The 56,364-nt window shown below is 68.4% G+C and carries 47 protein-coding genes and 8 pseudogenes (1 of these 55 only partly in view); 17 read left to right on the top strand and 38 right to left on the bottom strand.

The annotated features are described in order from the left end of the window. Both N0A20_RS17200 and N0A20_RS17195 read left to right on the top strand, forming a co-directional pair. A protein-coding gene (locus N0A20_RS17200; protein ID WP_260581563.1) for a M48 family metallopeptidase crosses the window boundary here: on the top strand, nucleotides 1-313 show its end. Its footprint begins 383 nt before the window's first position; the window shows 313 of its 696 coding nt (coding positions 384-696); the start codon falls outside the window, past its left edge; its stop codon occupies nucleotides 311-313. Between the two features lie 415 nt (nucleotides 314-728). Next, nucleotides 729-1,489 (top strand): IS5 family transposase gene (locus tag N0A20_RS17195; RefSeq protein WP_260581562.1). Its coding sequence is split into 2 segments (ribosomal slippage): nucleotides 729-1,053 and nucleotides 1,053-1,489, totalling 762 coding nucleotides; the frame shifts between segments, so codons are not numbered across the junction. A 100-nt stretch (nucleotides 1,490-1,589) separates the two neighbouring features. Here the strand turns inward: N0A20_RS17195 and N0A20_RS17185 are convergent. The 5 genes and pseudogenes from N0A20_RS17185 to N0A20_RS17165 form a co-directional block, all read right to left on the bottom strand. Then, a pseudogene (locus N0A20_RS17185) lies at nucleotides 1,590-3,673 on the bottom strand (transglycosylase domain-containing protein). Between the two features lie 165 nt (nucleotides 3,674-3,838). Beyond that, entirely contained in the window at nucleotides 3,839-4,246 is a 408-nt protein-coding gene (gene msrB, locus N0A20_RS17180) for a peptide-methionine (R)-S-oxide reductase MsrB (protein ID WP_260581561.1), read from the bottom strand. A gap of 304 nt (nucleotides 4,247-4,550) precedes the next feature. Next, nucleotides 4,551-5,582, bottom strand: a pseudogene (locus tag N0A20_RS17175) (NAD(P)/FAD-dependent oxidoreductase); the annotation flags it as partial. Nucleotides 5,583-5,629: 47 nt separating this feature from the next. Continuing rightward, nucleotides 5,630-6,344 (bottom strand): annotated as a pseudogene (locus tag N0A20_RS17170) (methyltransferase domain-containing protein). Then, a pseudogene (locus tag N0A20_RS17165) lies at nucleotides 6,341-7,424 on the bottom strand (type III polyketide synthase). The pseudogenes N0A20_RS17170 and N0A20_RS17165 overlap by 4 nt, the downstream one beginning before the upstream one ends. Before the next feature lie 219 nt (nucleotides 7,425-7,643). Between N0A20_RS17165 and N0A20_RS17160 the strand changes: the two are divergent. Next, nucleotides 7,644-8,159, top strand: coding sequence for a DUF4402 domain-containing protein (locus N0A20_RS17160; protein ID WP_260581559.1), 516 nt, complete (start codon nucleotides 7,644-7,646; stop codon nucleotides 8,157-8,159). Nucleotides 8,160-8,488: 329 nt separating this feature from the next. Here the strand turns inward: N0A20_RS17160 and N0A20_RS17155 are convergent. Continuing rightward, a pseudogene (locus tag N0A20_RS17155) lies at nucleotides 8,489-9,152 on the bottom strand (YggS family pyridoxal phosphate-dependent enzyme). Between the two features lie 62 nt (nucleotides 9,153-9,214). Here N0A20_RS17155 and N0A20_RS17150 point away from each other — a divergent pair. Continuing rightward, nucleotides 9,215-9,811 (top strand): thiamine phosphate synthase, encoded by a 597-nt coding sequence (locus tag N0A20_RS17150; RefSeq protein WP_260581558.1) that lies wholly within the window; start codon nucleotides 9,215-9,217, stop codon nucleotides 9,809-9,811. Here the strand turns inward: N0A20_RS17150 and N0A20_RS17145 are convergent. Next, nucleotides 9,808-10,212 carry a hypothetical protein gene (locus N0A20_RS17145; RefSeq protein WP_260581557.1) on the bottom strand — a complete coding sequence of 135 codons (405 nt, stop codon included), beginning with the start codon at nucleotides 10,210-10,212 and terminating at the stop codon, nucleotides 9,808-9,810. The genes N0A20_RS17150 and N0A20_RS17145 overlap by 4 nt on opposite strands. Further along, on the bottom strand, nucleotides 10,151-10,522 hold the full coding sequence (locus N0A20_RS17140) for a hypothetical protein (RefSeq protein WP_260581556.1): 372 nt from the start codon (nucleotides 10,520-10,522) through the stop codon (nucleotides 10,151-10,153). Before N0A20_RS17140 ends, N0A20_RS17145 begins: the two co-directional genes overlap by 62 nt. 265 nt (nucleotides 10,523-10,787) lie before the next feature. Here N0A20_RS17140 and N0A20_RS17135 point away from each other — a divergent pair, with 265 nt between their 5' ends. From N0A20_RS17135 to holA, 4 genes are all read left to right on the top strand, one after another. Continuing rightward, entirely contained in the window at nucleotides 10,788-11,249 is a 462-nt protein-coding gene (locus N0A20_RS17135) for a DUF3576 domain-containing protein (RefSeq protein ID WP_260581555.1), read from the top strand. 142 nt (nucleotides 11,250-11,391) lie between these two features. Then, on the top strand, nucleotides 11,392-13,956 hold the full coding sequence (gene leuS / locus N0A20_RS17130; protein WP_260581554.1) for a leucine--tRNA ligase: 2,565 nt from the start codon (nucleotides 11,392-11,394) through the stop codon (nucleotides 13,954-13,956). Nucleotides 13,957-14,091: 135 nt separating this feature from the next. Further along, the gene (gene lptE, locus N0A20_RS17125) at nucleotides 14,092-14,637 is read left to right on the top strand and encodes an LPS assembly lipoprotein LptE (protein WP_260583945.1); all 546 of its coding nucleotides are present in this window, start codon (nucleotides 14,092-14,094) and stop codon (nucleotides 14,635-14,637) included. Then, complete coding sequence (gene holA, locus N0A20_RS17120; protein WP_260581553.1) at nucleotides 14,634-15,659, top strand: DNA polymerase III subunit delta; 1,026 nt, start codon at nucleotides 14,634-14,636, stop codon at nucleotides 15,657-15,659. The genes lptE and holA overlap by 4 nt, the downstream gene beginning before the upstream one ends. 37 nt (nucleotides 15,660-15,696) lie before the next feature. On the opposite strand, the gene N0A20_RS17115 is transcribed toward holA, so the two are convergent. From N0A20_RS17115 to N0A20_RS17070, 10 genes are all read right to left on the bottom strand, one after another. After that, entirely contained in the window at nucleotides 15,697-17,496 is a 1,800-nt protein-coding gene (locus N0A20_RS17115) for a cation:proton antiporter (protein WP_260581552.1), read from the bottom strand. 124 nt (nucleotides 17,497-17,620) lie between these two features. Next, nucleotides 17,621-20,422 (bottom strand): TonB-dependent receptor, encoded by a 2,802-nt coding sequence (locus N0A20_RS17110; protein WP_260581551.1) that lies wholly within the window; start codon nucleotides 20,420-20,422, stop codon nucleotides 17,621-17,623. A 210-nt stretch (nucleotides 20,423-20,632) separates the two neighbouring features. After that, nucleotides 20,633-23,440: a TonB-dependent receptor gene (locus N0A20_RS17105; protein ID WP_260581550.1), complete on the bottom strand. Its 2,808-nt coding sequence runs from the start codon at nucleotides 23,438-23,440 to the stop codon at nucleotides 20,633-20,635. Nucleotides 23,441-23,571: 131 nt separating this feature from the next. After that, on the bottom strand, nucleotides 23,572-24,306 hold the full coding sequence (pdeM, locus tag N0A20_RS17100) for a ligase-associated DNA damage response endonuclease PdeM (RefSeq protein WP_260581549.1): 735 nt from the start codon (nucleotides 24,304-24,306) through the stop codon (nucleotides 23,572-23,574). A 68-nt stretch (nucleotides 24,307-24,374) separates the two neighbouring features. Further along, on the bottom strand, nucleotides 24,375-25,217 hold the full coding sequence (locus N0A20_RS17095; protein WP_260581548.1) for a retroviral-like aspartic protease family protein: 843 nt from the start codon (nucleotides 25,215-25,217) through the stop codon (nucleotides 24,375-24,377). A gap of 53 nt (nucleotides 25,218-25,270) precedes the next feature. Then, entirely contained in the window at nucleotides 25,271-25,423 is a 153-nt protein-coding gene (locus N0A20_RS17090) for a hypothetical protein (RefSeq protein WP_260581547.1), read from the bottom strand. Nucleotides 25,424-25,705: 282 nt separating this feature from the next. Then, on the bottom strand, nucleotides 25,706-28,114 hold the full coding sequence (locus tag N0A20_RS17085) for a ligase-associated DNA damage response DEXH box helicase (RefSeq protein WP_260581546.1): 2,409 nt from the start codon (nucleotides 28,112-28,114) through the stop codon (nucleotides 25,706-25,708). A 375-nt stretch (nucleotides 28,115-28,489) separates the two neighbouring features. Continuing rightward, on the bottom strand, nucleotides 28,490-28,957 hold the full coding sequence (locus tag N0A20_RS17080; protein WP_260581545.1) for an SRPBCC domain-containing protein: 468 nt from the start codon (nucleotides 28,955-28,957) through the stop codon (nucleotides 28,490-28,492). Between the two features lie 67 nt (nucleotides 28,958-29,024). Next, on the bottom strand, nucleotides 29,025-29,309 hold the full coding sequence (locus N0A20_RS17075; protein WP_260581544.1) for an ArsR/SmtB family transcription factor: 285 nt from the start codon (nucleotides 29,307-29,309) through the stop codon (nucleotides 29,025-29,027). Further along, on the bottom strand, nucleotides 29,306-29,779 hold the full coding sequence (locus tag N0A20_RS17070) for a VOC family protein (RefSeq protein WP_260581543.1): 474 nt from the start codon (nucleotides 29,777-29,779) through the stop codon (nucleotides 29,306-29,308). Before N0A20_RS17070 ends, N0A20_RS17075 begins: the two co-directional genes overlap by 4 nt. A gap of 99 nt (nucleotides 29,780-29,878) precedes the next feature. Between N0A20_RS17070 and N0A20_RS17065 the strand changes: the two are divergent. The 3 genes and pseudogenes from N0A20_RS17065 to N0A20_RS17055 all read left to right on the top strand — a co-directional run bounded on the left by N0A20_RS17065 (nucleotide 29,879) and on the right by N0A20_RS17055 (nucleotide 33,324). Then, a pseudogene (locus N0A20_RS17065) lies at nucleotides 29,879-30,809 on the top strand (glutaminase). 87 nt (nucleotides 30,810-30,896) lie between these two features. Then, a complete protein-coding gene (locus tag N0A20_RS17060; RefSeq protein ID WP_260581542.1) occupies nucleotides 30,897-32,063 on the top strand; it encodes a hypothetical protein in 1,167 nt (388 codons plus the stop codon). Further along, nucleotides 32,020-33,324: a hypothetical protein gene (locus N0A20_RS17055; RefSeq protein ID WP_260581541.1), complete on the top strand. Its 1,305-nt coding sequence runs from the start codon at nucleotides 32,020-32,022 to the stop codon at nucleotides 33,322-33,324. Before N0A20_RS17060 ends, N0A20_RS17055 begins: the two co-directional genes overlap by 44 nt. Before the next feature lie 14 nt (nucleotides 33,325-33,338). Here the strand turns inward: N0A20_RS17055 and N0A20_RS17050 are convergent, their stop codons facing one another. Together N0A20_RS17050 and gyrB are read right to left on the bottom strand one after the other, a co-directional pair. Continuing rightward, on the bottom strand, nucleotides 33,339-33,680 hold the full coding sequence (locus N0A20_RS17050; protein WP_260581540.1) for a septal ring lytic transglycosylase RlpA family protein: 342 nt from the start codon (nucleotides 33,678-33,680) through the stop codon (nucleotides 33,339-33,341). Nucleotides 33,681-33,829: 149 nt separating this feature from the next. Next, nucleotides 33,830-36,413, bottom strand: a pseudogene (gyrB, locus tag N0A20_RS17045) (DNA topoisomerase (ATP-hydrolyzing) subunit B). Between the two features lie 335 nt (nucleotides 36,414-36,748). Here gyrB and N0A20_RS17040 point away from each other — a divergent pair. Then, nucleotides 36,749-36,955, top strand: coding sequence for a hypothetical protein (locus N0A20_RS17040; protein WP_260581539.1), 207 nt, complete (start codon nucleotides 36,749-36,751; stop codon nucleotides 36,953-36,955). A gap of 181 nt (nucleotides 36,956-37,136) precedes the next feature. Here N0A20_RS17040 and N0A20_RS17035 read toward each other — a convergent pair whose 3' ends face one another. The 10 genes and pseudogenes from N0A20_RS17035 to N0A20_RS16990 all read right to left on the bottom strand — a co-directional run bounded on the left by N0A20_RS17035 (nucleotide 37,137) and on the right by N0A20_RS16990 (nucleotide 44,509). Continuing rightward, a complete protein-coding gene (locus tag N0A20_RS17035; RefSeq protein ID WP_260581538.1) occupies nucleotides 37,137-37,679 on the bottom strand; it encodes a hypothetical protein in 543 nt (180 codons plus the stop codon). A 16-nt stretch (nucleotides 37,680-37,695) separates the two neighbouring features. After that, on the bottom strand, nucleotides 37,696-38,022 hold the full coding sequence (locus N0A20_RS17030) for a nitroreductase family protein (protein WP_260581537.1): 327 nt from the start codon (nucleotides 38,020-38,022) through the stop codon (nucleotides 37,696-37,698). Nucleotides 38,023-38,245: 223 nt separating this feature from the next. Continuing rightward, nucleotides 38,246-38,398 (bottom strand): annotated as a pseudogene (locus N0A20_RS17025) (nitroreductase family protein); the annotation flags it as partial. Beyond that, the gene (locus N0A20_RS17020) at nucleotides 38,385-39,254 is read right to left on the bottom strand and encodes an RDD family protein (RefSeq protein ID WP_260581536.1); all 870 of its coding nucleotides are present in this window, start codon (nucleotides 39,252-39,254) and stop codon (nucleotides 38,385-38,387) included. The pseudogene N0A20_RS17025 and the gene N0A20_RS17020, both read right to left, overlap by 14 nt. Then, complete coding sequence (locus N0A20_RS17015; RefSeq protein ID WP_260581535.1) at nucleotides 39,251-40,285, bottom strand: stage II sporulation protein M; 1,035 nt, start codon at nucleotides 40,283-40,285, stop codon at nucleotides 39,251-39,253. Before N0A20_RS17015 ends, N0A20_RS17020 begins: the two co-directional genes overlap by 4 nt. Beyond that, complete coding sequence (locus N0A20_RS17010) at nucleotides 40,282-41,613, bottom strand: DUF58 domain-containing protein (protein WP_260581534.1); 1,332 nt, start codon at nucleotides 41,611-41,613, stop codon at nucleotides 40,282-40,284. Before N0A20_RS17010 ends, N0A20_RS17015 begins: the two co-directional genes overlap by 4 nt. Continuing rightward, a complete protein-coding gene (locus N0A20_RS17005; protein WP_409574695.1) occupies nucleotides 41,610-42,575 on the bottom strand; it encodes an AAA family ATPase in 966 nt (321 codons plus the stop codon). The genes N0A20_RS17010 and N0A20_RS17005 overlap by 4 nt, the downstream gene beginning before the upstream one ends. Next, entirely contained in the window at nucleotides 42,565-43,458 is an 894-nt protein-coding gene (locus N0A20_RS17000) for a DUF4350 domain-containing protein (RefSeq protein WP_260581533.1), read from the bottom strand. The genes N0A20_RS17005 and N0A20_RS17000 overlap by 11 nt, the downstream gene beginning before the upstream one ends. Nucleotides 43,459-43,797: 339 nt before the next feature. Beyond that, the gene (locus tag N0A20_RS16995) at nucleotides 43,798-44,265 is read right to left on the bottom strand and encodes a DUF4129 domain-containing protein (RefSeq protein WP_260581532.1); all 468 of its coding nucleotides are present in this window, start codon (nucleotides 44,263-44,265) and stop codon (nucleotides 43,798-43,800) included. Beyond that, a complete protein-coding gene (locus tag N0A20_RS16990) occupies nucleotides 44,186-44,509 on the bottom strand; it encodes a hypothetical protein (protein ID WP_260581531.1) in 324 nt (107 codons plus the stop codon). Before N0A20_RS16990 ends, N0A20_RS16995 begins: the two co-directional genes overlap by 80 nt. Nucleotides 44,510-44,674: 165 nt before the next feature. On the opposite strand from N0A20_RS16990, the gene N0A20_RS16985 reads away from it, so the two are divergent. The 3 genes from N0A20_RS16985 to N0A20_RS16975 all read left to right on the top strand — a co-directional run bounded on the left by N0A20_RS16985 (nucleotide 44,675) and on the right by N0A20_RS16975 (nucleotide 48,044). Next, nucleotides 44,675-45,343, top strand: a complete 669-nt coding sequence (locus N0A20_RS16985) for a hypothetical protein (RefSeq protein WP_260581530.1) — start codon at nucleotides 44,675-44,677, stop codon at nucleotides 45,341-45,343. Then, nucleotides 45,225-46,883 (top strand): thiamine pyrophosphate-dependent enzyme, encoded by a 1,659-nt coding sequence (locus N0A20_RS16980; RefSeq protein WP_260583943.1) that lies wholly within the window; start codon nucleotides 45,225-45,227, stop codon nucleotides 46,881-46,883. Before N0A20_RS16985 ends, N0A20_RS16980 begins: the two co-directional genes overlap by 119 nt. A gap of 111 nt (nucleotides 46,884-46,994) precedes the next feature. After that, on the top strand, nucleotides 46,995-48,044 hold the full coding sequence (locus tag N0A20_RS16975) for an ACP S-malonyltransferase (RefSeq protein ID WP_260581529.1): 1,050 nt from the start codon (nucleotides 46,995-46,997) through the stop codon (nucleotides 48,042-48,044). Between the two features lie 178 nt (nucleotides 48,045-48,222). Here the strand turns inward: N0A20_RS16975 and N0A20_RS16970 are convergent, their stop codons facing one another. Together N0A20_RS16970 and N0A20_RS16965 are read right to left on the bottom strand one after the other, a co-directional pair. After that, nucleotides 48,223-48,867 (bottom strand): response regulator transcription factor, encoded by a 645-nt coding sequence (locus tag N0A20_RS16970; RefSeq protein ID WP_260581528.1) that lies wholly within the window; start codon nucleotides 48,865-48,867, stop codon nucleotides 48,223-48,225. 109 nt (nucleotides 48,868-48,976) lie between these two features. After that, on the bottom strand, nucleotides 48,977-49,570 hold the full coding sequence (locus N0A20_RS16965) for a 2'-5' RNA ligase family protein (protein WP_260581527.1): 594 nt from the start codon (nucleotides 49,568-49,570) through the stop codon (nucleotides 48,977-48,979). Between the two features lie 136 nt (nucleotides 49,571-49,706). Between N0A20_RS16965 and N0A20_RS16960 the strand changes: the two genes are divergently transcribed. Continuing rightward, on the top strand, nucleotides 49,707-50,477 hold the full coding sequence (locus N0A20_RS16960) for a hypothetical protein (protein ID WP_260581526.1): 771 nt from the start codon (nucleotides 49,707-49,709) through the stop codon (nucleotides 50,475-50,477). A gap of 13 nt (nucleotides 50,478-50,490) precedes the next feature. Here the strand turns inward: N0A20_RS16960 and N0A20_RS16955 are convergent, their stop codons facing one another. The 4 genes from N0A20_RS16955 to arr all read right to left on the bottom strand — a co-directional run bounded on the left by N0A20_RS16955 (nucleotide 50,491) and on the right by arr (nucleotide 54,201). Beyond that, the gene (locus tag N0A20_RS16955) at nucleotides 50,491-51,411 is read right to left on the bottom strand and encodes a hypothetical protein (protein WP_260581525.1); all 921 of its coding nucleotides are present in this window, start codon (nucleotides 51,409-51,411) and stop codon (nucleotides 50,491-50,493) included. Further along, nucleotides 51,408-52,751 carry a DUF262 domain-containing protein gene (locus N0A20_RS16950; protein WP_260581524.1) on the bottom strand — a complete coding sequence of 448 codons (1,344 nt, stop codon included), beginning with the start codon at nucleotides 52,749-52,751 and terminating at the stop codon, nucleotides 51,408-51,410. The genes N0A20_RS16955 and N0A20_RS16950 overlap by 4 nt, the downstream gene beginning before the upstream one ends. 21 nt (nucleotides 52,752-52,772) lie before the next feature. After that, on the bottom strand, nucleotides 52,773-53,678 hold the full coding sequence (locus N0A20_RS16945) for a ThuA domain-containing protein (RefSeq protein WP_260581523.1): 906 nt from the start codon (nucleotides 53,676-53,678) through the stop codon (nucleotides 52,773-52,775). Nucleotides 53,679-53,781: 103 nt separating this feature from the next. Then, the gene (arr, locus tag N0A20_RS16940; protein ID WP_260581522.1) at nucleotides 53,782-54,201 is read right to left on the bottom strand and encodes an NAD(+)--rifampin ADP-ribosyltransferase; all 420 of its coding nucleotides are present in this window, start codon (nucleotides 54,199-54,201) and stop codon (nucleotides 53,782-53,784) included. A gap of 153 nt (nucleotides 54,202-54,354) precedes the next feature. Between arr and N0A20_RS16935 the strand changes: the two genes are divergently transcribed. Further along, the gene (locus N0A20_RS16935) at nucleotides 54,355-55,260 is read left to right on the top strand and encodes a hypothetical protein (RefSeq protein ID WP_260581521.1); all 906 of its coding nucleotides are present in this window, start codon (nucleotides 54,355-54,357) and stop codon (nucleotides 55,258-55,260) included. Between the two features lie 104 nt (nucleotides 55,261-55,364). Here N0A20_RS16935 and N0A20_RS16930 read toward each other — a convergent pair whose 3' ends face one another. Further along, nucleotides 55,365-55,754 (bottom strand): glycine zipper 2TM domain-containing protein, encoded by a 390-nt coding sequence (locus N0A20_RS16930; protein ID WP_260581520.1) that lies wholly within the window; start codon nucleotides 55,752-55,754, stop codon nucleotides 55,365-55,367. 224 nt (nucleotides 55,755-55,978) lie between these two features. Further along, a complete protein-coding gene (locus N0A20_RS16925) occupies nucleotides 55,979-56,287 on the bottom strand; it encodes a hypothetical protein (protein ID WP_260581519.1) in 309 nt (102 codons plus the stop codon). Between the last annotated feature and the right edge of the window lie 77 nt (nucleotides 56,288-56,364).

Below are 56,364 nucleotides of genomic sequence, written 5' to 3'. Positions count from 1 at the left end.
GGTGACCGCGGAAAGCCGCGACATCGCGGCGCGCGCGGGCCTGAAGGCCGGGCGCGTCGGGGTCGGCGACCCGCGCAGCCGCTGGGGCAGTTGCACCGCCACCGGCGACCTGCGCTACAGCTGGCGGCTGGTGATGGCGCCCGACCATGTCCGCCGCGCGACGGTCGCGCACGAGGTCGCGCACCTCAGGCACATGGACCATGGCCGCGCCTTTCATGCGCTCGTCGATGAGCTGCACGACGGCGATGTCGCCGCCGCGAGGGCGTGGCTGCGCCGCGAGGGGCGCGGGCTGCACCGGTACCGCTTCGGTTAGCGAGCCTCATCTCGTCATTCCCGCGAAGGCGGGAATCCAGCTTTTTCCTTCTTCGCGTTCTTTGCGTCTTTGCGTGAGATAAATTTGAATCGCGCAAAGGCGCAAAGAACACGAAGGGTCTTGGATTCAGCCGTTTGTGCTCGCCGTAGGACGAGGCAAGAAGCTGGATTCCGGCTTCGCGGGAATGACGGCATTTAGAGCAGCGTGCGTTAAATATGAACCGTTTGCCCTGAGCTTGTCGAAGGGTCGTTCTTTCTATCAGCGTCGAAGAGAAGGGCAGTGCTTCGACAAGCTCAGCACGAACGGGTTTGGGTAATGATGCAGATTTAACGCACGCCGCTCTAGGCTGTGGTGACATTTTAGGGATTCACAGCGATCCGCATTTCTGATTCACCACTGGCTTTTGGACGCTGGTGTGGAAGGCGAGGTTCTGCGGGACGATCAATGGGAGCGGCTGCGGGAGTTTGTGCCGGGTGGGCGCAAGGGCAAGCGCGGCCCGCGCAGTGACGGGCGCCTGTTCCTGAATGCGCTTTTGTGGCTGGCGCGTTCGGGCGGGCGGTGGCGTGACTTGCCCGAGAAGTTCGGACCGTATCAGACTGCCAAGCGCCGCTATTATCGCTGGGTCGAGCAAGGTGTGATCGATCGCATTTTCGAGGCAGTGTCGGATGCCCCCGATATCGAGTGGCTGGCGATCGATGCGACCGTGATCCGCGCCCAGGCCCAGGCGGCCGGGGCACGGGTAAAAAGGGGGGCGCTCAAGCCCAGGCTCTCGGCCGCTCCAGAGGCGGGTTCGGCACCAAAGTCCACGCCGTAGTCGATGCCCTGGGCTTGCCGATCCGCTTCATCCTCGGTCCCGGCCAGCAGAACGACATGGCGCCCGCCTGCGACCTGATCCGCGGCATCCCCGCCGGCAAGGTCTTGGCCGACCGCGCTTACGACGCCGACAGCTTGCACGACCTCATCTACCAGCAAGGCGGCGAGCCGGTCATCCCGCCGCGCCGCCACCGCAAATACCAACACCGCTATGATCGCATCGCCTACAAGCAGCGCTGGGGAATCGAGGGCTTCTTCGCCAAGCTCAAGCAATGGCGCCGCATCGCCACCCGATACGACAAGCTCGCCGCCAACTTCCTCGGCTTCGTCAAACTCGCCAGCATCATGCTGTGGCTCAAATGATTAAATCGTCACCACAACCTAGAACTGCGAGCGGTAAATTTGCATCACGAACGGGAAGATAGATCAGATTTTACGCACGGCGTTCTAATAGATGTCGGGTCTAGTTATTCTGCCCCGGCCCACCCTGCGGCGGGACCCGCACCGTCGAACTCTTCACCGCGGGCGGCATCGCCTTGTTCGCGGGGGGCGGGGCCCTGGGCGGCGGCTCGGAGCGGCCGGTCTGTTCGTCGATCCAGCGCTGGTCGAGTACCGGGCCGTTGTCGGGCGCATCCTGCGGCGGCACGCCCTCGGGATCGGCCGCACGGGCGGCTGTCATAGGGCAGTTCGATCGGCATGCCGTTTTCGTCGGTCAGCCCCTCTTCGCCGGGCTCGCCGAAATAGGCGTCATCCTCTTCCTCGAGCTGCCAATCGGGCAGCTTCACCTCGGTGTCGAACGCCTCGACCGGGCGCCCCGCCACCGCGACGCGCATGAAATCGGCAAAGGCCTTGGCGGGTGCGCGGCCGCCCTGCAGCCCGCCGACCGGCTTCGCGTCGTCGCGGCCCATCCACACGCCCGTCGTCAGCCCGCTCGAAAAGCCCAGGAACCAGCCGTCCTTGTTGCTCGACGTCGTGCCCGTCTTGCCCGCGACCGGGCGGCCGATCTGCGCCGCGCGCCCGGTGCCGGTGGCGACCGCGGTCTGCATCAGGTCGGTGATCCCCGCCGCGACCCAACTGTCGACCAGCACCGTGCCGCGTTCGGGCGGGCGCTGGTACAGCAGGCGCCCGTCCGCGGTCGTCACCTTGGTGATGCCATAGGGCGCCGCCGACACCCCCTTGCGCGCGATCGCGGCGAAGGCGGCGGTCATGTCGATCACCCGCACCTCCGAACTGCCCAGCACCATCGCGGGCTGGGTGTTGATCGGGGTCGAAATGCCGAAGCGCCGCGCCACGTTGGCGACCGACGCGGTGCCGACCTCGTCGCCCAGCTTGGCGGCGACGGTGTTCACCGAATAGGCAAAGGCGCTGCGCAGGTCCATCGCGCTCGGCGAAGCGCCCCGACGAGTTGCGGGGCGACCAGCCGCGGATCGTGATCGGCTCGTCGACCACCTCGCTGTCGACGCGGTAGCCCGCCTCGAGCGCGGCCATATAGACGAACACCTTCCACGCCGATCCCGGCTGGCGCGTCGCCTGCGTCGCGCGGTTGTAGTTCGATGCGACATAGTCGGTGCCGCCGACCATCGCGCGCACCGCGCCGTCACGGTCGATCGCCACCAGCGCCCCCTGCGCCCCGGCGGGCACATTGGCCTGGATCGCCGCGGTCGCCGCGCGCTGCATGTTGAGGTCGATCGTCGTATAGACGTCGATCGCCTCGCTGCCCTCGTCGATCAGCATGTCGAGCTGCGGCAGCGCCCAGTCGCTGAAATAGCGCGCGCTGTTCTGCCCCGTTTCCTGCGCGAGCTGGACGTCGGCGGGCTTGGCGGCGTCGGCCTGCGCCTGGGTGATCACCCCGGCATCGACCATGACGTTCAGCACCACGCCGGCGCGGCCCAGCGCCGCCTGCGCGTCGGCGGTCGGCGAGTAGCGCGACGGCGCCTTGACCAGCCCCGCGACCACCGCCGCCTCCGACAGCGACATGTCGGTCGCGCTATGCCCGAAGAAGCGCCGCGACGCGGCGTCGATGCCATAGCTGCCGCCGCCGAAATAGACCTTGTTCAAATAAAGCTCGAGGATCTCGTCCTTCGAGAATTTCCATTCGAGCGCCATCGACAGGATCATCTCGCGCAGCTTGCGCGACCAGGTGTAGCTGTTCGAGAGAAAGATGTTGCGCGCCAGCTGCTGGGTGATCGTCGAGGCACCCTGGAGGCGGCGGCCGGTGCCGCGGTTCTGCACCGCGACGATCGCGGCGCGCGTCATGCCGACGGGGTCGACGCCGGGGTGATAGCGGAAACGCCGGTCCTCGACCGCGACCATCGCGTCCTGCATCACCTGCGGCGTTTCCCTGAGCGTCAGCCAGCGCCCGTAATTGGGGCCGAGCGACAGGAACACCGTGCCGTCGGCGGCGTGGACGCGGATCGTCTGCCCCGCGGGCGATTTCTTCAGCTCCTCGAAACTCGGGATACGCTGCACCGCGATGCCGACCGCGACCGCGAGCGCGACCGCGCCGACGAGCGCGAGGCCGAGGCCCCAGCGAAACAGCCGCCGCAGCCAGACGCGCCAGCGCGGCGGCTCGCCCCCGCCGGGCGATTTCCGGCGGGACGAACGGCTTTTTCCGGCGCTGTTCGAGGATGTTCCTGCCTGCTGTCTCTCGCGGCGCAAAGCCGTTTCCTCCCTCGCTGCGCCCCTGTACGCGTCAGCCCCGAAGGCTGACGGTCAGCCCTCGCCGGTCCTGGCGTCATCCGGCGAGCGGTCCGCGAAGTCAAGCGCCGCGCTGTTGATGCAATAGCGCAGGCCCGTCGGTCCGGGGCCGTCGGGGAAGACATGTCCCAGATGGCCTTCGCATCGGGCGCAGCGCACCTCGGTGCGGATCATGCCGTGGCTGGTATCGGTCAGCTCGGTCACCGCGCCGCCCGTGGCGGGCGCGGTATAGCTCGGCCAGCCCGACCCGCTGTCGAACTTGGTGCGGCTGTCGAACAGGGGTTCGCCGCAGCCCGCGCAGCGATAGACGCCGTCGCCCTTATGGTCGGTATATTTGCCGGTGAAGGCGCGCTCGGTGCCGCCCTCGCGCAGCACATAATGCGCCATGGGGTCGAGGGACTTGCTGGTATCGGGATCGGTCATCGGATGATCTCCTTCGTTGCCGCCAATATCGGGTCGGAGCGGGGAGGGTGCAAGGGTTTCGGACCGAACGCCGGCTATGGGAAGATCTCGCGCAGAGGGCGCAGAGAAAGAAGATTTGGTTCACGCGGAGACGCGGAGGCGCGGAGAAGGACTCTCGAGCCGATAGGCCCCATTCCTTCTCGAAGGCGTCGAAGGACGCAAGGTTGCAAGGAGAGAGCCGCTTCGCGGCGAGAACGATCTCTCCGCGTCTCCGCGTGAACAAAAAATCTCTGCGCCCTCTGCGTCCTCTGCGCGAATCTTCCACTCAGCCGAGACGGGTGGCTCGCGACGTCAGGCGAACGAGCCAGGGAAAGGCCGCGGCGCATGACGTGACCATGCTCGCCGTCCACGGACGTTCGCCGAGCCGCCATACCATGTTCGCCAGCGCAAAGGGCCGCGCCATCCGCGCCGCCAGCCGGGCCTGATAATCGGGCGCCGATCTCGCCCCGCCGTGCCGCCATGCCGCCACCGCCGCCGCGGCGCTGGCGAGCGCGATGCCCATGCCCTCGCCCGCCAGGCTGGGGATCACCCCCGCCTGGTCGCCGAGCCGGAACAGCCCCGGCGTCGTGACGCCGCTCCGCCAGCCATAGGGGACATGCCCGATCGCATCGATGGCGGCGCTCCAGTCGGCGAAGGCCAGCCGTTCGCCGAGCTGCGGGTTCTCCCCGCCCAATGCGCGCAGCAAGGCTTCGGGCGGGCCGTCGAGCCGCGACTTGTGGACCGCGAGGCACAGGTTGGCGCTGCCGTCCTCCTGCCGCACCAGCCCGGCATAGCCGCGCTCGAACAGATGGAGCTCGACCGCATCGCCGACCAGCCGGTCGAGCGCGGCGTGCGGCGGCATCCGCAGCCGGAGACCCATCACCGGGTCGGCGCGCTGCCATGCGGCCGGTTCGCGCGGAAAGCCGCGAAAGCCATGCTTGCCCGCCGCGAGGAAGAGCGACGGCGCCGCCAGCGCCGCGCCGTCGCGGGTCTGAACCGCATAGCCGTCGATCCCGGTGGCCTGGACCCCGCGCTCCAGCCTCGCGCCGGCCGCCACGGCGACGGCCTGCAACGCCGAATCGAGCCGATGCCGCGATACCCCCATCGCCGCCGCGGGCAGCATCGTCTCGCTGCGCGCCGAACCCGCAAACAACCGCACCCGGCGCACCGTCTGCCCGGCCAGCCCGTCGGCTTCGATCCCCAGCGCCTTCAGCCGCGCCAGCGACTGCCAGCTCAAAAATCCGCCGCACAGCGCGTCGCCCGTCTCGCGGCTCCGCTCGATCAGCAGGACCTTGGCGCCCGCGCGCGCCAGCCCGATCGCCGCCGCGGCTCCCGCCGGTCCAGCGCCGACGACGATCGCGTCGTTCACCGCACCCGCTCGACGCACAGCCGATAGGGAAAGCTGCGGAAGATGCGGCAGCCCTCTGCGGCATCGGGCAGCGCTTCGCCCAGCATCGCCGCCCATTCGGCGCGGCGGAAGGCGCGCCCGACCGAAAGCTGCCCGTCGCGCCGCACGATCGGATCGACGAAGGCCAGCGCCGCGAGCAACGGATAGCCCGCAAAGGGCAGGCGCCGGACGGTGGAGGTCGTTGACCAGCCACCCGCGCGCCGCCTCCGCCTCCATGAAGCGCAGAAATCCGGTGCGCTGACCGGGCGTCATATGATGGGCGACGAGGCTCGACAGGATGATGTCCCACCCCTCGCCCGCCAGATCGCGATAATCGCCGGTGACCAGATGCGCCCGCCCGCCGAGCCGCGCCGCGGCGACGGGCGCGCTCTTGGGGTTGAGGTCGACCCCGGCGAGGTCGAGCGCGACCCCGCGCGCCGCGCCCCAGCGCGCGACCCGCGCCAGCATGTCGCCCGCGCCGAAGCCGACGTCGAGGATCCGCCACGGCCGGCCGCCGACCTCGCGCGCCCGCACCCGCTCCAGAAAGCCGAGCGTCGGCCGCGCCGCGAGCGTCAGCGCGTTGATCCGCGACAGGTCGGCGAGCACCCTCGCATAGCGTTCGGGCGCCAGCCCGGCCGCGTCCATCTCCTCCTCGGCCTCGATCGGCGCGGCGAGGCTGGTGAAGGGATTCATCTTGCCGGGTCGGGCGCGGTGAAGCGGATCGCTTCGGCGGCGAGGCCGGGGCCGAAGGCGATCGCGATCCCCTCGCCTTTCGCCTGCCGCTCGATCATCCGCGCGAGCACGAACAGGATCGTCGCCGACGACATATTGCCCCACGCCGCGAGCACCGCGCGGCTGTCGGCGAGCGCGCCGGGGGGTACGTGCAGCGCCGCCTCGACCGCGTCGAGCACCGAGCGCCCGCCGGCTGTGGACCGCGAGCAGCGGCGGCGGCGCATCGCCATCGAAAAGCTGCGCCTGCACCCCCGGTGCGCCGAGCGCCGCGCGCAGCCGCCCCGGCACCTCGCCCGACAAATGCATCGCGAATCCGGTGTCGCCGATGTCCCAGCGGATCAGCGCTTCGCTGTCCTCGAGCGCGAGGCTGCGCCCTTCGCCGAGTTCGAGTCCCCCGGCGTCGCCCGACACGATTCCCGCCGCCGCGCCGTCGCTGAACTGGAGCATCGCAAGCAAAGGCTCGGGCGCGTCGGCGAGCTGCAGGTGCAAAGTCGACAGCTCGACGCTCACCACCAGCACCACCGCATCGGGCTCCGACCGCACGATATGCCGCGCGTTGCGCAGCGCGGTGACCCCGGCGTAGCAGCCCATGAAGCCGATCAGCACCCGCTCGACCGTCGCCGCCAGCCCCAGCCTTCTCGCGACAATCTGGTCGATCCCCGGCGCGACGAAGCCGGTGCAGCTCGCCACCACCAGATGCGTCACCCGCGCCGGGTCGAAGGCATCGCCCAGCTTGGCGATCGCCCGCAACGCCAGCGCGGGGGCATGATCGGCATAGGCCGCCATGCGCGCCGAGGTCGGCGGCAATCCGGGCACGTCGTAGAAACCGCCCGGCGCCACCGGCGACCCGCCACCTTCGGCGGGCGGCAGCACCGACCAGCGATGGTCGATGCCCGACCGCGCCGCCATGCGCGCGAAGATCGCGCGCACCCGCTCGTCGGCGAGCCGCGGCGTCGCCCAGTCGATGAAGGCGCGATGGATATCGTGATCGGGCGCCGCGGTGGCGAGCGCGTTGAGCCGGGCGGAGGGAGCGGGGGGCATGGCGCTGTTTGGATCAAAAGCGGGAAGCAAGCCAGCGGATATCAAAAGCCCCTCCCCTTCAGGGGAGGGGTTGGGGTGGGGCCTGTCGGGAGGCGCAAGGCTGCTGGCCCCCACCCGCTGCGACTAACGAACAAGTTCGTAAGTCTCGCTGCCCTCCCCTGAAGGGGAGGGTATGGAGGATTTACCGCGGCTTAACCATGACCGGCCTATCGCAAAGGCGTGGGACCGCGCCTCTTCCTTGCCTTCGCCCTGTTGCTGGCGGCGCCCGCGGGCGCGGCGGCGCAATGCCTGCTCTGCGGGCCGGACGGCGGCGCGACCGGCCTTGCGGCCCGCAAGCCCGAAGCGCCGCTGCGCGTCGAGGTCGAAACCCAGCTCGACATGGGCCGCGTCGCGGCCGGCGCCATGGGGGGAGAGGTCGAACTCGACCCGCTGTCGGGCGCCCGCCGCCTGCGCGGCGACGTTGTCGATCTCGGCGGCTTCGCGGTCACCGGCACCGTCACGGTGACCGGCGAACCCGGCGCCGCGGTCCGCGTCATCCTGCCGACGAGCGTCGATCTCGAATCGGGTCGCGGGCGCAGCGCGCGCGTCTCGGGCCTCGTCACCGACCTCGGCGCCGCGCCGCGGCTCGGCCCCGACGGGCGGTTGCGGTTCCGCTTCGGCGGGCGGCTGCAGATCGCGGGGCTCGACGACGGCGACTATCGCGGGCGGATTCCGGTGATGGTGGAGTATCAATAGGGGAAGGGCCGGTTCGGGGTGGGAGGCGGACGTTTGGCGACGCGCTCAGCAAGCGTTGTTCGAGGCTGATGGGGCGGATATTTTGTTTCGCACAAAGGCACAAAGGCACGAAGAGGGCCGTTCGCGGCCGAAAGGCCGCCTCCTCATCGACGTCGATGCTTTGACGAGGCCCAAGAGGTAAAGCCGCTTCGCGGCAAGCACGACATCTTCGTGCCTTTGTGCCTTTGTGCGAAATCAATCTCACCCACGTCGGCGCACTGCGCCTTCGGTGCCGCCGATAAGCCTGCGTCCGCTCCCGCCCGAAACCCGCCACCACCGCCCCGGCGCCTCTACCCCCGCGCCCCGAACAGCGCCGTGCCCACCCGCACATGCGTCGCGCCCAGCATCACCGCGGTTTCATAATCGCCGCTCATCCCCATCGAGCGCAGCGGCAGGCCGTGGCGTTCCGCCAGTTCGTCGAGCAGCGCGAAATAGGGCGTCGGCGCGACATCGGCGGGGGGGATCGCCATCAGGCCGTCGATCTGCAGGCCCGCGTCCGCCGCCTCGGCCAGCAGCGCGGGCAGGCCGGCGACCGCAACGCCGCCCTTCTGCGCCTCGTCGCCGATATTGACCTGAACGAACAGTTGCGGTTGCCTGCCCGCCCTGGCGCACGCCCCGGCGAGTGCTTGCACCAGCGACGGCCGGTCGAGCGAATGGATCGCGTCGAACAGCGCCACCGCCTCCTCGGCCTTGTTCGATTGCAGCTCGGCCGATCAGGTGCAGCACGATATCGGGCGTCTCGGCGCGCAGCGCGGGCCATTTGCCCGCCGCCTCCTGGACGCGATTCTCGCCGAAATGACGCTGCCCGGCGGCGATCAGCGGGCGGATCGCGGCGGCGTCGTGCGTCTTCGATACCGCGATCAGCCGGACCTCGCCCGGCTTGCGGCCCGCGCGCGCCGCCGCGGCGGCGATTCCCGCTTCGACCCCGGCCAATCGCTGCGCTGCGTCTTCCATCGCTCTTCCTTCGCTTGCCCCTGCGCGTTGCGCGCGGCGGCGACGCGCCTATAGGAAAGCCGATGCGCGCGCGCCACCCCTCTCCCCTGCCGCAGATCTGGCTGTTCACCGACGCACGGCTCGGCGATGCGGTGCTGGCGGCGATATCGAGCCTGCCGCCGGGGAGCGGGATCGTGCTGCGCCACGACGCACTGGCGCCGGGTAAGCGCTGGCGCCTCGCCCGCCGTCTCGCGCGAACCGGGCACCTGCTGCTGCTGGCCGGGCCACCGGCGCTGGCGCGGCGCTGGGGGGCCGACGGCGCCCACCTGCGCCAGTCGCACGCGGCGCAGGCGGCACAGGCGCATCGTCTCGGCCTCATCGTGTCGATGCCCGTCCATGATGCAGCGGAAGCACGGGCCGCGCGCCGCGCCCGTGCCGACCTCGCCTTCGTCTCGCCGCTCCATCCGACGCGGTCGCATCCCGGTGCGCCTGCGCTCGGCCGCGCGGCCTGGCTGCGCCTCGCGCGCCTGGCCGGTGCACAGCCCGTCGCTCTCGGTGGGCTCACCCCGGCACGGGCGCGCACGCTTCATCGCATCGCAAAGGCGAGCGGAAGCACCCCTGGCTGGGCGGCGATCGATCATTGGCTGGAAAAAGCGGCGAAACGCCGAGCGAAGCTTTAGAAGCGGAAGGCGGTGCCGACGTAGACCGCCTGGCTGTCCCGGCGCGCATCGGTCAGCGGCTGGACGCTGTCCTCGCTCTTGTAGCGAACGCCCGCGGTGACATCGAGATTCTTGGTCAGGCGATAGCTGCTGACGACATCGACCGACTGGTCGTCGCCCGGCGCGGTCAGGCGGTCGGGGGCGCCGGCGGGATCGCTCGGGCGAGCGAGCATCCTGGTCGCGAAGCGCGATTTCTTTTCATTCTGCTCGGGCGCCTTCGCCTCCGGCAGGTTGCGCAGGTCGACCCCGCGCGGCAGCGCCGGGGTCACGAATTTCTCGAAGCCGACCGACGCGCCCAGATTATAGGCGACGGGGGTAATCGCGACCGGGGCCTTGCGGCCCTGCGCCAGCGCGGCGGTCATGCCCGCGCTCGACGCATCGTCGCGGGCGCGAGATCACCACGGTGATCGCGCGGTTCTGGCGATTCTCTCCGGTCAGCGTCGGCGTGAACACGAAGCTGCGGCGCGCGTCGGCCGACACCTTGGCATAGCGCGCGATCAGCCGCGGATCGCCCGACGCGGGGGTGAACTGGCCCAGCAGCGTGTCGGACAGCGAGGTTTCGCGGATGCGGTCGGCGCGGCTCATCGCGGCGATCGCGGGGGGCAGGGCAAGTGGAACGGCCGCCAGAACGACGACCCCTGCTTTCCAGAAATGGCGCTTGCTGCGCGGCATTGTCTGCGACTCCAACCCCAGTACCAACCCTCAATAGGCCCGACAGGCGGACTTTTCCAGTGATTCGCGAGAAAGCAAATCTTTAGCGCCTGATTTTAACGGGCCTGTTGCGCGATGAGCACAGTGCACCGCCAAGCTGACTCCCCGATGAATGGCGCGAACAAGCCGATTGCCGCGCTTGCCGCCGCGCGGCAACGGCGATAGAGACGCTGGAAATTCAGCAAGCGCGGCGCCCGTCCGCGCCCGAACTATAAGGTGTTCCGGCATGTCCAAGCTTTCCGTCCTTGCCGCCTTCGGCCGCCGTCCGGCCACGCTCGCGCTTCTCGGCGTCGCGGCGCTCGGCCTTTCGGCGTGCGGGGGCAAGGAACGGCCGCGCGCCGATCTTGCCGCCAGCCAGGTCACGACGATCGGCGTGAACAGCTATTTGTGGCGCGCGTCGCTCGACGCGCTGTCGTTCATGCCCCTGCTCCAGGCCGATTCGTCGGGCGGGGTGATCATCACCGACTGGTATGCGAACCCCGGCAATCCGAACGAGCGGATGAAGGTCACCGTGTCGATCCTCGACCGCGACCTGCGCGCCGACGCGCTGCGCGTCGCCGCCTCGCGCCAGGTCGCGCAGGACGGCACCTGGGTCGATGCGCCGGTGCAGGCGGCGACGGTGCAGAAGCTCGAGGAGATCATCCTCACCCGCGCCCGCGACCTGCGGCGCTCGGCCTTCGAAGGTTAAGCAAGCCTCGTCATTGCGAGGAGGCCCGGACTTGATCCGGGGCGACGCGGCAATCCAGGGTAGCGTAACCCGCTCTGGATTGCTTCCCCCGGCTTTCACCGGGGTCGCAATGACGGCAGAATGACAACGGGGTAGCAGAAGAATGACTCGCGAACCGCGCTTTGGCGCTCTGGCCGCCGACGCCCGCTGGCAGGCGGCGTGGGAAGCCGCCAACAGCTTCGCCACCGGCGATTCGGCCGATGCTGAGGGAGAGGGACGGCCCAAGGCCTATATCCTCGAGATGTTTCCCTATCCCTCGGGGCGCATCCACATGGGCCATGTCCGCAACTATGCGATGGGCGACGTGCTGGCGCGGTTCAAGCGGATGACCGGGCACGATGTGCTGCACCCGATGGGCTGGGACGCCTTCGGCATGCCGGCCGAAAATGCGGCAATGGAAAAGGGCGTCCATCCGGGCGGCTGGACGCGCGACAATATCGCGTCGATGCGCGCGCAGCTGAAACGCCTCGGCCTCGCGATCGACTGGAGCCGCGAACTCGCGACGTGCGAGCCCGATTATTACGGGCAGGAACAGGCGCTGTTCCTCGACCTGTTCGCCGCGGGGCTGGTCACGCGCAAGCACAGCTACGTCAACTGGGATCCGGTCGACATGACGGTGCTCGCCAACGAGCAGGTGATCGACGGCCGCGGCTGGCGCTCGGGCGCGCTGGTCGAGAAGAAGAAATTGTCGCAGTGGTTCCTGAAGATCACCGACTTCGCCGACGAGCTGCTCGAAGGGCTGCAAGCCCTCGACAAATGGCCCGACAAGGTGCGGCTGATGCAGGAAAACTGGATCGGCAAGTCGCAGGGGCTGGAATTCTCTTTCAGGCTCGCCGGCGGCGCGCCGGGCTTCGACGTCTTCACGACGCGTCCCGACACGCTCTATGGCGCGAGCTTCGCGGCGATCTCGCCCGACCATCCGCTGGCCGAGAGCCTCGCCAGGGACGCCCCCGAACTGGCGGCGTTCATCGAGGAGTGCCGGCGTCAGGGCACCGCCGCCGAGCAGATCGACACCGCCGAGAAGATGGGTTTCGACACCGGGCTGTCGGTCGAGCATCCGCTCGATCCCGACTGGCACCTGCCGGTCTGGGTCGTGAACTATGTGCTGATGGATTATGGCACCGGCGCGATCTTCGGCTGCCCGGCGCACGACCAGCGCGACCTCGACTTCGCGCGCAAATATGAGCTTCCGGTGCACCGCGTGATCGCCGACGGGGAGGAGACCGGGCAGCATTTCACCGGCGACGAAGCCTGGACCGGCCCCGGCCGCCTCGTGAACAGCCACTTCCTCGACGGCATGAGCATCGACGAGGCGAAGGCCGCGGTCATCGCGCGCGCCGAGCATGAGGGCTGGGGCAAGGGCACGACCGTGTGGCGCCTGCGCGACTGGGGCGTCTCGCGCCAGCGCTATTGGGGCACGCCGATCCCCTTCATCCACTGCGACGCGTGCGGTCTGGTGCCGGTGCCGAAGAGCCAGCTTCCCGTCGTGCTGCCCGAGGACGCCGATTTCTCGGTCCCCGGCAATCCGCTCGACCGCCACCCGACGTGGAAGCATGTCGCCTGCCCGTCATGCGGCGGCGAGGCGGTGCGCGAGACCGACACGCTCGACACCTTCGTCGATTCCTCCTGGTATTTCCTGCGCTTCGCCAGCGCCCCGAGCGATAAGCCCTTCGATCCCGAGGTCATCCGCCGCTGGCTGCCCGTCGACCAGTATATCGGCGGCATCGAGCATGCGATCCTCCACCTGCTCTACGCGCGCTTCTGGACGCGCGCGCTCAACAAGCTGGGGATGATCGACATCGAGGAGCCGTTCGCCAGCCTGTTCACGCAGGGCATGGTGACGCACGAGACCTACAGCCGCGAGCAGGGCGAAGGCCTGCCGCCGCTCTATTTCACCCCCGACGAGGTCGCCCGCACCGCCGACGGCGCGACGCTCGAATCCGACGGCGCGCCGGTCGATGTCGGCCGGGTCGTGAAGATGTCGAAGTCGAAGAAGAATGTCGTCGATCCCGACGCCATCCTCGACCAATATGGCGCCGACGCCGCGCGCTGGTTCATGCTGTCCGACAGCCCGCCCGAGCGCGACCTGCCGTGGAGCGAGGCGGGCATCGAGGGCGCGTGGCGCTTCGTCCAGCGGCTCTGGCGCATCTTCGGCGACACCGAAAAGACCGGCGACGGGGCGGAGGACAAGGGCCTCGCGCGCAAGCTGCACCAGACGATCGCCGGCGTCGCCGCCGACATCGAATCGCTCGGTTTCAACAAGGCGGTGGCGAAGATCCATGCGCTCGCCAACGACATCGAAAAGGCGCCGCCGTCGGCAACGCGCGCCGAGGCGTGCCGCACGCTCATCCTGCTCGTCGCGCCGATGCTGCCGCACCTCGCCGAGGAAGCCTGGGCGGCGCTGCCCGAGGGCCAGCGCACGACCGCGATGATCGCCGACGCCGCATGGCCCGCCGCCGATCCGGCGATGCTCGTCGACGACGAGGTGACGATCGCGATCCAGATGGCGGGCAAGCTGCGCGATACGATGACCGCCGCCAAGGGCGCCGACAGGGCTGCGCTCGAAGCCGCCGCGCTCGCGCGCCCGCGCATCGCCGAACTGCTCGGCGGCAAGGCGCCCAAGAAGGTGATTGTGGTCCCCGACCGTTTGGTGAATATCGTGCCCTGACAGGATGGGCTGGAACTTTAACCTTCCCTTTTCCGTTCGCGTCGAGCGAAGTCGAGACGCCCATCGGTCGTGCACGCCTTCGGAGTGTCTCGACTTCGCTCGACACGAACGGGTATTGAGGTGATCGACAAGACTATGCGTGCGCTTATCGTCTCGACCATCGCGGCAGTTTCGCTGCTTCTCGGCGGCTGCGGCCTGCGTCCGCTCTATGCCAGCGGCAGCGACGGGGCGGTGGCGACGATCCTTGCCGACATCGACGTCGCGCCGATCGAGGGCCACAATGGCTGGCTCGTCCGCAACGCGCTGCGCGACCGGCTCGTCGCGGCGCAGAACGGGCAGGGTGCGGGCAAGCGGCTGCGCCTCGACGTCCGGCTCGAGGACAGCATCACCGGCTTCGGCGTCCGCGCCGACGATGCGGTGACGCGCGAGCGCCGCACGCTGCGCGCGCGCTACCAGCTCGTCGATGCGGGCAGCGGCGAGGTGCTGCTCGACGCCACCGCCTTCTCCGATTCGGGGATCGACGTCGTCGGCAGCGAATATGCGACGATCGCCGCCGAATCGACCGCGCTCGAACGGCTGTCGCAGGCGGTCGCCGACCAGATGATCGCGCGCATCGCGGTCTTCGCCGACCGCGGCGGCGGCCGGACCTCGGACGCGCCCCCCGCTCCCGGCGGGCAATGAAGAGCGTCAAGCCGCACGAACTCGAACGCGTCGCGCGGCTCGACCGGCGTTTCTTCCTGCTCACCGGCCCCGACGATGCGACGATGGAGGCGCTCGCGGCCAGGCTGACCGGCCTCGCGGGCCAGGAGGCCGAACGGCTCGACCTGTCCTCGGTGCAGATGAGCCAGGATCCCTCGCTGCTCGCCGCCGAAGCGGCGTCGATGTCGCTCTTCGCGGGCGCGCGGGTGATCCGGCTCGACATCATGGGCAGCGGCGACGACTGCCTCGCCGCGGTCGAGGCGCTGCTCGCCGCCGGCAGCGCGATCAACCCGGTGATCGCGACCGGCGCCGCGGTGACCGCCAAGTCGAAACTGGTCAGGCTGGTCGAGGGATCGGACCATGCCGTCGCCGCCATCTGCTACCAGCCCGACCGCCGCGCGCTGATCGGCATCGCCATGTCCGCCGCCGAGGACCAGGGCCTGCGGCTCGGCAATGCCGAGGCGCAACTGCTCGTCGACCTGGTCTCGGGCGACCAGGCGCTGATGCGCCGCGAGCTCGAAAAGATCGCGCTCTATCTCGACGCCGCCAGCGACCGCCAGCGCCAGGTGACTGCCGCCGACATCGCCGCGCTCGGCGCCGCGACGCACGAGGAGGATGTCAGCGAGGTCATCAACGTCGCGCTCGGCGGCAAGGTGCGCGACCTGCCCGCGATGTTCGCGACCGCCGCCGCGGTCGGCGTCGCCGAAATCCGCATCATCCGCGCGCTCGCGATCCGCGCCGCGCAGCTCGCGCGCCTGCGCGCCGAGGTCGATGCCGGCGCGCATCCCGCGACGGTGGTGTCGGCGCGCAGCAGCGGCGTGTTCTGGAAGGAGCAGGGCGCGGTGACCGCGCAGCTCCACATCTGGGATTCGGTGCGCATCGCCCGGCTGATGACCCGGCTGCTCGACTGCGAGCGCAGCCTGAAGGCGTCGGGCACCGCCGGCGGGGTGCTGTTCCGCAAACTCGTCACCGACATCGCGCATCAGGCGGCGCGGGCGCGTTGACCCGCGGCTTCGGCGTCCGCAGGCGCCGGCCCCTTGATCAGGCCGGCGGTTTCCCGACCGGATCGGGCGGAACAAAGGTCCAGATCGTGTCGCCGGGCTCGACCGGCGGCCGGTGCTGCATCGAAAATACGGCCAGTTCGCCGTTCGTGCGCGCGACCGCCAGGCTGTCGCCGCCCGATGCCTTCATCCGCGCCACGAAATCGGCATAGCTGAATTTCTCGGTGATGCGGGTCCGGCCAAAGCTCCAGCCCGCCTGCAGCCGGTCGAGCTGCTGCTCGATCGGCGTCCCCGACAGGGTCAGCACGCGTCCCCGCCGCCGCGTCCCCGTCTGCGCGGTTGCGAGCATGCGGCTGACGCGGTTGTGCCCGATCTCGGGCGCCAGTTCGCTGCACACCAGCGCATTGTAGCTGTCGTTGTCGGTCGCGGCGATCAGTTGCTGATACCGGCCCATGTCGAGCTCGTCGTCATGCGATTCGTCCAATATGTCGCCCTGATGGACGGGCAGATCGGCGCGCTGCGCCCGGCGGAGCGCGAATTTGCTCGCATCGGCGATCAGTACGTCGCTGCCCTGTTCCTTGATGAATTCGGCAAAGGCGATGGTCCAGCTGTTGGCGCCGACCAGCAGCACGCCATTGCCCTTGCCGCGATCGAGCCCCAGCCAGTGGGCGAAGCGCGCGGCGGTGAAGCCATGCGCAAAGATCGTCGCGATCACGACGCCGAAGCCGAGCGGCACCAGCGCCTCGGCGCCCGGATAGCCATAGTCCGACAGGCGAAGCGCGAAGAGGCCGGTCACCGCGACCGCGACGATGCCGCGCGGCGCGATCCACGCGATGAACAGCCGTTCCCTGAACGGAATGCGCGTGAACAGCAGCGATACCATGATCGTCAACGGCCGGACGACGAAGAGGAGGAGCAGGAGGAAGATAAGGAAACGGAACTGAAAATTCTGCACCACCTCCCAGTCGAGCGTTGCCGACAGGATGATGAAGACGCCCGAAACAAGCAGGACGGTCAGATCCTCCTTGAAACGCTGCAGCGCCGGGCTCGAATCGGTCTCGCGGTTCGCCATCACCACGCCCATCACGGTGACGGTGATGAGGCCGGTTTCATGCATGACGAGGTCGGAAAAGACGAAGACCGCGATCACCGTCGTCAGCAGCACCGGCGCTTTCAGATATTCGGGCACCCAGCCGCGCGGGAAGGCCCAGGTGAGGGCAAAGCCCGCCGCACTGCCGATCAGGACGGCGAGCAGGCTGGCGGCGACGACGTCCATGACGATCGCGGTGCTGTTCGCCTCGGCACCGCCATGGATGATATAGGCATAGATGCCGACCGCGAGCAGGGCGCCGATCGGGTCGTTCACGATCGCTTCCCATTTCAGGATATGCTTGACGCGCGGCGTGATGTTGAGCGAGCGGAGCAGCGGGACGATCACCGTCGGACCGGTGACGACCATCACCCCCCCGAACAGGGCCGCGAGTTCGAGCGGCAGGCCGGCGCCATAATAGGCCGCCGCCGTTCCCAGCGCCCAGCCGACCGGGACGCCGACGAAGACGAGCATCAGCACCGCCAGCCCGGCGTGGCGGAGCTCGCGGAACTTCAGGCTCAAGCCGCCCTCGAACAGAATCACGGCAACCGCCAGCTTGATGATCGGTTCGCGCAGCGCGCCGAAATCGCGTTCGGGGTCGATCAGCCCCAGCACCGGCCCCGCCAGGATGCCGGCGACGAGCATCAACGCGATCGCGGGCTTTCCGGCGCGCCAGGCGATCCATTGGGCCCCGATCCCGATCACGCCGATCAGCGCGATCTTGACGAGCAGCGAGTCGATAGCGAACATCGGCCAAGTCTATGCAATGGCCGCGAAACTTCCAACCCAAAGGCGTCGTGCCGGCCCTTCGGGGCTGGCGAGGCCCGCGATTCGGTGCGGGCCGGGCAGCCGTTACGTCATTGGGCGCCCGACCCTAAAATTGCCCGCGCAGCGTCACGCCATAGGTGCGCGGTTCGCCCGGGAAGCCGACGAACAGCTGGTTCGCCGTCCCCGCCAGTCCGCTCGCCGTCGGCGCCGCCACGGCGCGGAAGGTGCCGCCGCCCTGCAGCGGCATGTCGGCGCCGATCTGATAATATTTCTTGTTGAAGATATTCTGCGCCCACAGCTCGACGCCCCAGCGCCGCTCGGGGCCGTAGAGGCCGAGGCGGCCGTTGAACACCGCGAAGCCGTCCTGGATCTTCTCGACGTCGAGGTCCGACGCGGTGTTGGTGTCGCTCTGCAGGCGGGTGTCGAGATAGACGAGGCCGGTCAGCCCCGAATTGCCGATCGGCGGGGTCCAGCTGATCCCCGCGGTCGCGACATATTGCGCGGCGTTCGACACCCCGCGGCCGGGCAGCTGGAACAGCACCGGCGACAGCGGGCGGCCGCCCGTGCCGACCAGATTGCGGCGATAGAGGGTATCGACATAGGTCAGCCCCATATTGACCGTCAGATGGCGCGCGGGGCGCAGGAAAGTCTCGATCTCGATCCCCTTGGCGCGCACCCCGGGCTTCAGCCGGTCGGGCGCGCAGGCACCCGTCAGCGCCGACCCGTCGCTGTCGGCGCCGCCCAGGTCGTCCTTGCACGCCTGGATGTTGGTGACCTCGAAATTGACACCGTTGAAGGTGTTGAGCTGGTAATTGCTATATTCCTGATAGAAAGCGGCGAGGTTCACGTCGAAGCCGGGCCCGTCATATTTGATCCCGAATTCATAGGCATCGACCTTTTCGCTCGCGAACTGCAGGTCGCTCGCCTCCGCCCGGCCGTTGCCCGGCATGTTGGCGGGCAAGGCGAGGCGCGCGGCGCAGGCGGTGTCGAATGCCGTATTGCACGGCCGGTCGAGCGCCGAGAAGTCGAGGTTGAAGCCGCCCGCCTTGTACCCCTTCGACGCCGAGCCATAGACGAGCAGGTCGGGCACCGGCTTCCAGCTGAGCACCGCGGTGCCCGTCCATTCATTGTCCTTGAATTTGGTCCCCGCGCTGCCGCGCGGCAGGTCGGGCGCCGTGCCGTTGATCACGCACGGCAGGCTCGCGAGCGACTGGAAGGGCGAATTGACCACCAGCGAACAGATGGAATTGTTGAAATTCGCATCGGCATCGAGCGTCTTGCGCTCGCTGGTGTAGCGCGCGCCGATCGTCAGGGTCAGCGTATCGGGGACGATGTCGAAGCTGTTGTGGGTGAAGATCGCGAAGTTGCGGCTCTTCTGTTCGAAGGTCGAGCCGGCGTTGCCGGTGCCGTTGATCGCGAGGCCCGGCTGGCCGAGCGCCGCGGCGAGCGAGCCGAAGCCCGGCCGCGCCGGATCGGCGATCAGCGCCTGGAGCAGGCTGCGCGTCGCGCCGGGCGGCAGCGCGTTGATCGTCCCCTGGACCACCGGCACGTTGACGCAGCTCGGGTTGCTGGGCAGCACCGCCGAGGGCAGCGCCTGCGCGAACAGCAGGCAATTGGCGAACTGCTCGTAATTGTTGCCATAGACGATGTCGTCGTCGACATCGAGCCGCTCGTTGGCGTAATAGCCGCCGACCAGCCAGTCGAGCCGCCCGTCGAACGCCTCGCCCTGCAGCCGCAGCTCCTGCGTGAACAGGCGGAAGCGGCGGTCGAGGTCGGTGCGCCGCAGCACGTCGAGCGCGCTGAAATCGGCATCCTGGCCCTGCGCATTCCTGTAATCGCGATAGGCGGTGATCGAGGTCAGCGAAGCGCCGCCCAGGTCCCAGCCGACCTCGCCCGAAACGCCCCAGTCCTTGGTGTCGGAGCGATAGGTGACCCCCGGCGTCGTCGCCTGGCGGCGCACGAAGCTGGTGTCCGCCGGCGCGACCTGATGATTGGCGCCGAGAATCTGGAGCAGGGGCAGCAGCGTGTTCGCCGACGCGACGGGAAAGCCGTCGGGACCGCGCGACAGGTTGCGCACGGGGTTGAGCAGGATGCCGCCGCAGCAATTTTCCTTGCGCTCGCTGTAATCGGCGATCAGCCGGATCTTCAGGCTGTCGTTGGGCTCGAACGCCAACTGGCCGCGCACCAGCCAGCGATCGCGGTCGTTGATGTCGGGTTCGCCCGGGGTGACATTCTTGATGAAGCCGTCGCGCTGCTGCCAGACGCCGTCGATGCGCACCGCCGCGCTGTCGCCCAGCGGCGCGTTGACCATGCCGTCGACGCGCCAATAGTCGTAATTGCCGTAGCTCACCGATCCCTTGGCGCCGAAGCCGTTGAGATCGGGCCCCTTGGTGACGATGTTGATCAGGCCCGCGGTCGAATTGCGCCCGAACAGCGTGCCTTGCGGGCCGCGCAGCACCTCGACGCGCTCGATATCGCCCAGTTCGGACAGGCCGACGCCGGTGCGGCTGCGATAGACGCCGTCGATGAACAGCCCGACCGAGCTTTCGAGCCCGGGATTCTCGCCGACGGTGCCGATGCCGCGGATGCGCGCGGTGAAATTGACCTCGCTCGTCGCGCCCGACACGAGCAGCGACGGGGCGACCTGGCCCAGCGCGCGCACGTCGGTGGCGCCGGTCTTCTCCAGCGTGTCGCCCGACACCGCCGACACCGCGATCGGCACGTCGGACAGCAGTTCGCTGCGCCGCGTCGCGGTGACGATGATCGTGTCGTCGTCACTCTCGGCCGCCGTGGCGGCATCGCCCCCGGCCTGCGCCATGGCGGGCACCGACAGCGCCGCCGCCGACAGGGCCAGCCCCGCGGCACCGCAGCGCAGCAGGCGGGCAGCACGATAGCTCTGGATGTTCATGATCACGCCCTCTCTCTCCCAATTTTATTATGGGGGAAGGCTATCATGAGGTTGGGGGCGAGGGCCAGTAGGCGCCCATACCGTAGCGTTTTTCCGGGGTAGCGCGGCTTTTGCGCCACAGCTGTCACATGTGACGGGTTGACTTTGCCGGGCAGGAAAAAGGGGCGGGGCACATGGTGCCCCGCCCCGATCCTGGTCCCTTGCCGCGGCTTAGAATTTGCCGCGCAGCGTCACGCCATAGGTCCGCGGTTCGGCGAGGAACATCGAGAAGATCTGGCGGCCGCCCGGATATTGCGGGTCGGCGAAGTCCCCGGAGACCCCGCCTTCCTGGAACGGCGAGTTGAAGGCGACCTGGGCATATTGCTTGTTGAAGATATTCTGCGCCCACAGTTCGATACCCCATTTCTCGTCGGGGCCGCGCAGGCCGACGCGGGCGTTGAAGATCGCATAGCCATCCTGTTCCTTCTGCGGGAACAGGTCGGACCCGGTGTTGTAGTCGCTGGTCAGGCGACCATCGACATAGACGAGGCCCGACAGGCCGCTGCCGCCGATCTCGGGCGTCCAGGTGAAGCTGCCGGTCGCGACCAGCTCGGGCGCGTTCGACAGATTGTTGCCCGGCAGCAGGCGCAGCGCCTGGTCGAGCGGGGCGCCCGAGCTGTTGCCGACGAGGTTGCTGCGATATTTGGTGTTCGCATAGGTCAGGCCCGCCGCGACGCGGAAGTCGCGCGCCGGAACGAGCGAGGCTTCGAGCTCGAAGCCTTCGGTCCGGACGCCATAGCTGACGTCGCCTGCGGGACAGGCGCCGGTGGCGGCCGCCGCGGCGTTGAAATTGGGCGCGGTGGCGAACTTGCTCTGATCGCGGTCGGCGCCGTTCAGGTCGGACGAGCAACCATTGACCGTCTGGACGAGGAAGACGCTGCCGTTGAAGGTGTTGAGCTGGAAATTCTTGAAATCCGACCGGAAGAAGGTCAGCCCCAGGCTGAACGGACCCGTCGAATATTTCGCGCCCAGCTCGTAGCTGTTCACCAGTTCGGGGTCGAACTGCAGATTGCTCACCAGCGCCTGCGCGCCGCCGACCGCGGCAAAGGTGGTGGTCGGTGCGCCGTTGAAGACCTGAATCGGGTTCTTCAGCGCCGAACGGTCGAGGTTGAAACCGCCCGCCTTGTAGCCGCGCGCGAAGCTTGCATAGACGAGCAGGTCGTCGATCGGCTTGTACGACAGGATCGCCGTGCCGGTCCATTCATCCTCGCTGCGGCTGTCCTTGATCGACACGCCGTTCAGCTCGGCGGTCGAATTGCCCTGGCAGGCGAGGCCGACGAGGCCGCCCGATACGGCGGCGAGTGCGGGGGTGGTCAGGAAACCGCCGACCAGATTCTGGACATTGACGCACGCCTGATTGTCGTTGGTGAAATCGGCCGCGAACTTCTTCTTGTCGTGGGTGTATCGCACGCCCAGCGTCAGGTCGAGGCGGTCGGTGATGTGCACGATATTGTGCGTGAACAGCGCCCAGTTGGTGTCGTTCTGGCGGTAGCGGTCGTTGATGCTGCCCTTGTCGCTGATGCCGTCGAGCTGGTCGAGCGCCGCATAGATCGCGGGCGAGGCGGCACCAAAGGCGGCCGGACGCGCCGCGACGCAGCCGGGCGAGGTCGGCGAATAGAGGGCGGCGAGCGCCCCGCCCGAGATCAGGCGGCACGCGGCGAAGCGGCCATATTGGGTGCCGAAGCGCAGATTGTCGCGCACCGTCAGCTTTTCGTTGGCGTAAAAGCCGCCGACGAGCCAGTCGAGCGTGCCGTCGAACGCCTCGCCCTGCAGCCGCAGCTCCTGGGTGAAGGTGTGGAACTGGCGATAGGCGTCGTCGCTCTCGCCGCGATAGAGGATATCGACCGCGCCATAGTCGAGGTCGTCGGCCTGGCCCGAGCGATATTCGCGATAGCCGGTGATCGAGGTGAGCGTCGCGCCCCCGAAATCATAGTCGATCTGGCCCGAGAAGCCATAATCCTTGGTCTCGCCGGCATAGCTGCGCCCGGGGCTGACCGACAGATTGCGGCCGTAGCCCTGGCTGAAGGCGGCGAGCGGCTGGCCGAGGTCGCGCAGCACGTTGATGATATTGTTGCCGTTCGCGGGCGGAACGGAGCCGGTGCTCAGCGGGTTGGCGACATTGTTGAGGTTGCCGATATAGGGATTGACGCTGTTGTCGATATAGATGGCGCCGCAGCATTTCTCGTCGCGGAAGGTATAGTCGGCGATCAGCCGGATCGACAGCGCGTCGGTGGGCTCGAACAGCAACTGTCCGCGCACGAAATAGCGGTCGCGGTCGTTGACGTCGGTGTTGTTCGTCGTGTCGCGCAGGAAGCCGTCGCGCTTGACCCAGATGCCGTCGAGGCGCGCCGCGATCGTGTCGCTGATCGGGCCGGTGATGCTGCCGCCGAGGCGGAAATAATCATAATTGCCATAGGTCGCCTCGGCGGTGGCGCCGAAGTTGAACTCGGGCTTTTTCGAATAGATGCTGATCAGCCCCGCCGACGAGTTGCGGCCGCCGAGCGTGCCCTGCGGGCCGCGCTGCACCTCGACGCGGTCGATCTCGCCCAGCTCGTTGAGGCCGATGCCCGAGCGCGAGCGATAGACGCCGTCGATGAACACCGGGACCGAGCTTTCGAGGCCGGGGTTGTCGCCGACGGTGCCGATGCCGCGGATACGCGCCGAGCCATTGGCTTCCGAGCCGGTCGACGAGACGAGCAGCGACGGCGCGACCTGGTTCAATTGGCGGATGTCGTTGGCGCCGCTGTTCTGCAGCGTTTCGGCGTTCACCGCCGAGATCGCCACCGGCACGTCGGCCAGCCGCTGCGCGCGGCCCTGCGCGGTGACGACGATCTCGCTGTCCGCGCTGTCGTCGACCGTCGCGGTGTCGTCGGCACTGTCCTGCGCATAGGCCGGAACCGCGCTGGCGGCGATCGCCAGCGAAACGCCCAGCGCGGTGGTGCGCATCAGGCGGGCGGCACAAAGGGTATGGGATTTCATTTGGGGCACTCCTCTCAGCATTTCGTTGTTTTTATTGGGCCCCATTCATACGCATAATTATGCAGTGATCCAGCCGGGCGCGCGGTTTTGCCTCATGTTTTCGCCGGGTGATGCTTTTGTGCCACAGGCGTTTACGCCCGGATTTCCGGGCTATCGGGCGCGACGCGGCATTGCCGTAACGTCATCGGCGGCCCCGCCGCGGCAGGGCAGCGACAGCAATTTTCCATGCCGGCGACCAGCATCGCGCGATAATCGTCCGCGAAATTGGCCGCGATCGCCGCATCGCCGACGTCGAGCCCGCCGGTCAGGCTGCCGAAAGCGGGCAGAATCAGCCGCCGCCCGTCGCCCGCGAAGCAGGGGCGCGACACCGGGCGGCCGCGCACGGTCAGCCGCAGCTTGGGGTGGAAATGGCCCGATATCTCGGGGCGGGTTTCCCCGTCTTCGCTCTGGTGGCGAAAGACGATGCCGTCGACGACCATCTCGTCGGCGACCTCGCCGCCCCAGGCGCCGCCCGCCAGTCCGTCGTGATTGCCCGCGATCCAGGTCAGCCGCACCGCGCCCGTCTGGCGGCGCAACCGTTCGGCGATCGCGGGCGCGATCCGGTCGGCGGCGGCGCGGTCGTGGAAACTGTCGCCCAGGCACCAGATCGCGCGCGCGCCGGTCTCGGCCGCCAGCCGCGCCAGCCGGTCGAGCGTATCGTGGCTGTCATAGGGGGGCAGGGGCTGGCCGTGCGCCGCATACCAGCTCGCCTTTTCGAGGTGCAGGTCGGCGACGATCAGCGCGCCGTGGCGCGGCCAGAACAGCGCCCGGCCGACGAGCGGAACGAAGCGGTGGTCGGCGAAATCGAGCTGCGGTGCGGCGGACATGGCGCCGCTATGCCGCCAGCCTGCAATTCCGTCCAGTATATGTTCTCATTTCGCGACGGATGGAGGCCCTAGCCGCCCCGGCCCGCGAAATTCGCCGCGAACCGCTGTCCCGTCGCGCGGTTTGCCCCGTCGGGCAGGTCGAAGACGACGCGCTTGTTCGGGAAATCGATCTCGACCCGGTCGAACAGCGCCAGGCTGTCCATGCCGAGCAGCAGCGCCGGCCGCTCGGTCAGCCCCAGCGCGCGAAACGCCTGGCTGTCGGCGAAGCTGACCGGCAGGTCGTTGACGTCCATGCCGTTGATCACGATGCGCTTCACCGCGGTGCGCGTCGCCGGCACCGCCTCGCCGGTCACCGCCCCCAGCGTGGTGGCGAGGAAGGGCAGGCGGTTCGCGCGCCGCGCCGCGACCAGTTTCTGCAGCGCCAGATTGCCGACGCTCGTCTGCGCGCCGGTGTCGACGATCACGTCGATGCGCTTGCCGTCGAGCCGCGCGTCGGACAGGATCAGCCGCCCCGCCGAATTGCGCGCGGTGACGACGATCGCGTCGTCGTCGCGGATGATCGGCCGCGCGCGCTTGCGCGTCTCGAGCACCTGCATGCTTTCCTTGCGGAAATCGATCAGGATGCGCCGGTCCTCGAGCATGTCGACCCCGATCAGCCCCGCCGCGCCGATATGCCGCCCGTAAAAGGAGGGCGCGTCGAAGGCGGCCATGTGCAGGTCGGTCATCTGCAGCGTGGCGACGCGAAAGCTGGGCACCGTCGCCGACCCGCCGATCGTCGCCATCTTGAGCTTGGCGCCCTCGACCAGCCCCAGCCGGTCGGCGAGTTCGCGCGCGATGATCGTGCGCTCGGCGCCGGTGTCGACGAGGAAGGAAAAGGGCCCCTGCCCGGCGACGCGCACCTGCACCGACATGCGCCGCGTCGCGTCGAGGTCGAAGGGCTGGATGAAGGGGGTGATCTCGCTGGTCAGGACATCGGACGGCGCGGCGGGTTCGGCGGGCGCCGCAGCCGGGCCTGCCGCCGCCGCAGCGGCGCGGCGGGCGGCTGGCTGGCACCGGCCAGCAGCGGCGCGGCGAGCATCGCCGTCCAGATCATCGGCCGCCTGAGAACATGGGTCATCGCGGGCATCCTCTTATATGTACGCGCAGTCTACGCCTGTCGCGGGGAGGCGGCAAGCGGCGTGCGGAGGTTGCCGATCCTCCCCGGCACGGGGAGGGGGACCAGCGAAGCTGGTGGAGGGGTACAGGCGGTTTGCCTCGCCGGTGAGGTGGCGAACCATGGCTCCGTTGCCGAGCGATGGAAGCGCTTTCCGTCCAGCGCTGCATAAGCCTCCCGTGCCCCTCCACCACCCTTCGGGTAGTCCCCCTCCCCCTTTGGGGGAGGATCGCCTATGTCCGCCCGCTATCCCTCCCCCATCGCCGCCGCCGCCAGTTCGTCGGCGAGTTCGCCCAGCAGCGCATCGTCGATGTCCGCCGCCGCGACATTCTCGCGTCCGATCAGCACCAGCACCGGCACCGCGAGCGGGCTGATCCGTTCGAGGTCCTTGTGCAGCATCGTCCCCGCCGCGCGGTCGAGCAGGTCGCCGAGCCGCGCGACATCGGTCAGCCGCTCGCGCGCATCGGCCCAGGCCGCTTCGAGCAGCAGATGGTCGGGCTCGTACTTGCGCAGCACGTCGAAGATCAGGTCGGTCGAAAAGGTCACCTGCTTGCCCGTCTTGCGCTTGCCCGGATGCTGGCGCTCGATCAGCCCGCCGATCACCGCGACCTCGCGGAAGGCGCGTTTCAGCAGGTGCGAGCCTTCGACCCATTCGACGAACTCGCCCTCGAGGATCGCGGCATCGAACAGCGCGGCGGGGTCGGTCACCGGACGCAGCGACCAGATCGCCAGCGCATAGTCCGACGCGACGAAGCCCAAAGGCTGCAGCCCGGCGCGCTCCATCCGCTTGCTGACGAGCATCCCCAGCGACTGGTGCGCATTCCAGCCGTCGAACGGATAGACGACCAGATAATGATGCCCGTCGTGCGGGAAGGTCTCGACGAGCAATTCGCCGGGGCGCGGCAGCACCGAGCGCCATTGCTGCATCTCCAGCCAGAAGCGCACGTCGCCGGGAAAGCGCGCCCAGCTTGCCGGATCGGCGAGGAAGCCGCGCACCCGGTCGGCGAGCCGCGTCGTCAGCGCCATGCGCGCGCCGAGATAGGAGGGGATGCGCGCGGGCCGCGTCGTCGCGCGCACATAAAGGTCGGTGTCGCGGATCGCCTCGACCTCGAGGCTGAGCCCGGCGAAGGCGAAGGTGTCGCCCGGGGTCAGCGTGCTCGCGAAATATTCCTCGACGCTGCCGAGGCGGCGGCCGTTCCGGAACCGCACGTCGAGCGTCGGCGCGTCGACGATGATCCCGGCGTTCAGCCGGTGCTGCGCCGCCAGCCGCGGATGCGCGATGCGCCAGCGTCCTTGCCCGTCGGGGGCGAGGCGGCGGAAGCGGTCATAGCTTTTGAGCGCGTAGCCGCCGTCGCGCACGAAACCGAGCAGGCGCGAAAAGGTCACCTCATCGACCCAGCGGTACGGCGCCGCCGACCGGATTTCGGCGAGCAACTCCGCCTCGTCGAACGGCGCGGCGCAGGCGAGCGCCATCACATGCTGCGCCAGCACGTCGAGCGCGCCGGGGCGGAAGCGGTCGGCGTCGCGCTCGCCCGCCGCGACCGCATCGAGCGCCGCCTGCGCTTCCAGATATTCGAAGCGGTTGCCCGGCACGATCAGCGCCCGGCTCGGCTCGTCGAGCCGGTGGTTGGCGCGCCCGATCCGCTGGAGCAGCCGCGACGACCCCTTGGGCGCGCCCATCTGGATCACGCAGTCGACATCGCCCCAGTCGAGCCCGAGGTCGAGGCTGGAGGTCGCGACCAGCGCGCGCAGCCGCCCTTCGGCCATCGCCGTCTCGGCGCGCTGCCGCGCCTCGCGGTCGAGGCTGCCGTGGTGGATCGCGATCGGCAGCGACAGGTCGTTGACCTTCCACAATTCCTGAAAGATCAGCTCGGCGAGCCCGCGCGTGTTGCAGAAGATGATCGTGGTGCGGTTCTTCGCGACCTCCGCCATCACCTGATGCACCGCATAGCGCCCCGAATGCCCCGACCAGGGCACCGCGCCCTCGGGCAGCAGGATCGAAATGTCGGGATCGGCCCCCGCCTCGCCCGCGACCAGGGTCACCGCGCCGCCCGCCGCATCGGGCGCCAGCCATTCGGCATATTGCCCGGGATCGGCGATCGTCGCCGACAGCCCGACGCGGCGCATCGCGGGCGCGATTTGCTGGAGCCGCGCGAGCGCGAGGCTCAGCAGGTCGCCGCGCTTGCCCGGCGCGAAGGCGTGGATCTCGTCGATCACCACCGTCTGCAAGTCGGCGAACATCGCGAAACTGTCGGGATAGGAGAGCAGGAGCGACAGCGATTCGGGGGTGGTGAGCAGGATGTTCGGCGGTCGACTGCGCTGCCGCGCCTTCCTGTCCGACGATGTATCGCCGCTGCGGCTTTCGACGCTGATGGCGAGGCCCATGTCTCCGATCGGCCCCAGCAGATTGCGTTCGACGTCGGCGGCGAGCGCCTTCAGCGGCGAGACGTACAGCGTGTGCAGCCGGTCCGACGGATGCGCGGCGAGATCGACGAGCGTCGGCAGGAACCCCGCCAGCGTCTTGCCCGCCCCCGTCGCCGCGACGAGCAGCGCATGTTCGCCGCGCGCCGCCGCCGCCAGCATCTCCGCCTGATGCCGCCGCACCCGCCACCCGCGCGCGGCGAACCAGTCGGTGAAGATCTGCGGGAGGGGCACGGGGCAGATGTGGCCCGCGGCGATGCGGGGGGCAAGGCTTTCCCAAAATCGCGAACCGGTGCGGGGGCGGGTTCCGGGCGGGAGCGGACGCAGGCTTATCGGCGGCACCGAAGGCGTAGTGCGCCGACGTGAGTGAGATTGATTTCGCACAAAGGCACAAAGGCACGAAGATGTCGTGCTTGCCGCGAAGCGGCTTTACCTCTTCAACCTCGTCTAAGGATTGACGTCGATGAGAAGGCGGCCTTTCGGCCGCGAACGGCTTCTTCGTGCCTTTGTGCCTTTGTGCGAAACAAAATATCCGCCCCATCAGCCTCGAACAACGCTTGCTGAGCGCGTCGCCAAACGTCCGCCTCCCACCCCCAAAACCGCGCTTCGCTAAACCCGCGCCGCCATCGCCCCCAGCAACCCCCGCCAATGCTCGCCCAGCCGCCGCTGGAACAGCATCAGCGCGAACCCGTGCCGCGCGACATGTTGCTGCGGGATCGTATCCCAGCCGCGGTGCTCGACGGTCACCCGCGTTTCGGCGCCGACCGCCTCGAAGCGCACCTCGACCTCGGTCGCCTGGTCCGCCCGGAAACTCGGCAGCCGCCATCCGAACGCCAGCCGCTCGCCCGGCAGCCAGCACCGCACGCGCCCGATCTCCCACTCCTTGCCGTCGGCGAAGCGCGTCACCAGCCGCCCGTCCGGCCCCTCGGGGTCGAAGCTCGGCACGCCGTCGCCGCCGCGCGACAGTTCGAACAGCGGATGGCTTTGCCACCACAGCCCGATCTCGCGCGTGAAAACCTCGAACGCCCGTGCGGGCGGCACCGCGACGCGCAGCGCGACGATCACGGCGGCGGTCATTGGGGGGCGTTCATCGGGCGGCGCTCATTCGCGGCGCTCGGCATAGGCCTTGAACGCCGCGAGCTGGCTAGGCCCACAAGGCTTCGGTGTCGGCCAGCCACCGGCGGAGCTCGGCGGTCGCGCCGTCCTTCAGGCAATAGATGCGGACGCGCGCGTCGAAGGACAGGAAACTGTCCTCGATCAGCCCGCCCTCCTTCAGCGCGCGCAGATGGCGGCTCATTGCCGGCGGCGCGAGGCCGAGCGCGCGCGCCAGCTCGCCCGCGCTGTGCGGGCGCTGCCCGAGCAGCTCGACGGCGCGCCGCCGCTTCGGGTCGGCGAGCGCGGCGAAGATGCGGTCGACCCCCGCGCTCAATCGTCGAGCCGCGTCTTGGTCGTGAAGCCGCCTTCGGCGTCCCACTCTTCGGCGGTCTTTTCCTCGACCGTCACGCCGAAGGTCCAGATATGTCCCTCGGGATCCCTGGCGCGGTAGCTGCGGTCGCCGTAGAATTGCGTTTCGGGTTCCTGGATGATCTCGGCCCCCGCCGCGCGCGCGACCGCGCAATGCGCGTCGATATCCTCGCCGACCGCGAGCTGGACATGCACCGATTGCGTGTTCTTGCCGCCGACCGATTGCGGGCTCCTGTGATCGTCGGACCATTCATTGCCGACCATCACCGTGGAATTGCCATATCCCATTTCGCTGTGCGCCAGATTGCCGTCGGCATCGAGCAGGACGAACAAGGGCTCGAACCCGAACGCCTCCTCCAGCCAGCGGAACGCCGCCTTGCTGTCGCGATAGCTGACGGCGCTCGAAAGCCCCTTGCCGCGCGGATGATCGACCATGACCTGTCTCCCGAGTCGTGCAGATGATTTCCATTTCATAGAATATTTTCAGGAAAATGAAAATACATGCAATCGCGAGTAAAGTTGCTAGGAAAAGTCATGACCGCCGACCTCGCCCGCTGCCTCGCCGAGGCCTATGACGTCGCCCTGCCGCACCGCGGCCAGGGCAAGGTCGCCGACTATATCCCGGCGCTGGCGAAGGTCGATCCGATGCGCTTCGGCATGGCGCTCGCGCTTCCCGACGGCACCGTCCACACCGCCGGCGACGCGGAGGAGGCCTTCTCGATCCAGTCGGTGTCGAAGGTCTTCACGCTCGCCCTCGCGCTCCGCCGCGTCGGCAGCTCGCTCTGGGACAGCGTCGGCCGCGAACCGTCGGGCAGCGCCTTCAACTCGATCGTCCAGCTCGAAAACGAGCAGGGGGTGCCGCGCAACCCCTTCATCAACGCCGAGCGCCATCGCGACCACCGACCGGCTGATCGACGGCCGCGACCTCGATGCGACGGTCGAGGAAATCCTCGCCTTCATGCGTGCCCGCGCCGGCGACGAGGCGGTCGGGATCGACCTCGACGTCGCCTTCTCCGAATCCGAAACCGGCGCCCGCAACCGCAGCCTGACCCATTTCATGGACGCCTTCGGCAATCTGCGCGAGCCCGTCGAAACGACGCTCGGCGTCTATTTCCGCCAGTGCGCCATCGCGATGAGCTGCAACCAGCTCGCGAAGGCCGGGCTGTTCCTCGCCATGGAGGGCCGCGACCCGCTGACCGGCGAACAGCTGATCGAACCGCACCGGGCGCGGCGCATCAACGCGATCATGATGCTCTGCGGCCATTACGACAACAGCGGCGAATTCGCCTTTCGCGTCGGCCTGCCGGGCAAGAGCGGCGTCGGCGGCGGCATCCTCTGCATCGCGCCGGGGCAGGGCTCGATCGCGGTCTGGTCGCCGGGCCTCAACGAAGCGGGCACCTCGCTCGTCGGCGCGATCGCGCTCGAACATTTCGCCTATGCCGCGGGCTGGTCGGTGTTCGACTGATCGACGCTATCCTCTTGCGCCGGTAATGTAACAATGTATCACCGCTGCATGAGAGCGGCGTAGCCGAGGCCGGGCTTGGGGGATGCGATGAAAAAATACTGGCTGATGGTCGCGGCGATGCCTTTGCTGTGGGGCGCGGCGCCCGGCACCGGTCTTTCGGACAAGCAGGTCGAAGCCTTCCTCGACGGCGGGACGAGCTATATGTCCTATGATTCCCAGCCGTTCAAAGGCTGGGAGGCCGATGTCCACAAGGCGCTGTCGGGCAAGAATCGCGAGGCGGCGATTGCGGCGCTGGCGCCCCAATATGGTCTTTCGGTTCCGCACATGGCCGAACTCGTCCGGCTCTGGGTCGAAGCCGACGCGGCCGGCTTCGCCTTTGGGCGCGATACCGCCAAGCGAGCGGCACTGCGCGACGGCATCCGGCGGCGCTTCCTGGCGTTGGTCGCCGGCAGCGGCCGGTCCCCGCTCGTGCTGCAGGCGGCCGCGATGAGCTTCGAAGACTTCGATGACAGCTTCGATGAATGCAGCGCGGCCGACTTCGACGCGCTGATGGCCGGCGCGCGCGACCGGGTGGGCGACGCCTGGCTGATCGCGAACAGCGCCACTTGCGGCGAGAATTTCCTGCGCGCCGCCGCCGCCGGAGAAGCGCCGCTCGCCGCCCCGCTGATCCGCGCCGCCGACTATGGCTCGCTCGCCCCTGCAGACGCGCAGGCGCTCTATGCCTGGCTCACGGGTCCCGATGCGCTGGCGAACGTCCCGGCGGCCGACCGCGATGCGCTGCTGGCGCATCTGGTCCTGCGCCGTATCGCCTTGCTGCTCGAAACCGGCCAGAGCGATGCGGCGATTGCGCTTTTCGACGGACAGCCGGCGACGCTTCGGGCCTTGCTGCGAAAGGGCGAGATGGGACCGGTTTCGACCGTGATCGACGGCCTGCCGGTCGATCTCGAAAAGCAGGACCGAATGCGCGGCATCCTGCTGGGCATCGCCGCGGGCTACGCCGTTTCGGGTCGCCGCGCCGAAGCCGAGGCCCTGATCGCCGAGACGGGCGGCGCGGCCGCCGCCGCCCGGATGCTGCAATGCCTTTCCACGCCCGCCGATCCGAAGGATGACGAACGCGATTGCGGCAACGGTCGCGGGTCGGACAATGAATGGCTGAGCTATGCGATGCTCGACCATTTCCTCCATCATCCGGGCGACGATCCCTATCTGCTTGCCGAAACCGGCTTCGCGACGCAGAATCAGCGATGCCGATGACGGCTTTGCCGAACTGGGCTGCCGGATATTCGATGCCGAGCATTTCGCGGGAATTTGCGCGGATTTGTGGCAGTCGGTGGCCTATGCCGCCGTCACCGATCCCGACGCCTATGACGCGGGCAGGAAACAGCGGCAGACGGCGGCGCTGCTTGCGCTCGATATTCCCGGCTTCGCCGCGGCGCGTGAACGGAGCGTTGCGGCGCTCGACGCCGCGGCCAGCGATGCGAAGGCCCGCGGGGGAGAGCGCGACCTGCGCGCCGGTCGCAAGAGCGTCGACCCCGACGAAACCGCTTTCGCCGTGCTCGCCCTCCCGGATATGTGGCGCAAGGCGGCCGCAAAGCCCTCGACCTGGCCCAAGGACGCCGCGGCCTTGCCGCCCGACTTCCTGCCCGTCCGCTTCGAACGCGCGGGCAGCCGCGCCGTCGCGGTCAGCCTGTCGCAGAATTTCGATCCTTCGGGGGAGGTGTCGGCCGGGGGCTATTGGATTCACCTGTCCGGCGACGGCGGCAAGCATTGGCAGCCGCCGCTTTACACGGGCCTCGCCGACCGCTTTCCTTATGTCGTGCCGGCGGAGGCGCGCATGCCCCTGCTCGGCGCCGACGGGGTGATCAATGTGGAGGTCGAGGTCGCGCTGCTCGACACCGCATCAATCACTTATCCGCCGGTCGCGCTGGCGACGCGCCGGAAGCAGTCCGACCTCTATCTCGCAATCCCGGTCGCCGACCTCGAACGCGACAGCGACGGCGACGGTTTCAGCGATATCGCCGAACGCCATCTGCTGCTCGATACGGCCGGCGAGGACGCGCCCATGCTCGTCGGGTCGCAGCCGACGGCCGCCTGCGGGCCGCTATCGAACGAACAGGGGGCGCGGATCGCGCTGCTCGACCAGTTGTTCGAGATCAAGGCGACACCGATCGTCGAACCGCTCGATATGGCCGAGGCCAACCTTGACGCGCGGATCGGCCAATGGGGCGACGCGGCGATGGGGCCGCCGCGCGCGGTCTTCCTGCTCGGCAACCCCGCCGATTTCGCCTGCCTCAGCAGCGACCGTCCGATCATCGTCTATTCGCAGCGGCACATGGCGGCGCTGGCGCGCAAGAGCCCCGATTTCCGGGCCGTCGAAATGCCCGCGATCGTCTTCAACCGCGCGCGCGACCGGGGCTATGCGATCTGGTCGGCGGGATGGACCGGCGGTACCTTTCGGCTGCGCTTCGAAGACAATCGCTGGAAATTCGACACGATCAGCAGCTGGATCACCTGAGCGGGCGCGGATTTTCAGTCGTTGAGCAGCGCCAGCCTGACCCGCGCCGTCCCGCTGCGGTGCATGCCGATTTCCTTTGCCGCGGCGTGGCTGATGTCGATCACCCGCCCACGCCCGAACGGCCCGCGGTCGTTGACCCGTACGACGACGCTGTCGCCGTTCGACACATTGGTGACGCGCACCAGGCTGCCGAAGGGCAGGGTGCGGTGGGCCGCGGTCATCGCCCGCGGGTCGAACCGTTCGCCGCTCGCGGTGCGGTTGCCGGCGAGTTCGTTGCCGTAATAGCTTGCCATTCCGCCGCCGATTTCGGTTTCGCTGTCGATGTCGGCGGCTAGGCTCACCGGCGATTTCAGCATCCTGCGCGGCGGCCGAAACCGTCAGCACAAGCGGCATCAGCATGGCTGTGAAAGCCCGCATGGCACATCCCCTTTTGGTGGACGCGCCAAGAGCAGCGGCGGCTTAGCCAAGGCAAGCCGCCGCGCGTCGAGCCGAACCAAATCTGCGGTCAGACGTCCAGATTCGCCACCGACAGCGCGTTGGTCTGGATGAAATCGCGCCGCGGTTCGACCTCGTCACCCATCAGCCGTTCGAAGATTTCGTGCGCGATATCGGCCTGTTCGGCCTCGACGCGCAGCAGCGAACGGTTGGCGGGATCGAGCGTGGTTTCCCACAATTGCTCGGCATTCATCTCGCCCAACCCCTTGTAGCGGCTGATCGACAGCCCCTTGCGGCTGTGCGCGAAGATCGCCTCGAGCAGTTCGGACGGCCGGGTGATCGGCGTGGCCTTGCCGCTGCCGCGCGGCGGGCAGGTCGCCGTCGGCTGTTTCCTCGTCGCTTTCGGCGGCGGCGAGCGCTGCCGCTTCGGCGGCCTGCGCCGCGGCGCTGCTGCCCTTCACCAGCCGGCTCGGATGCGCATAGGTTTCGGCCTGCTCGGCCGCCAGCTTGTGCAGTCGGCGCGCCTCCTGGCTGGCCAGGAAAGCAGCGTCGATCGCATGATGGTCGCTCACCCCGCGCCAGCGGCGTTCGAGCGTATAGCCGCCGTCGACCGTCACGATCGTCCAGACCGCGTCGCTGCCGCCGCTCAGCGCCCGCTCGGCGGCGTTGAGCCACGCGGCGGCGCGCACGCCCGCGGCGGTCCGGCCCGCGCCGTCGAGGTCCGGGTCCAGCGCGCCGTTCAGCGCCAGCGCCTCGACCAGCTCGTAATTATGGCCGCGCGGTACATAGCGCATCAGCGCGCGCAGGCGGCGGCCATGCTCGATCAGGCTGCGCAGGTCGGCACCCGACCGCGCGCCGCCGCTGGTTTCCAGCATCAGCGCGTCGATCCCGCCGTCGACGAGATAATTTTCGAGCGCGCCGTCGTCCTTCACATAGACTTCGCTGCGCCCCTTCGCGACCTTGTAGAGCGGCGGCTGGGCGATGTAGAGGTGCCCTGCCTCGATGATCTCGGGCATCTGGCGATAGAAGAAGGTGAGCAACAGCGTGCGGATATGCGCGCCGTCGACGTCGGCGTCGGTCATGATCACGATCTTGTGATAGCGCAGCTTTTCGAGGTTGAACTCGTCGCGGATGCCGGTGCCGAGCGCCTGGATCAGCGTGCCGACCTCCTTGGAGGAGATGATACGGTCGAACCGCGCGCGCTCGACGTTCAATATCTTGCCCTTCAGCGGCAGGATCGCCTGCACGTGCCGGTCGCGGCCCTGCTTCGCCGAGCCGCCCGCCGAGTCGCCCTCGACCAGGAAGAGTTCGCACTTGCTGGGGTCGCGTTCCTGGCAGTCGGCGAGCTTGCCGGGCAGGCTCGCGATGTCCATCGCGCCCTTGCGCCGCGTCAGCTCGCGCGCCTTCTTCGCGGCCTCGCGCGCCGCGGCGGCGTCGATCACCTTCTGGATCACCGCCTTGGCATAGGCGGGATTTTCCTCCAGCCATTCGGTCATCCGGTCGGCCATCAGGCTTTCGAGCGGCTGGCGCACCTCCGAAGAGACCAGCTTGTCCTTGGTCTGTGACGAGAATTTGGGATCGGGCAGCTTGACCGACACGATCGCGGTCAGCCCTTCGCGCATATCCTCGCCGGTCAGCGAGACCTTTTCCTTTTTGAGGATGCCCGACTTGTCGCCATAGCCGTTGAGCGTGCGCGTCAGCGCGGCGCGGAACGCCGCGAGGTGCGTGCCGCCGTCGCGCTGCGGGATGTTGTTCGTGAAGCACAGGACATTTTCATAATAGCTGTCGTTCCATTCGAGCGCGACGTCGATGCCGATGCCGTCGCGCTCGCTGCTGATCGCGATCGGATCGGGCAGCAGCGGGGTCTTGTTGCGGTCGAGATATTTGACGAAGGCCGCGATCCCGCCTTCGTAGAAAAGGTCGTGGCTGACATGCTCGGCGTGACGCGCGTCGACCAGCTTGATCCGCACGCCCGAATTGAGGAAGGCGAGCTCGCGATAGCGGTGCTCGAGCTTTTCGAAATCGAATTCGGTGACATTCTTGAAAGTTTCGGTCGACGCGAAGAAGGTGACGCGCGTGCCCTTCTTGCCGGTTCCATCGGGATTCTGGGGGGCCGGGCCGGTGACCTTCAGCGGCGCGACCGAATCGCCATGTTCGAAGCGCATCCAATGTTCCTCGCCATCGCGCCAGATGGTGAGCTCCAGCCATTCCGACAGCGCGTTGACCACCGAGACGCCGACGCCGTGCAGGCCGCCCGACACCTTGTAGGCATTGTCGTCGCTCGTATTCTCGAACTTCCCGCCGGCATGGAGCTGGGTCATGATGACCTCGGCCGCCGAAATGCCCTCCTCGGCATGGATGCCGGTGGGGATGCCGCGGCCATTGTCCTCGACGCTGACCGACCCGTCGCTGTTGAGCGTGATCAGCACGAGGTCGCAGTGGCCCGCGAGCGCTTCGTCGATCGCATTGTCCGAAACCTCGAACACCATGTGGTGCAGCCCCGACCCGTCGTCGGTGTCGCCGATATACATGCCCGGCCGCTTGCGCACCGCGTCGAGGCCCTTCAGGACCTTGATCGAATCGGCGCCATAGGCGTTGGCATTGGGCTGGTTGGCGGGTGCGCTCGGCGCACCATTTTCACTGGGTTCCGTCATAACGATTATATAGGGTCGGCCCCCGCAAAACCCAAGCGAAAATGCCGCTCTTGCCGCTTTCCGATGCGGCGTTGCACACCCGCGCCGCGACGGCTAGTTTCGCGGCATGAAACCATGTCTCGCCGCCGCGCTTACTCTGGCAATCGCCCCGTCGCTCGCCGCCTGCTCGCAGCCCGCGCCGCCGCCCGACAACGCACCGGCCGTCGCCGCACGAACCGCTCGCGTCGCGCCCGGTACGGATCGGCACCGAAGGGCCGCAGCTGCCCGCCTGCGTCAGCAGCTCGCGGGTCAAGGCGGGCGGTACCGACGTCTATTGGGCGCCGGGCGAAACACGCGTGATCAAGGCGAAGCTCGCGGGCGGTGCCCCGGTGTCGCTGTGCGAAGCGAGCGACGACGACGCCTGGTTCGGCGTCATCTTCCCCGCGCCGGGGGGCGATGCCTCGCTGTGCGGCATCGGCCGACCGGTGCGCACCGCGCGCGAATATCAGGGGCCGTGCCGCTGGGGCTGGATCAAGGGCGGGACGGTCGAGTTGGCGGGCTGACCCGTTGCGCCCCGCCTTCGCGGCCGTCACCTCGTAGAGCTCCGTGCATTCGGCGTGCATCATTCTCGTCCGTTTGCCCTGAGCGTGTCGAAGGGCTGTTCTTCACTTTCCACGGCAGAAGAAGAAGAAGAACGGTGCTTCGACAAGCGCAGCACGAACGGGTCGATGGTGTGATGCGGACTTAACGCTCGATGTTCTGGCGGGGATGGCGTCCTACCCCCGGCAATCCTCGATCAGCTCGGCCGATTTCGGACTGGACGGGCAAGGTCAGGGAGCTGCCGTTGCTTGCTTCCAGGGCAAAACGTCCGCGGCTGAAGGCGATGCGGTCGAGGCGTACGTCGCGGCTGCCGAGCGCGACGCGTCCGCCCGTCAGGCGCAGCCGGTCGCTTCCGGCGCTGGTCTTGAGATCGACGTCGAACGCTTCGGCCCCCGCGCCGAGCCCCGCCGTCATTTCGATCGAGCCGCCGCTGCACGCCATCGTCAGCAGCGGCGCCGCGACGCCCGCCTGCGCGAAGGTCGCGGTGCGCGATCCCGCGTCATAGCGCCATTCGCCGGCGTCGAGCCGGCGCTCGTCCCACGGCTTTGCCGGCATGCCGGCGGCGGCAGCGGCGCAGGCGCCGGAACTGCGGCAACCGGAGCGGGCGCCGGCATGGGCGCCGGTGTCGGCACCGCGGCGCAGCTCGCCACCGCCAGCGTTATCGGCAGGGCGGTGCTGTAACGCCACCAGGCACGCTTTCTGCTCATGGCGCAAATCCCCGGAAATCGACCGCTTCGTCGATGCCAACGCGCGGCACCGGCCATTGGTTCACCGCCGCATCCTCGTCGGCATAGCCGATGGCGAGGCCGGTGAAGAGGATCTGGTCGTCGCCGAGGCCGAGCGCCTGGCGGATCGTCTCGCCGTACATCGCCCAGCATTCCTGCGGACAGCTGGCGAGGCCATGTTCGACGAGCAGCAGCATCACCGATTGCAGCCACATGCCCATGTCGGACCATTGCGGCGGCCCCATGATCCGCGAGCAATGGAGGAACAGCATCACCGGCGCGCCGAAACCGGTATAATTGTTCATGAACTGGGCGAGCTAGGCCCCTTTTGTCCTCGCGCGGGATGCCGAGCGCGGCGTAGAGACCCTCGCCGACCCCGAAACGCCGCGTTTCCCACGGGTCGGTCAGCCCCTTGGGATAGATGTCATATTCGGGTTGATACCCCTCGCGCCCCATCGCGATGCGCGCCGCGACCGCATCCTTCACCGCCTGCCACGGTTCGCCCGCCAGCACGACCGCCTGCCACGGCTGGAGATTGCCGCCCGACGGCGCGCGCTGCGCGGCGGCGAAAATCTGTGCGAGCAGCGCCGGATCGACCGGCCGGCCGGTGAAGGCGCGCACCGACCGGCGCTTGTGCAGGGCTGCGGTGACCGAAAGCGTCGCGGTGTCAGTCGCTGGCATATTTATCCTCTCGCCGCTTGCCGAACAGCAATTTGCGTTCGAGCCGGGCTTTGAGCTGCCGGTAATAGGAGAGCAGGAAGACGTCGTCCTCTTCCGCCACCGGCCGCCCGATCTTGGCGCGGATCGTGTCCGCGACCTCGCGCATGGCGCGCGGTTCGCGGATGCGCAAGACCCGCTCGAGCTCCTGCAGCTCGAAAATGCCGTAAACCGCGAGTTCCGCGTCGGTGAACTGCATCGGGCCGCTCGCTTCGGCCTCGGCGGCGATGTCGCGGTCGAGCTTCGACCTTTGCGCCATCACCACCCAGGTGCCGGCGATCAGGTCGCCCATCCGCATCCGGTCCTTGTTGAACAGCAGGAACAGGCTGAGCGTCAGCGACCACAGCAATCCGGCGAGCACGGTCCATCCCGACACCGTGTCCTCGCCCGCGCCGAAGCCGAGCATCATCAGCGGCAGAAAGAGTTCAAGCTCGCGGATCAGGTTGCGCGCGACCACCGCATCGGCGGTCAGCCGCCCGCCGTCGCGCGCGACGACGCGAATGCCCATCAGGCGCTTGCCCGGCGTCGCGGCGCGCTGACCCAGCTCGAAGCCGATGAACCAGAAGGTCCGCAGGACAAAGAAGCCGAGCAGCCAGATGGAGATAGCGATGCTCGACTGTGATGCGAAGCCGACCCAGAGCATCAGCAGCGAGAAGAGGAACAGGATCACGACGATCAGCGAGATATCGACGATCAGCGCCCCGAACCGCAGCCCCGAACTCGCGATCCGCAGCTCCAGATCGACGCCCTCGGGCGTGATGAACTGCCGGACCTTGCCCTTCTGAGCGGTCCGCGATTTGGCAGTGGCGGCGGCGCTCATGTCGCGGCGCTCCGCCGCGGTACGTAATAATAGCCGAGCCAGAAAATCAGCATCAGCGTGCCGATGCCGTATCGCATCAGCGTGTCGGTGATCAGCTGGCGCCCGAAACCTTCGAGCAGCCCGGCGACGAGCAGCATCAGGATGACACCGACCATTACCTTGCCCGCGGTGCGCCCGGCGTCGGATGCCGCCTGCAACCGGCTGCGCGCGCCCGGAAAGACCACCGCGGCGCCGATGCGCAGCCCCGCCGCCCCCGACAGCGCGGCGGCGAACAGCTCGGTGGTCCCGTGGATGAACAGCCAGCCGCCGAAATCATAACCCAGCCCCTTGCCGGTGAACACCGCGACGATCGCGCCCAGATTGATGCCCTGATAAAATTCGAGCATCATCGTCGGCACGCCAAAGGCGAAACCCAGCGCGAAGGACATGATCGAAACGCGGCTGTTATGCGTGAACAAATAGCTGGCAAAAATATGCAGCCCGCCGCTCTCTTCCTCGGCCGCCGCCGGGCCATGGCCGATCGTCTGCCGCAGAAATTCGGTCGTCGCGCGCGGATCGCGCCCGCCCGCTAATTCTTCGGGAATGAAATTATAGAACCATTCGGGCTGGTTGGTGACCAGCAACCAACTGGTCAGCGCGCCAAGGATGATGACGAGCGCAATAATCAGCGTTTCTTTCCACACCGCCTGCACCGCCAACGGCCAGTCGCGCGTAAAGAAGCGCGTCAGGCGGTCGAGGCGCGACTGGCGCACGCCATAGATCAGGAAATAGCCGCGCATCGACAGGGCTTCGAGATGGTCGAGCAGCGCCTTGTCGAGGCTGGTGGCGCGCGCGATCGACAGCGACGACAGGGTCGCGCGATACAGCACGGGAAGCTGGAGCAATTCCTCGCTCGACAGCCCCTTGGCGCCTCTTTTCTCGAGCCGCGTGAGCAGCGCGTCGAAGGCGATCCAGTCGGCCTCGCGCTCGGCGCGGAAACGGCTGGTCGAAAAGCTGGGCGCGTCGAGCGCGGCGGCGGCGGGCGCGATCACAGGCTGCCCTCGCGCTTGATATCGAGATAGGCGTCGATCACCCCGCCCGCCATCGCGTCGGCGGGCACTTCGAGCACGTCGGCGCCGAGCCGCTGCAAGCGTGCGATGACGAGCTGCCGGTCGCGCAGCATCGCGGCGGCGACATTCGAGCGCGTGACATCGGCGGCGCTTTCGGGGCGGCGGCGTTCCTCGGTCTCCAACTCCTCGTCCCGTAGCACGACGAACAGCAAGCGATGCTTCTTCACCAGCCGTCCGGCGGCGCGGATCATCAGGTCGGCGCTCGTCGCGTCGGTGAATTCGGTGAACAGGATGATCAGCGAGCGGCGGTTGAGCTGCGCCGAAAGCGTCGTCAGCGCGAGGGTGAAATTGCTCTCCACCGGCGCATAGTCGATCAGGCTCGCGGCGCGTTGCAGCGCCGGGAAATCCTGCGTGTGCATATAGGCGGGGGTCATCGCCTGCGGCTTGGCGGCGAAGGAGAACAAGCTGATCCGGTCGTTGAGCTTCAGCCCGACATAGGCGAGCAGCAGCGCCGCCGACACCGCGCGGTCGACGCGCGGCATGTCGCCGACCGGCTCGGCCATCGTCCGCCCGGCGTCGATCGCCAGCACGACGCGGTTGTCGCGCTCGACGCGATATTCCTTGGCGAACAGTTTCACATGGCGCGCCGACGCGTTCCAGTCGATCGCGCGCCGGTCCATGCCGGGCTGATATTCGGCGAGCGCCTCGAATTCGGCGCCCTCGCCGCGCATGCGCTGCTGGCGCAGCCCGAACCAGCTGTTGCGCTGGAACAGGCGGCTGCCCTCCTCGGTCACCGCGCGCAGGCTGGGGACCACCGCGATGCTGCCGTCGATGCCGAATTTGCGCTGCTTCCACACCAGGCCGAGCGGCCCGCGCCAGCGGATCCACGCTGCGTCGATGCCCGCCTTGCCGCGCCGCGACGCGGCGAGTGCCAGGGTGGCGACCAGCGCCTGGCGCTTGCCCTCGGCCCGATCCGCGGCACGCATCGCGCCCGCCAGCCGTCCGCCCACCGCCAGCCGCTCATCGACCGCGAGCGCGATTTCGGCGCCTCGCGGCACGCCGCGCTCGCTCGCCGCGATCAGCGTCAGGTCGAACGGGTCGCCGACCCCGACCTGATGCGGAAAGCGCGTATCGAGTTTCAGGCTGCGGGGATTCGGACCCGCCAGTCCGTCGATCAACAGACAGGCGATCAGGAACCCGATCCACCCCGGCGCGACCAGCCACAGCTCGGGCCGGATCAGCCCGAGCAGGAGCGCGACCGGCGCGCCGGCCAGCAGCAACAGGACCGCGCGGCGGGTGGGGTAGATCAACGCGGCACCTCTTCGCGTTCGAGCAGCGCGGCGACGACCTGTTCGACATTGCGGCCCTCTATCTCGGCCGCCGCCGACAGGATGACGCGGTGGCGCAGCACCCCGGCGGCGAGGCGCTGGACATCGTCAGGGATCACATAGTCGCGCCCGTCGAGCGCCGCAGCGGCGCTCGCGGCGCGCGCGAGCAGCGAGGCGGCGCGCGGGGATGCGCCGCATTCGAGGTCGGCGCTCTCGCGCGTCGCGCGGATCAGGCGCACGATATAGTCGACGATCTCCTCGGCCAGCCGGACGGTCGCGATGATGTCGATCGCCTCGCCGATCGCCGCGGCATCGGCGACCTGCGCGACGCCGAAGTCGGCGACCGCGGGGCTCTTGAAGCGCCCGCCATGTTCGGCGACGATCCGGCGCTCCTCCTCGATCGCGGGATAATCGACCACCAGCTTGAACAGGAAGCGGTCGAGCTGCGCCTCGGGCAGCGGATAGACGCCCTGCTGCTCGATCGGATTCTGCGTCGCCAGCACGGTGAAGCGCGGGCTCATCGCGTGCGGCTCGCCGTTGATCGTCACCCGCCGTTCCTGCATCGCCTCGAGCAGCGCCGCCTGCGTCTTGGGCGGGGTGCGGTTGATTTCGTCGGCGAGCAGCAGCTCGGTGAAGATCGGCCCCTTGGTCAGCGTGAAGCTCGACGTCTGGAAGTTGAACAGGTTCGACCCCAATATGTCGCCCGGCATCAGGTCGGGGGTGAACTGGATGCGCCCGAAATCGAGGCCGACCGCGCGCGCAAACGCCTGCGCGAGCAACGTCTTCGCGGTTCCCGGCGGCCCTTCGAGCAGCACATGGCCGCCGGCGAGCAGCGCGATCGTCACCATCCGGGTCAGCGGCTGCTGGCCGAACACGACCTTGGCGACCTCGGCGTCGATCGCGGCGCCCAGCGCCTGTACGCGCGCGATGTCATTAGCTGTCACGGATTAAGTCCTTCCTGATGTCGTGCAGCGCCTGTGCGTCTGCGAGGAATTCATGGTTGTTGCGCGCGAGCGGCAGGCGCCGGGCGAGCGCGGAAAACAGGTTGCCGCCGGGCGGCAGGTGGCGGTCGATCCAGCTGTCGGTCGCCGCCGCGTCGAGCCCCGCGGGGGCGTGCAGCCGCCGCGCGATCGCCGCGCGCAGGCTGGCGACATAGGAACCGGCCCCCTCGAGCTCGCGGCCCGCCTGCTTGATCAGGTCGGCGCTGTTGGCGATCAGCGCCGCCTTCGACACCGGGATCGCCCGGCTGGGTTTCAGCGCCGGGCCGAAGCGCGCCCACGCCTGCCACAGCGCGAACAGCCCCGCCGCGATCAGGCACAGGGTGATGCCGATGAACGGCGGCACAAAGGCGAAACGCAGCAGCGAGCGCCCGCCGCCGAGCCCGTTCAGCGTCACGTCGAAGGCAAGCCCGTCGGCCTCCGCGTCTTCGGCGACGGCATCGAGCAGCATCGCCGCACTGCGCGCGCCGTCGCGCGAGGCAAAGGCGAAATTGTTGATGAGGTCGGGGTCGGCAAGGATATAGAAGTCGTGCTCGCGCGCCCGCGCGAGCACCGCGCCGCCGCCGGGACCCGCCGCCAGCACGTCGAGCCCGTCGCCCGAAATCGTCTGGACATTGCCGGGCAGCGCGAGCGGAATGGCGCGTCCGGCGAGGGCCGCCACGACGCGTCCGGCTTTCGCCTTGCCGGCGCGGATATCGACCGTGCCGAAACTGTCGGCGGGCAGCAGCTTGTCGGGCGGGGTCATCGGATAGCCCGCGCTGACCCATCCCGGCTTGGTGTCGGTGCCGGGAATCCGCCCCGCTTCCCATTTGGGCAGGACGACGAGCACCGCCGACCCGCGCGGCGCCCGCGATCAGCTCGGCGATTTCCTCCGGCCGGGTGCGGTGGGTCGGGGTCAGCACGATCAGTGGTTCATATTCGTCGTAGCGATAGGGTCCTGTCTTCCGCCGCACCTCGACCGATGCCCCCGCGCGCTCGACCAGGTCGATGATCCCGGCATAGCCCGGCGCCGCCTTCGACAGGGCATGGCCGCCGCCGTCATTGCCCTTGCCCATCTGCGGCCCCAGCGCGACCAGCGCCCAGAGTGCGATGAAGGCGACGATGCCGATGCCGACGACCGCCGCGATCAGCCGCGGGTTGAAACTCGTCTCGCCGGTCGCCGCGCCGCTCATGCGCGGGCCCAGTTCTTGGGAACCGTCATTTCGGCATAGGCGGTGCGGCACTGTTCCCATGCGCCGGCGTCGATGGCGCGGCCGCCGAACAGGCTGATCTCGACCGCACGCGCGATGCGGCTGAACGCTTCGCGCGCCACCGCGGGCAGATCGTGCGCCATCGCCAGGTCGCGCGAGGTCATCGCCGGCTTGACCAGCCCGGGGCGGCGCCCCTCGATATCCTCGACGCTGCGATAGAGCAGCAGGTGCGCCGCCTCGGCATAGCGTCCCGCGGCGGCGAGCGCGTCGGCCTCGGCCAGCAGCGCGCGCGCGGCGCCGGCTTCGGCCTGCCCGACCATATCGGCCTCCTCCTCCAGCGCCTTGCGCTTGCGGCGGAAGCGCAAGTCATCGACCCAGGTCGCGAAGGCGGGAACGAACAGATAGAGGAGCAGCAGCACGAGCAGGACGGCGCCGATCCACAGCAAGGGCTTGCCGGCTGGGCGCGCTCCATTCGAAAAAGTCGCCGATGGCGCGAAAAATCGCCTCCAGCCATTCGGGGGTGTTCGGCGGCGGCGGTGGCGGCGGGAAGGCGGTCTGGATCGTGCCACCCGCCATCGTCTGGGTGTAGCTCGGCTCGACGAGTTCGGGATCGACGAGCCAGCCCCCACCCCCGTCGGCGCTCGGCGGTGCGGCGGCGGCCGACGCCTGGGCGATCCACAGCGATATCATGTCGAAATAATGCTTCCGCCCCGGTGGATCATCGGGGCAAGTGGTAGCGCGCCCGCGGGCGCGATGGCAAGAGATGCTTGCGCGCGCGGGTGGCCCGTAATAGCGCGCCGCGACGGCACGGCGGACGGTTGCGCCTGCGGGCGATGCGATGACGGGAGGACGGGTGTGGACGCGGCTCAGGCGGTACATGAAAAATTCCTCGCCGCGCTGGCGGACGGGCGGCTGCCCGACCGCGGCGATGCGCCGGGTCCGGCGGCCGTCGGCCTGTCGCGCGGCGAAGCCACCGACCTCTTCCTGTCGCAGCTCACCAGCCGCCAGATGGACCGGCTGTCGCGTGCGTTACAGGCGCGGGGCGAGGGTTTCTATACGATCGGGTCGTCGGGGCACGAGGGCAATGCCGCGGTCGCCGCAGCGCTGCGCGTCACCGACATGGCCTTTCTTCACTATCGCTCGAACGCCTTCCAGCTCCACCGCGCGCGCCAGCTTCCGGGCGGCACGCCGACCTGGGACATGCTGCTGAGCTTCGCCGCGTCGAGCGAGGATCCGATTTCGGGCGGCTCGGCACAAGGTGATCGGGTCGAAGCCGCTGGCGATCCCGCCGCAGACCTCGACCATCGCGTCGCACCTGCCCAAGGCGGTCGGCGCCGCTTTCTCGATCGGCATCGCGCGGCGTCAGGGGATGAAGGGCCTGCCGCTGCCCGACGATGCGGTGGTGCTGGCGAGTTTCGGCGACGCCTCGGCGAATCATTCGACCGCGCAGGGCGCGTTCAACACCGCGGGCTGGGCGGCGTTTCAGGGTTCGCCGATGCCGCTGATCTTCCTGTGCGAGGATAATGGCATCGGCATTTCGACCCGCACGCCGACGGGCTGGATCGAGGCGCAGTTCCGGCACCGCGCCGGGCTCCATTATATCCAGTGCGACGGCACCGATCTGGTGTCGGCCTATGCGGGCGCGAGGGAAGCCGCCGATCATGCGCGCCGGACGCGCCGGCCGGTGTTTCTCCATATGGCGACCGTGCGTCTCTACGGCCACGCCGGGTCGGACGTGCAGGGCGCCTATCTGCCGAAAGCCCTGATCGAATCCGATGAAGCGCGCGATCCGCTGCTCAAGGGCGCGGCGCTGATGGCCGGGCAGGGCTGGATGACCCCCGCCGAGATCGCCGAGGCCTATGAGGAGATCGGCGCGACGCTGGCGCGGCAAGCCGAAGCGGCGATCCGCCGCCCCAAGCTGACGACGCCCGCCGCGGTGATGGAAAGCATCGTCCCGCCGAAGCGCGAGGTCGCGCGGCCCAACACCCCTTCGGCAGAGGACCGCAAGGCGATGTTCGGCAGCGATGCGCAGGCGATGGACAAGCCGCAGCACATGGCGCGGCTGCTCAGCTGGGCGCTCGCCGACCTGATGCTCGCGCACCGGGAAATCGTCGTCGCGGGCGAGGATGTCGGGCCGAAGGGCGGCGTCTACAACGTCACCGCGAAGCTGCATCAGCGTTTCGGTTCGGCGCGTGTAGTCAACACTTTGCTCGACGAACAGGCGATCCTCGGCCTCGCGATCGGCATGGCGCACAACGGTTTCCTGCCGATGCCCGAAATCCAGTTCCTCGCCTATGTCCACAATGCCGAGGACCAGATCCGCGGCGAGGCGGCGACGCTCAGCTTCTTCTCCAACGGCCAGTACACCAACCCGATGGTGATCCGGATCGCGGGGCTCGGTTACCAGAAGGGCTTCGGCGGCCATTTCCACAACGATAACAGCCTCGCGGTGTTCCGCGACATCCCGGGCCTGATCCTCGCGGTGCCGTCGAACGGCCGCGACGCCGTCGCGATGCTCCGCGAATGCGTGCGGCTGGCGCGCGAGGAGCAACGGGTGGTCGTGTTCGTCGAGCCGATCGCGCTCTACATGACCCGCGACCTCCACGAGGAAGGCGATGGCCTGTGGACCAGCGTTTACGAGGCGCCCGGCGAGGGCGCGCCGATCCGGCTCGGCGAGGTCGGGGTGCATGGCGACGGCGGCGATCTGGCGATCGTCACCTATGGCAACGGCACTTATCTGTCGCGGCAGGCCGAGAAACTGCTCGCCGCCGATGGCGTCCAGGCGCGGGTGATCGACCTGCGCTGGCTCGGCCCGGTCGACGAGGACAGGCTGGTGGCAGCCGTCGGCGAGGCGAAACGCATCCTGATCGTCGACGAATGCCGCATCACCGGCTCGCAGAGCGAGGCGCTGATGGCGACGTTCGTCGAACGCACGCCCGACAAGAAACTCAAGCGCATCGCCGCCGACGACAGCTTCATTCCGCTCGGCAAGGCCGCGACGCTCACGCTGCCCAGCCGCGATTCGATCGTCGCTGCTGCGCGCGATCTTCTGTCCAAAGAATAGCTTCTAAAACCGTTTGCCCTGAGCTTGTCGAAGGGCCGTCCTTGTTTTTAACCGCAGAAAGAGAAGAACAGTGCTTCGACAAGCTCAGCACGAACGGATGAGGGGGAGGTGATGGGAGGCAATCGCAGGACCGCCCTCGTCGTCGCTCCCGGCCGCGGCACCTATGGCAAGGGCGAGCTTGGCAGCATCGCGCGGCTGCATGGCGCGCGCTTCGCCGATGTGATCGCCAATTTCGATGCCCAGCGCCGCGAGCGCGGTCAGCCGGCGGTGAGCACCCTCGACGGCGCCGAGCGTTTCAGCGTCGCGACGCATATGCGCGGCGACGTCGCCGCACCGCTGATCTACACCGCGACCGCGCTCGACTGGCTCAGCATCGACCGCGAGAAATATGACGTCGTCGCGGTCGCGGGCAATTCGATGGGCTGGTACAGCGCCCTCGCGCTCGGCGGCGCGGTTTCCATCGCGGACGGTTTTCGCATCAGCAACGCGATGGGCCTCAACAGCCAGACGCACGGCCCCGGCGGCCAGATATTGCTGCAGGTGGTCGATGACGACTGGCGCCCGGTCCCCGGTCTTCGCGACCGGCTCCTCGCGCTCGTCGCCGCGATCGGCACCCGCCCCGGCCACGCGCTCGCGCTGTCGATCGACCTTGCCGGGATGCTGGTGTTCGCGGGCAATGAAGAGGGACTCGCCGCGCTGCTCGCCGAAGCGCCGCCGACCCCCGGGCGCGATCCGCTGCGCCTCGCGGGCCACGGTCCCTTCCACACCCCGCTGATGGTCGGCAGTTCGGACAAGGCCAGGGCCGAATTGCCGGTGTCGCTCTTCGGCGGCCCCGCGATCCCGATGGTCGACGGGCGCGGCCATATCTGGCGGCGCTTTTCGTCCGACCCCTCGGAAGTGTGGGATTACACTTTCGGCCACCAGATACTCGCGCCCTATGATTTCGCGCTGTCGGTGCAGGTCGCGGTCAAGGAGTATGCGCCCGACGTCCTCATCCTTCCCGGCCCCGGCGACACGCTGGGCGGCGCGATCGCGCAGGCGCTGATCGGCATCGGCTGGCAGGGGATCGGGGGCAAGGCCGACTTCATGGCGCGGCAGGCGGCCGATCCGATCCTGCTGTCGATGGGCCGCGCCGAACAGCGCGCGCTGGTGACGGGCTGACGGGTCCACCGGTTGGGGCTAGCCGGAGGGTCGCCCGGCCTAGCCCGTGGTGGAAGCGGCCAGGTGGGGTAGCCGCGCGGAGCGAACGACGCGGGCCCCAGGGACCAACGAAGGGCGCCGCGCCGTTCGCTGTCGTCTACGGCGGCGCGCGCGAAACATTCACCGCGCCCTGTGGCGATCATGTTCCGAAACGGAGAGAATTGGCCGAACCCGATTGGGCAAGGAAGCGCAGCCGCAGCAGTTCGGCGACGCTTCCCGCTTCGGCGCGGCGCATGATATTGGCGCGGTGCACCTCGACCGTCCGCGGGCTGAGGTCGAGCCGCCGCGCGATCGCCTTATTGCCCAGCCCCGCCGCGATCGCGTCCAATATATCCTGCTCGCGCGGGGTCAGCGCCGCCAGCCGTGCCTCGGCGGCACGGTGCAAGGCGCGCTGCTGCTGGCCATGCCGCCAATCGTCCAGCGCCTGGTCGAGCGTGCGCCGCACCAGCCGCGGATCGAGCGGCGCGGGCAAGAGATCGAGCGCGCCGCTGCGCAGAATCAGCCGGGTTTCGGCCAGGCTCAGCCGGTCGGCGGCGACAAAGGGCGCGATATCGGGCTTGCCCTTCACATGGCCGAGCAGCGTCGCGCCGTCGGTCGGCCCCGGCTGGCGCCAGTGAAACAGCAGCAGGCCGCCGCCATGGTCGGCTTCGGCCTCCAGATAATCATCGGCGCTGGCAAAGCTGCGCACCACCCGCACCGCACCGGCCGCGAGCGTCCGGAAGCAGGCCGCGCGCTCGACCGGATCGGGCAGGACGAGATGGATTTCCCCCTGGGCATCGCTCATGCCGCGTTGCTGCCCGCCACACGCCGCCAGGCCCAGCCGAAGCCGTTCCGTTTTGGACCAAAGGCCGCAATCGGCGGCGGTCGCGGCTTCGTCGCCGGGCCGCTGACCGTCACGGGAATCGGGGCCGCGACCTCGCCTGGTCGTCGCGGAGAAACCCGAAGCAATGCTGTGCCGGCGCTTCGAGCATCCAGCTTTGCAGCACGCGGTGGATGCCGCGACCGACCAGGCTTTCGATCAGCACCAGCTCGCGCGGCATCCAGTGCCAGACGACGGGCACCCGGTCGAGCGGGCATTTGCCATAACCGAGCGTGATGTGCGGACGAAGGCCCGACGTCCGGTGGAGCGGCGCGATCCCGCGGCTGGCCAGCGGATCGAGCAGCGCGACGATCCGCTCGTAGACGCGGCGGATGCCGGCGATGCTGCCCGTGGTGACCAGTTCGGCGCCGTTCGCCCGGCGCAATATCCGGCCGAAGCGGATTTCGCTCGCAGGCGGCAACCCGGTCTCGAAAGCCTGCACGAGCCAGTCCCGGATCGACACGTGCGGAACCGGTGTTTCGGCGATGACGCAAAGCGTCAGGTGCAACTTGTCCAGTTCCAGCGGCCTGAATGTGCCGCCGGGCACCGGCGAGAAGGGCGCGATGATCCGGGCGCCTGCGGCGGGATCGACCCGAAAGCCCAGAAAATAGCGGAACAGGGGAGTCATTTGCCGTTTTCGAATCGCTATTGATGTTCATATTATGTTCTCATCGGCGGCGAGAGTCGAATCCGCGCCCTGTCTCGCCCCGCGGGATTGTCAGGCGCCCGCTTTTGCGACACGGTGGCGGTCGAAGGATGGGGCGATGAGCGGGTATAAGATCAGCTTCGGGATCGGTGGACCCGGCGGGACGGCGGTGGCGGCACAGGCTGCCGCGCCGACGATCGAATTTCTTTGCGATCCCGCGCTCGCCGGCACGATTCCGGCGCCCGAGCGCGCGATCCGCTTCGCCCCCGACTGGTTCAGGCGGCTGAACCGCGAAATGGGCATGACCTATGAAAACGGCCTACCCGCGATGACCGCCAAGGCGTGCCTGCCGATGACCGACGCCTTTTCGCTGGGCTTCGTCCTGCCGCTGCCCTTCGACGTGCTGATCGCCGTGCCCGAGGACCGGGTGTCGATCCGGATGGGCTGGGCCGAAGGCGTGCCCTTCCAGCCGGTCGAACAGCATCACCCGGCGCAGATCGGCGCGCCCGAACCGCCGTTCGAGCGCACGATGCCGCTGAAATTCATCAACCCGTGGCGGATCAAGGTGCCCGACGGCTATTCGGTGCTGTTCGTCCAGCCGCTGAGCCGCCCCGACCTGCCCTTCACCTGTTTTTCGGGGTTCGTCGATTGCGACCGCTTCGACACGACGGTGAACCTGCCCTTCGCCTGGACCGGGCCGGTGGGCGAGCATGTCCTGCCCGCGGGCACGCCGATCGCGCAGCTGATCCCGATCCGCCGCGACACCTTGATCAAGAACAGCGCGGCGCGCGCCTCGACGGCCGAGGAACTCGCCGCGCAGGCGGCGGCTCGCGACCGGAAATATGGCGAGGAATCGACCTATATGCGCGAGTGGCGGGTGAAGAAATAGCCGCGCCCGCCGTTCAAGGCACTCCCGCGGCGCCGAGCGCATGGTCGAACCAGTGCACCGCCGCTTCGCCTTCGAGGCGGACGACGTCGTTCACGGTCCGGCTGTGCCGGATGCCGTTGCGCAATTGCCCGAGCTGCCCGAACTTGGCGATCAGCCCCTCCTTGTGCGGAAAGACGTCGGTGAAGCGGTCGGCGAGGTCCTTTGCCACCATCGCGTCGAGCAATTCGGTGAGATCGGCGAATTCGATCGCGGCGTCGAGCGCGGCATAGCGGCTTTCGTGGGTGCCCGGATGGCGTTTCAGCTCCTGCGCGATGCGGCCGGAGAGCTTTTCGCGCATATGCTGCGGCCACAGGTCCCGGTCGTTGTCGAGCTTCGCGACGACGAGGCGGCGCAGGCGCAGCTCGATACGTTCGACGGCCTCGTCGAGCGCGCGCAGATCGGCCGGCAGGTCGGCCCGGCCGCCGATCAGCAACGTCTGCACCGCATGGGTGATCGCCCGCTGCCGCTCGCGGATGAAGGCGTCGAAATCCTCGGGCGTGAAGGGATCGCGCAGCAGGATGTCGAGCGCCGCCGGGTTGATGAAATGCGTCGCCATGATCGCCTCGACCGCCGCCCGGCCGTTCCTGACGATCAGGTCGGGCAGATAGGCGTTGGGCAGCCGGTCGCGGACGACGGCGCGGTTGGTTTCCTCCGAGAGCGGCGTGCGGTTGAGGATCGTGTCGACCGCGCCCGGCGCGAGATGCTGCGTCCCCCAGCTCTTGGGCACGATGTGATGGTCGTCGAGTTCGTCGGGCTGCGGTATCGCGCCGCTGACCCAGTCCTGCGCGCCGGCGATGACGAGCAGGTTGAAGATCGCGTTATAGACCGCGAACCCCTTCTTGGTATCGCCGCGCAGGTCGAGCGCGGGGACAAGCGCGCGGAACTGGCCGATCACCGAGGGTTCGGCGGCGCCGTCGGCGAACCACGCGCGCAGGTCCTGGATGTCGCGTGCCGCGGTCGTTTCGCTCGACGCCGAATAGCGGTTGGTGAAGATCGACGCCCAATACCACAGGCGGAAGCGCCCGTCGGCGGCGAGCCGGTTCTGCCGGCGGCTGCGCCTTCACCTCGGCGAGCGCCGCCGCGAAGACGGGAAGGATCGCGAAATAGGGAAGATAGGTGGATTTGCTGACGCCGAATTCCTGCGGATGGCGCAGGCGCGCGATCGCGGTTTCGAGCGCCTGGACCGCTTCGTCCCAGCGCCGGCTGAAACGTCTCGGCGTCGGCGATCATGACATGGCGTTCGAAGCTGCCGTCGGCGTTGCGCGTCTTTCGTTCGACGCCGGGCAGGAGATAATAGAGATATTTGGGCGACGAATAGGTTTGCCGCAGGATCGACATGACCTGGAGGATATAGACGTTGAGCTTGCCGGTTTCGACGAATTCGAGCCGCGGCGCCGCGGCGTGCCACATCGCCTTGAGCTGCACGCCCTTGGGCTTGAGCAGCGCGTTGAGCAGGTCGAAGATGTCGAGCCGCACGCCCTTGCTGTTGATCTGGGTGAAGATGTCGCAGACCTTGTCGATCGGCAGGTCGCGGTCGAGTTCGATATAGCTGATCTGGAAGGTTTCGGTGATGCTCTTGAGATGCTCGCCGAAGGCGACGGCATTGCCGGCGTGGAGCGCCGCCTCTGCCCGTGCGTCCTCCGCTTCCGCCGCCTCGGCCTGTTGCCGCCAATAGGCGGTATAGCCCTGGACCCAGTTCGACAATTCCCATCCCCCCGCACCGACGACGGCGAGCGGGAAGACATGGTTGGCATATTGGCGTTCGGGCGCGCCGTAAAAGGCGGTGAAGCCGGTCAGCCCGTCGCCGCGCCCGGCGTTCAGATAGGTGAAATCGAAGGCGTCGTCATATTCCTCCGCCATGAAACGATCGACGCGGACGAAATAGAGTGCGCGGCTGACGCGCGTCGGCAGCCGTTCGTCGGGCGCGACGAAGGCGTAGTTGATCGCGGTCAGCCGCTGCTGCCCGTCGAGCACGATATATTCGGGGCTGCCGTGCGGGCGCCCATAGAGCGGCGTGCACGACAGGTCGCGATAATGATCCTGCGTGCCTTTCCACAGCAGCAGGCTGCCGATGTAATAGTCGAGGAATATCGACCGGGTGAGGTCGCGGATATCGCGCGCCTTCCATTCGAAATCACGCTGGAAGTCGGGCACCATATAGCGCCCGTCCTTGAGCCGGTTGAGCAGCGAGTTGAGGCTGACATGGTCCGGTTTCTGGGCTTCTCTCAATGTCATTCCCCCCTTGTGCGATTTCGCTTAGCCGCGCCCCGCCTGCGCCCGGTGCGCCGCCGTTTCGCCGCTGACCGCCCGCCTGTCAATCGGCGGCCGGCATGGATGCCCGTCGCACTCCTCTCCTTCCGCCCACCCCGCCCAGCCGATCGCGCCGTCGAGCATGGCGAGGTGCGTCGGGTCGCTCCACGCCTCCGCCTTGTGGCCGAGCGCCGAATAGAAGATGCGCGCGCGGCCCTCGCAGCGCCACCAGATAAGGGCATGGCCGCCCGCCATGCGATATTCGGGTTCGAGGCGCAGGCTGCTCTCGTCGAGCGAGGCGAGGATATGCGCGTCGGCGGCGGGCGGCGCGTCCCAGCTGTAATATTCGTCGGTCCAGCGCCATCGCGCGGGAAGATGCCGCGTCGCGGGATGGGTGCGATCACCGACGACAAGATCGGCCGCCTGGAACTGGTCGGCGCCGCCGGGGTGGCCGGTGAATTGGCCATTGCCGCGTAGCTTGACGAACCAGGCGGGATGGCTGCCGTCGCCCGCGCTGTGCAGCCCGACGAAGCCGCCGCCGCGCGCGATGAAGGCCTGAAAGGCGGCGCGCTGATCGGGGGTGTAGATGTCGCCGCTGGCATTGGCGAAGACGATGACGTCGAACCTGGCGAGCGCCTCGGGGTTGAAGACCGCGGCATTCTCGGTCGCGAAGCTGCTCCAGCCGCGCGCCTTCACGAGCCGTTCGATCGCGGGCACCGCCTCTGCGATGCTGTCGTGGCGATAGCCGTTGGTCTTGCTGACGATCAGCACCGCAGGACGGGACAGCGGCGGCAGGTCGGGCGGCACGCTGTCGAACGCCGGCGCCGGGCGGCGCGGATCGGGGGCGGCGGGCGAAGGGGCAGGGGCGGGCTGCAGCGCGAGCAGCATCGCGATGATGAGATTGGCGATCATTTCACTCTCCCTTTTCCCGCCTGCCTATATCTTCCCTCCTCGCAGGCGAAGGGGCATCTCCGCGCCGCATTGCTATTCCATCCGATCGCGAAGGCGGGCGCGGTCAGTCGATGATCTCTGCCCCCTCCTCCTTCAACTGCGCCAGATTGGCCTTCATTGCCGCGAGCACTTCGGGTGCATGCGGCGTCCAGCTTTCGACCTCGCCGACGATGCGCAGCGGCGACCGGCTGCGATAGCTGCGTGTCGGGTTGCCGGGGAATCTCTTGTCGGTGAGATTGGGGTCGTCGAACCAGTCGCCGGTCGGCTCGACGACATAGATGCGCTCGCGCCCGCTCCCCTGCGCCAGTTCGCAGCCCCAGACCGCCGATTCGAGCGCGGCGGAGAAATAGATCCACGACATCGGCATTGCCCGATAATTGCTGCCCCGGCCCGCCGCGAGCAGGTCGCCGACGGCGAGGTCGGCACGCGTGCCGTGATAGAAGGTCGCGCCCCTGTCGGGGCCGGTCGGCTCGGGGTTCGGCATCGGTTGGTCCTCGGCTTCGGCGCGCCTGTGAAGCACGGCGCGGGCGGCAAGGGAAGGGCCCGGAGCAGGCGGGAGCCGAAAAGCGGCGCGCCGTTTTCGTTTGACCGCACGGCCGCGCCATGATGCTGTGCCGCCGGGTCGCAAGGGGGATTTATGATCGGCACGCGATCGGGTTTCGCGGCGCGGCATCGCGGCGACCGGCTGTTCTTCGCCGCCTTCGTCGCCGTGTCGTGGCTCGGCGTCGCCATGGGCTTCGTGCCGCAGATCGCGAAGCGCTTCGGCGGCACCGCCGACTATCCCGCGCCCGCGATGCTCGAAATCCATGTCTGGGCCTTTTTCGCGTGGATGGGGATCCTGACCGTCCAGGCGCTGCTGATCGGCGCCCGGCGGCACGACCTGCACCGGCTGCTGGGGTTGAGCCTCGTCGTGCTGGTGCCGGTGATGGCCATGTCGGCGATCGGCGCCGAAATAGACAGCCAGCGCTTCTATGCGCCGCGCGATCCCGACAATGCGCGCTTCTTCGCCCTGCCGCTGACCTCGATGATCCTGTTCGCGGCGGCCGCGGCGCTGGCGTTCGTGAAGCGCGGCGACCCGGCGGCGCACAAGCGCCTGATCCTGCTCGCGACTACGGTGATCCTGTCGGCGGCGTTCGGCCGCTGGTGGGGCGCGGCGATCGGCATGACGCTGGGCCCCGGCTTCTGGGGCGTGCTGCTCGGCAACTGGGCGGGGACGATCGCGCTGGTCGCAGCGGCGGCGCTGTACGACCTCGCGACGCGCGGGCGGGTTCACCCCGTGCTGCTGTGGGGCGGGATCGCCTATGCACTGGCCTTCGCGGGGGCGAGCGCCGCCTATCACAGCGGCTGGTGGCCGGCATGTGGGTGCGCGGCGCGCTGGGGCTGGCGGCGGGGTAAGGAACGCGACGCCGGAACTAGGCTGTATCGACATTCAGCCCTGGCGGCCTGCAAATGGCGGCTTTCCGCGCTTCCGGTGCTCACGCACATGGAGTGCGCTGCGCTCCGGGTCACGGAAAACCACCATTTTCGGCTCGCCATCTTCTGAATGTCGATACAGCCTAAAGTTCATACGTCCTTGATGGGCACGAAACCGAATCGGCGGGGCCGCCGCCGCTGATGCGCGGCGGCCCCGTCGTTATGCTTCGGGCGTCAGCGGCAGCGCACGTTGCTGTTGTTGCCGCTGCGGTCGATCGCGCGTCCGGCGACCGCGCCGCCGACCGCGCCGAGGATCGTGCCGAGCGTCTCCGACCCGCCGGGGGCGATGACATTGCCGACGACGCCGCCGGCGATGCCGCCGACGATCAGCCCGGTCGAACCGTCGCTGCGGCGGCAATAATATTTGTCGTCGCGGCCGCGATAGATGCGGTCGTTGCTCGACAGGCGGCGCTCGCGATAGCGTTTGTCGCTGCGGTAATAATTGTCGGCATAATAGCCGCCGTGGCGCGGGTCGGGGCGGTTGTAATCATAATTGCCGTTCTGCGCGTAATAGTCGCGGTCGTAATAGCCATAGCCGCCATCGTCATAGCGGGCGCCGAGCACCGATACCGCCATAGCCGCCGGTCGAGGCGCAGCCGCCCGCGAGCGCGGTTGCGGCGGCGAGGGGCAGGATCATCAGCTTGTTCATCGACATCACTCCGTCAGGATCGCGTGCCGGGCCAAGCGGGCGCGGGCATGCATAGGTTGCCCCGCGCAGAGGGTTAAGTCCTGAGCGGGGCAGGAGTTCCGTCGGCGTCGGGCGCCGCGACGCGCGCCGGGCGCGAAGCTCATTCGATATCGTCGGAGGGATCGAGCCGCACGATCCATTGGGGCTGGCCATCGGGCGACAGGGCGATGTCGTGCGAGGGGACCATGTCGGCCCCGGTCTCGATCCAGCCGCGCCCGTCGCACTTGGGGCAGGGCACGCGGATCGAGCGGTGGCTGACGAGGTCGATCTGGCTGTTCCACTGGCCATGCCCCGCGCAGACCGGGCAAGGCGCATCGAGGTCGCCGGTGCGGTGGCGGACCGAAATGCCGTCGAACGCGTGCGCATCGTGCGGGCCGGAACAATGGACGATGTTCGAGGGGTGCGACATGACTGTCCTCCCTATGCTGTCCGGCCAGGATAGGCGGCGGAGCGGGGCATGGCAAATGGGGCATGGCAAATATCGTC

The sequence above is a fragment of the Sphingopyxis sp. PET50 genome, assembly GCF_025244705.1.
In the GTDB taxonomy this organism is placed as follows: Bacteria; Pseudomonadota; Alphaproteobacteria; order Sphingomonadales; family Sphingomonadaceae; genus Sphingopyxis.
This window is presented reverse-complemented; position numbering and strand designations above follow the sequence as displayed.

What these genes read in the sequence shown, in the direction of transcription:
- msrB (WP_260581561.1), bottom strand. Translation starts at nt 4,246, where the DNA reads ATGACCGATCCCGATACCAGCAAGTCCCTCGACCCCATGGCGCATTAT.
- N0A20_RS17150 (WP_260581558.1), top strand. Translation starts at nt 9,215, where the DNA reads ATGCGCGCGCGCCACCCCTCTCCCCTGCCGCAGATCTGGCTGTTCACC.
- N0A20_RS17145 (WP_260581557.1), bottom strand. Translation starts at nt 10,212, where the DNA reads ATGACCGCCGCGCTGGCGCAGGGCCGCAAGGCCCCGGTCGCGATTACC.
- N0A20_RS17140 (WP_260581556.1), bottom strand. Translation starts at nt 10,522, where the DNA reads ATGCCGCGCAGCAAGCGCCATTTCTGGAAAGCAGGGGTCGTCGTTCTG.
- N0A20_RS17135 (WP_260581555.1), top strand. Translation starts at nt 10,788, where the DNA reads ATGTCCAAGCTTTCCGTCCTTGCCGCCTTCGGCCGCCGTCCGGCCACG.
- leuS (WP_260581554.1), top strand. Translation starts at nt 11,392, where the DNA reads ATGACTCGCGAACCGCGCTTTGGCGCTCTGGCCGCCGACGCCCGCTGG.
- lptE (WP_260583945.1), top strand. Translation starts at nt 14,092, where the DNA reads ATGCGTGCGCTTATCGTCTCGACCATCGCGGCAGTTTCGCTGCTTCTC.
- holA (WP_260581553.1), top strand. Translation starts at nt 14,634, where the DNA reads ATGAAGAGCGTCAAGCCGCACGAACTCGAACGCGTCGCGCGGCTCGAC.
- N0A20_RS17115 (WP_260581552.1), bottom strand. Translation starts at nt 17,496, where the DNA reads ATGTTCGCTATCGACTCGCTGCTCGTCAAGATCGCGCTGATCGGCGTG.
- N0A20_RS17110 (WP_260581551.1), bottom strand. Translation starts at nt 20,422, where the DNA reads ATGAACATCCAGAGCTATCGTGCTGCCCGCCTGCTGCGCTGCGGTGCC.
- N0A20_RS17105 (WP_260581550.1), bottom strand. Translation starts at nt 23,440, where the DNA reads ATGAAATCCCATACCCTTTGTGCCGCCCGCCTGATGCGCACCACCGCG.
- pdeM (WP_260581549.1), bottom strand. Translation starts at nt 24,306, where the DNA reads ATGTCCGCCGCACCGCAGCTCGATTTCGCCGACCACCGCTTCGTTCCG.
- N0A20_RS17095 (WP_260581548.1), bottom strand. Translation starts at nt 25,217, where the DNA reads ATGTCGGTGCAGGTGCGCGTCGCCGGGCAGGGGCCCTTTTCCTTCCTC.
- N0A20_RS17090 (WP_260581547.1), bottom strand. Translation starts at nt 25,423, where the DNA reads ATGACCCATGTTCTCAGGCGGCCGATGATCTGGACGGCGATGCTCGCC.
- N0A20_RS17080 (WP_260581545.1), bottom strand. Translation starts at nt 28,957, where the DNA reads ATGACCGCCGCCGTGATCGTCGCGCTGCGCGTCGCGGTGCCGCCCGCA.
- N0A20_RS17070 (WP_260581543.1), bottom strand. Translation starts at nt 29,779, where the DNA reads ATGGTCGATCATCCGCGCGGCAAGGGGCTTTCGAGCGCCGTCAGCTAT.
- N0A20_RS17060 (WP_260581542.1), top strand. Translation starts at nt 30,897, where the DNA reads ATGAAAAAATACTGGCTGATGGTCGCGGCGATGCCTTTGCTGTGGGGC.
- N0A20_RS17050 (WP_260581540.1), bottom strand. Translation starts at nt 33,680, where the DNA reads ATGCTGAAATCGCCGGTGAGCCTAGCCGCCGACATCGACAGCGAAACC.
- N0A20_RS17030 (WP_260581537.1), bottom strand. Translation starts at nt 38,022, where the DNA reads ATGAACAATTATACCGGTTTCGGCGCGCCGGTGATGCTGTTCCTCCAT.
- N0A20_RS17020 (WP_260581536.1), bottom strand. Translation starts at nt 39,254, where the DNA reads ATGAGCGCCGCCGCCACTGCCAAATCGCGGACCGCTCAGAAGGGCAAG.
- N0A20_RS16990 (WP_260581531.1), bottom strand. Translation starts at nt 44,509, where the DNA reads ATGATATCGCTGTGGATCGCCCAGGCGTCGGCCGCCGCCGCACCGCCG.
- N0A20_RS16975 (WP_260581529.1), top strand. Translation starts at nt 46,995, where the DNA reads ATGGGAGGCAATCGCAGGACCGCCCTCGTCGTCGCTCCCGGCCGCGGC.
- N0A20_RS16970 (WP_260581528.1), bottom strand. Translation starts at nt 48,867, where the DNA reads ATGAGCGATGCCCAGGGGGAAATCCATCTCGTCCTGCCCGATCCGGTC.
- N0A20_RS16965 (WP_260581527.1), bottom strand. Translation starts at nt 49,570, where the DNA reads ATGACTCCCCTGTTCCGCTATTTTCTGGGCTTTCGGGTCGATCCCGCC.
- N0A20_RS16960 (WP_260581526.1), top strand. Translation starts at nt 49,707, where the DNA reads ATGAGCGGGTATAAGATCAGCTTCGGGATCGGTGGACCCGGCGGGACG.
- N0A20_RS16950 (WP_260581524.1), bottom strand. Translation starts at nt 52,751, where the DNA reads ATGACATTGAGAGAAGCCCAGAAACCGGACCATGTCAGCCTCAACTCG.
- N0A20_RS16945 (WP_260581523.1), bottom strand. Translation starts at nt 53,678, where the DNA reads ATGATCGCCAATCTCATCATCGCGATGCTGCTCGCGCTGCAGCCCGCC.
- arr (WP_260581522.1), bottom strand. Translation starts at nt 54,201, where the DNA reads ATGCCGAACCCCGAGCCGACCGGCCCCGACAGGGGCGCGACCTTCTAT.
- N0A20_RS16935 (WP_260581521.1), top strand. Translation starts at nt 54,355, where the DNA reads ATGATCGGCACGCGATCGGGTTTCGCGGCGCGGCATCGCGGCGACCGG.
- N0A20_RS16925 (WP_260581519.1), bottom strand. Translation starts at nt 56,287, where the DNA reads ATGTCGCACCCCTCGAACATCGTCCATTGTTCCGGCCCGCACGATGCG.